Annotated in this window: 53 protein-coding genes and 2 tRNA genes; 25 read left to right on the top strand and 30 right to left on the bottom strand. The window is 67.2% G+C overall.

Going from position 1 to position 56698, the window contains the following annotated elements; all coding sequences use genetic code 11:
• Positions 1–75: 75 nt before the first annotated feature.
• The 4 genes from ACTIL2_RS04380 to gyrA form a co-directional block, all read right to left on the bottom strand.
• Positions 76–148: transfer RNA gene (locus ACTIL2_RS04380), tRNA-Ala, on the bottom strand.
• Positions 149–165: 17 nt separating this feature from the next.
• Positions 166–239: transfer RNA gene (locus ACTIL2_RS04385), tRNA-Ile, on the bottom strand.
• A gap of 53 nt (positions 240–292) precedes the next feature.
• Entirely contained in the window at positions 293–787 is a 495-nt protein-coding gene (locus ACTIL2_RS04390; RefSeq protein WP_442336242.1) for a DUF3566 domain-containing protein, read from the bottom strand.
• The gene (gene gyrA, locus ACTIL2_RS04395; protein WP_442336243.1) at positions 784–3291 is read right to left on the bottom strand and encodes a DNA gyrase subunit A; all 2508 of its coding nucleotides are present in this window, start codon (positions 3289–3291) and stop codon (positions 784–786) included. Before gyrA ends, ACTIL2_RS04390 begins: the two co-directional genes overlap by 4 nt.
• 121 nt (positions 3292–3412) lie before the next feature.
• Here gyrA and ACTIL2_RS04400 point away from each other — a divergent pair, with 121 nt between their 5' ends.
• The gene (locus tag ACTIL2_RS04400) at positions 3413–4258 is read left to right on the top strand and encodes a siderophore-interacting protein (RefSeq protein ID WP_442336244.1); all 846 of its coding nucleotides are present in this window, start codon (positions 3413–3415) and stop codon (positions 4256–4258) included.
• On the opposite strand, the gene ACTIL2_RS04405 is transcribed toward ACTIL2_RS04400, so the two are convergent.
• The 5 genes from ACTIL2_RS04405 to ACTIL2_RS04425 form a co-directional block, all read right to left on the bottom strand.
• Entirely contained in the window at positions 4243–4716 is a 474-nt protein-coding gene (locus tag ACTIL2_RS04405; RefSeq protein WP_442336245.1) for a flavin reductase family protein, read from the bottom strand. The genes ACTIL2_RS04400 and ACTIL2_RS04405 overlap by 16 nt on opposite strands.
• A gap of 237 nt (positions 4717–4953) precedes the next feature.
• Complete coding sequence (locus tag ACTIL2_RS04410; RefSeq protein WP_442336246.1) at positions 4954–5739, bottom strand: ABC transporter ATP-binding protein; 786 nt, start codon at positions 5737–5739, stop codon at positions 4954–4956.
• The gene (locus ACTIL2_RS04415; RefSeq protein ID WP_442336247.1) at positions 5736–6758 is read right to left on the bottom strand and encodes a taurine ABC transporter substrate-binding protein; all 1023 of its coding nucleotides are present in this window, start codon (positions 6756–6758) and stop codon (positions 5736–5738) included. Before ACTIL2_RS04415 ends, ACTIL2_RS04410 begins: the two co-directional genes overlap by 4 nt.
• Complete coding sequence (locus ACTIL2_RS04420) at positions 6755–7525, bottom strand: ABC transporter permease (protein WP_442336248.1); 771 nt, start codon at positions 7523–7525, stop codon at positions 6755–6757. The genes ACTIL2_RS04415 and ACTIL2_RS04420 overlap by 4 nt, the downstream gene beginning before the upstream one ends.
• Positions 7522–8649, bottom strand: a complete 1128-nt coding sequence (locus ACTIL2_RS04425) for an LLM class flavin-dependent oxidoreductase (protein WP_442336249.1) — start codon at positions 8647–8649, stop codon at positions 7522–7524. Before ACTIL2_RS04425 ends, ACTIL2_RS04420 begins: the two co-directional genes overlap by 4 nt.
• A 111-nt stretch (positions 8650–8760) precedes the next feature.
• Between ACTIL2_RS04425 and ACTIL2_RS04430 the strand changes: the two genes are divergently transcribed.
• A complete protein-coding gene (locus ACTIL2_RS04430; RefSeq protein ID WP_442336250.1) occupies positions 8761–9903 on the top strand; it encodes a MarR family transcriptional regulator in 1143 nt (380 codons plus the stop codon).
• A gap of 6 nt (positions 9904–9909) precedes the next feature.
• On the opposite strand, the gene ACTIL2_RS04435 is transcribed toward ACTIL2_RS04430, so the two are convergent.
• From ACTIL2_RS04435 to dnaA, 6 genes are all read right to left on the bottom strand, one after another.
• The gene (locus tag ACTIL2_RS04435; protein WP_442336251.1) at positions 9910–10764 is read right to left on the bottom strand and encodes an alpha/beta fold hydrolase; all 855 of its coding nucleotides are present in this window, start codon (positions 10762–10764) and stop codon (positions 9910–9912) included.
• Positions 10757–12853: a DNA topoisomerase (ATP-hydrolyzing) subunit B gene (gene gyrB, locus ACTIL2_RS04440; protein ID WP_442336252.1), complete on the bottom strand. Its 2097-nt coding sequence runs from the start codon at positions 12851–12853 to the stop codon at positions 10757–10759. Before gyrB ends, ACTIL2_RS04435 begins: the two co-directional genes overlap by 8 nt.
• Positions 12854–12870: 17 nt before the next feature.
• Entirely contained in the window at positions 12871–13452 is a 582-nt protein-coding gene (locus ACTIL2_RS04445; protein WP_442336253.1) for a DciA family protein, read from the bottom strand.
• Complete coding sequence (gene recF, locus ACTIL2_RS04450) at positions 13449–14600, bottom strand: DNA replication/repair protein RecF (RefSeq protein ID WP_442336254.1); 1152 nt, start codon at positions 14598–14600, stop codon at positions 13449–13451. Before recF ends, ACTIL2_RS04445 begins: the two co-directional genes overlap by 4 nt.
• A 3-nt stretch (positions 14601–14603) precedes the next feature.
• Positions 14604–15797 (bottom strand): DNA polymerase III subunit beta, encoded by a 1194-nt coding sequence (gene dnaN, locus ACTIL2_RS04455; protein ID WP_442336255.1) that lies wholly within the window; start codon positions 15795–15797, stop codon positions 14604–14606.
• Positions 15798–16405: 608 nt separating this feature from the next.
• Entirely contained in the window at positions 16406–17908 is a 1503-nt protein-coding gene (gene dnaA / locus ACTIL2_RS04460) for a chromosomal replication initiator protein DnaA (RefSeq protein ID WP_442336256.1), read from the bottom strand.
• 624 nt (positions 17909–18532) lie between these two features.
• Between dnaA and rpmH the strand changes: the two genes are divergently transcribed.
• The 8 genes from rpmH to ACTIL2_RS04500 all read left to right on the top strand — a co-directional run bounded on the left by rpmH (position 18533) and on the right by ACTIL2_RS04500 (position 24353).
• A complete protein-coding gene (gene rpmH, locus ACTIL2_RS04465; RefSeq protein ID WP_442336257.1) occupies positions 18533–18676 on the top strand; it encodes a 50S ribosomal protein L34 in 144 nt (47 codons plus the stop codon).
• 27 nt (positions 18677–18703) lie between these two features.
• Positions 18704–19054, top strand: a complete 351-nt coding sequence (rnpA, locus tag ACTIL2_RS04470; protein WP_442336258.1) for a ribonuclease P protein component — start codon at positions 18704–18706, stop codon at positions 19052–19054.
• Positions 19020–19322 (top strand): membrane protein insertion efficiency factor YidD, encoded by a 303-nt coding sequence (gene yidD, locus ACTIL2_RS04475; RefSeq protein WP_442336259.1) that lies wholly within the window; start codon positions 19020–19022, stop codon positions 19320–19322. The genes rnpA and yidD overlap by 35 nt, the downstream gene beginning before the upstream one ends.
• Positions 19323–19352: 30 nt before the next feature.
• The gene (yidC, locus tag ACTIL2_RS04480; protein ID WP_442336260.1) at positions 19353–20636 is read left to right on the top strand and encodes a membrane protein insertase YidC; all 1284 of its coding nucleotides are present in this window, start codon (positions 19353–19355) and stop codon (positions 20634–20636) included.
• Between the two features lie 115 nt (positions 20637–20751).
• Entirely contained in the window at positions 20752–21399 is a 648-nt protein-coding gene (gene rsmG / locus ACTIL2_RS04485; RefSeq protein ID WP_442336261.1) for a 16S rRNA (guanine(527)-N(7))-methyltransferase RsmG, read from the top strand.
• 180 nt (positions 21400–21579) lie between these two features.
• Positions 21580–22518, top strand: coding sequence for a ParA family protein (locus ACTIL2_RS04490; protein WP_442336262.1), 939 nt, complete (start codon positions 21580–21582; stop codon positions 22516–22518).
• On the top strand, positions 22518–23549 hold the full coding sequence (locus ACTIL2_RS04495) for a ParB/RepB/Spo0J family partition protein (protein WP_442336263.1): 1032 nt from the start codon (positions 22518–22520) through the stop codon (positions 23547–23549). Before ACTIL2_RS04490 ends, ACTIL2_RS04495 begins: the two co-directional genes overlap by 1 nt.
• Before the next feature lie 99 nt (positions 23550–23648).
• The gene (locus tag ACTIL2_RS04500) at positions 23649–24353 is read left to right on the top strand and encodes a hypothetical protein (RefSeq protein ID WP_442336264.1); all 705 of its coding nucleotides are present in this window, start codon (positions 23649–23651) and stop codon (positions 24351–24353) included.
• 75 nt (positions 24354–24428) lie between these two features.
• Here ACTIL2_RS04500 and ACTIL2_RS04505 read toward each other — a convergent pair whose 3' ends face one another.
• From ACTIL2_RS04505 to ACTIL2_RS04535, 7 genes are all read right to left on the bottom strand, one after another.
• A complete protein-coding gene (locus ACTIL2_RS04505; RefSeq protein WP_442336265.1) occupies positions 24429–25619 on the bottom strand; it encodes an N-acetylmuramoyl-L-alanine amidase in 1191 nt (396 codons plus the stop codon).
• A 19-nt stretch (positions 25620–25638) separates the two neighbouring features.
• Positions 25639–25971: a thioredoxin gene (gene trxA, locus ACTIL2_RS04510; RefSeq protein WP_442336266.1), complete on the bottom strand. Its 333-nt coding sequence runs from the start codon at positions 25969–25971 to the stop codon at positions 25639–25641.
• 221 nt (positions 25972–26192) lie between these two features.
• Positions 26193–27128 (bottom strand): thioredoxin-disulfide reductase, encoded by a 936-nt coding sequence (trxB, locus tag ACTIL2_RS04515; RefSeq protein ID WP_442336267.1) that lies wholly within the window; start codon positions 27126–27128, stop codon positions 26193–26195.
• Positions 27125–27739: an RNA polymerase sigma factor gene (locus tag ACTIL2_RS04520; protein WP_442336268.1), complete on the bottom strand. Its 615-nt coding sequence runs from the start codon at positions 27737–27739 to the stop codon at positions 27125–27127. Before ACTIL2_RS04520 ends, trxB begins: the two co-directional genes overlap by 4 nt.
• 330 nt (positions 27740–28069) lie before the next feature.
• Positions 28070–31546, bottom strand: a complete 3477-nt coding sequence (locus ACTIL2_RS04525; RefSeq protein ID WP_442336269.1) for a murein biosynthesis integral membrane protein MurJ — start codon at positions 31544–31546, stop codon at positions 28070–28072.
• Positions 31539–34013, bottom strand: coding sequence for a hypothetical protein (locus tag ACTIL2_RS04530; RefSeq protein WP_442336270.1), 2475 nt, complete (start codon positions 34011–34013; stop codon positions 31539–31541). Before ACTIL2_RS04530 ends, ACTIL2_RS04525 begins: the two co-directional genes overlap by 8 nt.
• A 5-nt stretch (positions 34014–34018) precedes the next feature.
• Positions 34019–34810 (bottom strand): NUDIX hydrolase, encoded by a 792-nt coding sequence (locus ACTIL2_RS04535; RefSeq protein ID WP_442336308.1) that lies wholly within the window; start codon positions 34808–34810, stop codon positions 34019–34021.
• Here ACTIL2_RS04535 and ACTIL2_RS04540 point away from each other — a divergent pair.
• From ACTIL2_RS04540 to ACTIL2_RS04560, 5 genes are all read left to right on the top strand, one after another.
• A complete protein-coding gene (locus tag ACTIL2_RS04540) occupies positions 34741–36189 on the top strand; it encodes a CCA tRNA nucleotidyltransferase (RefSeq protein ID WP_442336309.1) in 1449 nt (482 codons plus the stop codon). The genes ACTIL2_RS04535 and ACTIL2_RS04540 overlap by 70 nt on opposite strands.
• The gene (locus ACTIL2_RS04545) at positions 36186–36875 is read left to right on the top strand and encodes an AzlC family ABC transporter permease (protein WP_442336271.1); all 690 of its coding nucleotides are present in this window, start codon (positions 36186–36188) and stop codon (positions 36873–36875) included. The genes ACTIL2_RS04540 and ACTIL2_RS04545 overlap by 4 nt, the downstream gene beginning before the upstream one ends.
• Positions 36868–37215 (top strand): branched-chain amino acid transporter permease, encoded by a 348-nt coding sequence (locus ACTIL2_RS04550; RefSeq protein WP_442336272.1) that lies wholly within the window; start codon positions 36868–36870, stop codon positions 37213–37215. Before ACTIL2_RS04545 ends, ACTIL2_RS04550 begins: the two co-directional genes overlap by 8 nt.
• Positions 37216–37333: 118 nt before the next feature.
• Positions 37334–37696 carry a hypothetical protein gene (locus ACTIL2_RS04555; RefSeq protein WP_442336273.1) on the top strand — a complete coding sequence of 121 codons (363 nt, stop codon included), beginning with the start codon at positions 37334–37336 and terminating at the stop codon, positions 37694–37696.
• Between the two features lie 122 nt (positions 37697–37818).
• A complete protein-coding gene (locus tag ACTIL2_RS04560; protein ID WP_442336274.1) occupies positions 37819–38283 on the top strand; it encodes a DoxX family protein in 465 nt (154 codons plus the stop codon).
• Here ACTIL2_RS04560 and ACTIL2_RS04565 read toward each other — a convergent pair whose 3' ends face one another.
• Entirely contained in the window at positions 38284–39282 is a 999-nt protein-coding gene (locus ACTIL2_RS04565; RefSeq protein ID WP_442336275.1) for an iron-siderophore ABC transporter substrate-binding protein, read from the bottom strand.
• A 71-nt stretch (positions 39283–39353) separates the two neighbouring features.
• Between ACTIL2_RS04565 and ACTIL2_RS04570 the strand changes: the two genes are divergently transcribed.
• Positions 39354–39917, top strand: a complete 564-nt coding sequence (locus ACTIL2_RS04570) for an NUDIX hydrolase (RefSeq protein WP_442336276.1) — start codon at positions 39354–39356, stop codon at positions 39915–39917.
• Between the two features lie 13 nt (positions 39918–39930).
• Positions 39931–41397, top strand: a complete 1467-nt coding sequence (locus ACTIL2_RS04575) for an RNA-binding domain-containing protein (protein ID WP_442336277.1) — start codon at positions 39931–39933, stop codon at positions 41395–41397.
• Between the two features lie 232 nt (positions 41398–41629).
• On the opposite strand, the gene ACTIL2_RS04580 is transcribed toward ACTIL2_RS04575, so the two are convergent.
• From ACTIL2_RS04580 to ACTIL2_RS04590, 3 genes are read right to left on the bottom strand one after another with little or no spacing between them, the layout of a single operon-like run.
• Positions 41630–42619 (bottom strand): bile acid:sodium symporter family protein, encoded by a 990-nt coding sequence (locus ACTIL2_RS04580; RefSeq protein ID WP_442336278.1) that lies wholly within the window; start codon positions 42617–42619, stop codon positions 41630–41632.
• 11 nt (positions 42620–42630) lie between these two features.
• Positions 42631–43563: a ribokinase gene (locus ACTIL2_RS04585; RefSeq protein WP_442336279.1), complete on the bottom strand. Its 933-nt coding sequence runs from the start codon at positions 43561–43563 to the stop codon at positions 42631–42633.
• Between the two features lie 59 nt (positions 43564–43622).
• Positions 43623–44156 (bottom strand): SdpI family protein, encoded by a 534-nt coding sequence (locus ACTIL2_RS04590; protein WP_442336280.1) that lies wholly within the window; start codon positions 44154–44156, stop codon positions 43623–43625.
• Positions 44157–44184: 28 nt separating this feature from the next.
• Between ACTIL2_RS04590 and leuS the strand changes: the two genes are divergently transcribed.
• Positions 44185–47037, top strand: coding sequence for a leucine--tRNA ligase (gene leuS / locus ACTIL2_RS04595; RefSeq protein WP_442336281.1), 2853 nt, complete (start codon positions 44185–44187; stop codon positions 47035–47037).
• A gap of 359 nt (positions 47038–47396) precedes the next feature.
• Positions 47397–48518, top strand: coding sequence for a hypothetical protein (locus ACTIL2_RS04600; RefSeq protein ID WP_442336282.1), 1122 nt, complete (start codon positions 47397–47399; stop codon positions 48516–48518).
• Positions 48519–48548: 30 nt separating this feature from the next.
• Here ACTIL2_RS04600 and ACTIL2_RS04605 read toward each other — a convergent pair whose 3' ends face one another.
• From ACTIL2_RS04605 to ACTIL2_RS04620, 4 genes are all read right to left on the bottom strand, one after another.
• A complete protein-coding gene (locus tag ACTIL2_RS04605) occupies positions 48549–48875 on the bottom strand; it encodes a hypothetical protein (protein WP_442336283.1) in 327 nt (108 codons plus the stop codon).
• Positions 48876–48909: 34 nt separating this feature from the next.
• Positions 48910–49929 (bottom strand): universal stress protein, encoded by a 1020-nt coding sequence (locus ACTIL2_RS04610; protein WP_442336284.1) that lies wholly within the window; start codon positions 49927–49929, stop codon positions 48910–48912.
• Between the two features lie 5 nt (positions 49930–49934).
• A complete protein-coding gene (locus ACTIL2_RS04615) occupies positions 49935–50387 on the bottom strand; it encodes a MarR family winged helix-turn-helix transcriptional regulator (protein ID WP_442336285.1) in 453 nt (150 codons plus the stop codon).
• Between the two features lie 87 nt (positions 50388–50474).
• Positions 50475–51584: an inositol-3-phosphate synthase gene (locus ACTIL2_RS04620; protein WP_442336286.1), complete on the bottom strand. Its 1110-nt coding sequence runs from the start codon at positions 51582–51584 to the stop codon at positions 50475–50477.
• Between the two features lie 142 nt (positions 51585–51726).
• On the opposite strand from ACTIL2_RS04620, the gene ACTIL2_RS04625 reads away from it, so the two are divergent.
• From ACTIL2_RS04625 to rplI, 6 genes are all read left to right on the top strand, one after another.
• A complete protein-coding gene (locus ACTIL2_RS04625) occupies positions 51727–52176 on the top strand; it encodes a DUF5318 family protein (protein WP_442336287.1) in 450 nt (149 codons plus the stop codon).
• Positions 52173–54401: a transglycosylase domain-containing protein gene (locus ACTIL2_RS04630; RefSeq protein WP_442336288.1), complete on the top strand. Its 2229-nt coding sequence runs from the start codon at positions 52173–52175 to the stop codon at positions 54399–54401. Before ACTIL2_RS04625 ends, ACTIL2_RS04630 begins: the two co-directional genes overlap by 4 nt.
• Before the next feature lie 41 nt (positions 54402–54442).
• Entirely contained in the window at positions 54443–54625 is a 183-nt protein-coding gene (locus ACTIL2_RS04635) for a hypothetical protein (protein ID WP_441582246.1), read from the top strand.
• Positions 54626–54762: 137 nt separating this feature from the next.
• Positions 54763–55062 carry a 30S ribosomal protein S6 gene (rpsF, locus tag ACTIL2_RS04640; RefSeq protein WP_441582247.1) on the top strand — a complete coding sequence of 100 codons (300 nt, stop codon included), beginning with the start codon at positions 54763–54765 and terminating at the stop codon, positions 55060–55062.
• Positions 55063–55145: 83 nt separating this feature from the next.
• Entirely contained in the window at positions 55146–55760 is a 615-nt protein-coding gene (locus ACTIL2_RS04645; protein WP_442336289.1) for a single-stranded DNA-binding protein, read from the top strand.
• Between the two features lie 55 nt (positions 55761–55815).
• The gene (gene rplI, locus ACTIL2_RS04650) at positions 55816–56271 is read left to right on the top strand and encodes a 50S ribosomal protein L9 (RefSeq protein ID WP_442336290.1); all 456 of its coding nucleotides are present in this window, start codon (positions 55816–55818) and stop codon (positions 56269–56271) included.
• Positions 56272–56698 lie beyond the last annotated feature (427 nt).

The raw sequence follows: 56698 nt of genomic DNA on the forward strand, positions 1-56698 counted from the left end.
CCCCCGGCCACCAGACATGAGGAAAGGGCACCTCCCGTGTACCGGAAAGTGCCCTTCTACCTGGTGTATCTCTTGTGGAGCTGAGGGGAATCGAACCCCTGACCTTCTGCTTGCAAAGCAGATGCTCTACCAATTGAGCTACAGCCCCGAGGGGGGTCTTACTAGTGGGCCTAGGAGGACTTGAACCTCCGACCTCTTCGTTATCAGCGAAGCGCTCTAACCGCCTGAGCTATAGGCCCGTCGAACAGAAGTGAACTCTACCCAGAGACCGCGGGACACACAAACCACGAGGTCACGATGGGTTTTCGGGGGTGCCAGCAGGTGCCGATCCAGGCGTCGATTCCGGCGCCGATTCACCCGCGGTGTCAGCCACCGATCCCGACGCCACCGGAGCCGCCTTCTCGGGGTCCGTGGGAACCTCCGCGGGGACGTCCGCCGACCCGTCGCCGTCCACGGTCACGCGCAGTCCACCGACCAACCCGGCCGCGGCGTTGTACAGCACCGCCACCACCGGGGACAGCAGCGTGACCACGATGAACTCCAGCAGTCCGATCCCGGCGGCCACGCCGAAGAACATCCCCGACGAGATCCGGTCCGCACCGATCAGGTCCGCGAGCAGGTCATTCATCCGGTCCCAGATCCCACCGACACCCAGCAGAATGTAGATCAGCGCAGCGGCGACCATCCAGGCCACCCACAGGCAGAAGCTCAGTATCGCACCGACCTTCAGTGCACTCCACGGGGAGACCGCGGTGACGGTACCCGTCACGGACCGGGGTGAACTCATGACTGCTGTTCCGCCGTCTGGTTGACCGCCTCTTCGCCCTCGTCCTCGACATTGCGGTCGATGGCGAGCAGTTCCACGCCCTTGGCCAGGTCCACCAGCCGCACGCCCATCGTGGCGCGCGAGGAGTTACGGATCTGCTTGACCGGGGTACGGATCACGCCGCCGGCCGAGGTGATCGCGAAGACCTCCTCATCGGTGCCCACGGTGACGGCACCGATCAGTTTGCCGCGCTTCGGGTCGTACTTGAACGTCATCACGCCCAGGGTGCCGCGGCCCTTCACCGGGTACTCCTCGACCGGGGTGCGCTTGCCGTAGCCGCCGGACGTGGCGACCAGCAGGCAGGAGTTGTCGTCCGCCACGGTCAGTGCCAGCAGCTGGTCATCGCCCTTGAAGCGCATGCCCTTCACACCGGCCGTCGCGCGGCCCATGGGACGCAGGGTGTCGTCGTCCGCGGTGAACCGCAGCGCCTGGCCCTCCTCGGAGACCAGCAGCAGGTCATCCTCGCCGGTGCACAGGCGGGCGCCAATGAGCTTGTCGCCCTCGTTGAGGTTGATGGCGATCAGGCCGCCGGAGCGGGCCGTGTCGTAGTCCGTCAGACGCGACTTCTTGATCCGGCCCTGCTGGGTGGCGAGCACCAGGTAGGGGGCGTCCTCGAAGGACTGGATCTGGATGACCTGCGCGATCTGCTCACCGGGCTGGAACTCCAGCAGGTTCGCCACGTGCTGGCCACGGGCCGTGCGTGATGCCTCGGGCAGCTCGTAGGCCTTGAGGCGGTACACGCGGCCGTAGTTCGTGAAGAACATGATGATGTCGTGGGTGGAGCAGACGAAGAAGTGCCGGACGATGTCGTCCTGCTTCAGTTCGGCCCCGCGCACACCCTTGCCGCCGCGGCGCTGCGAACGGTAGGAGTCCACCTTCGTGCGCTTCGCGTAGCCGGTCGAGGTGATCGTGACGACCACGTTCTCCCGGGCGATCAGGTCCTCCTCGGACACGTCGCCGGTGGCGCCGACGATCTCGGTGCGGCGGTCGTCGCCAAACTTCTCGACGATCTCGGCGAGCTCGTCGTGGACGATGGTGCGCTGGCGCTCGGGGGACGCCAGGATGTCCTCCAGGTCGGCGATGGTGTTCTCGATCTCGGCGAGTTCGTCGACGATCTTCTGGCGCTCCAGGGCGGCCAGCCGGCGCAGCTGCATCGCCAGGATGGCGTCCGCCTGGATGTCGTCGATGTCCAGCAGGTCGCGCAGGCCCTCACGGGCGATGTCCACGGTCTGGGAGCGGCGGATCAGGGCGATGACCTCGTCCAGCGCGTCCAGTGCCTTGACCAGGCCGCGCAGGATGTGGGCGCGCTTCTCGGCCTCGTCCAGACGGTACTGCGTGCGGCGCACGATGACCTCGATCTGGTGCTTCACGTAGAAGCGCAGCATCTGGTCCAGGCGCAGGGTGCGCGGCACGCCGTCGACGATGGACAGCATGTTCGCGCCGAAGCTGGTCTGCAGCTGGGAGTGCTTGTACAGGTTGTTCAGCACCACGCGCGGCACGGCGTCCCGCTTCAGGGTGACCACGATGCGCATGCCTACGCGGTCGGACGACTCGTCATCGATCTTGGAGATGCCGGCGATTTTGCCGTCGCGGACCTGCTCGGCGATCGAGGTAACCAGGTTATCGGGGTTGACCTGGTACGGCAGCTCGGTGATCACGATGATCTGGCGGCTGCCCTCCTCCTCGATGTCGGTCTTGCCGCGCATGCGGATCGACCCACGGCCGGTGGTGTAGGCGTCCTTGATGCCGGAATCACCGACGATCAGGCCGTGGGTCGGGAAGTCCGGCCCCTTGACGCGCGCCATGCAGGCGTCCAGCGCGGTCTGCTCGTCCTCCTCCGGGTTCTCCAGCAGCCAGTAGACCGCCTCCGCCAGCTCGGTGAGGTTGTGCGGGGGGATGTTCGTGGCCATGCCGACGGCGATACCGCTGGAACCGTTCATCAGCAGGTTCGGCACACGCGCGGGCAGGACGTCCGGCTCCTGGTTCTTCCCGTCGTAGTTCGGGGAGAAATCCACGGTGTTCTCGCGGATGTCGCGGACCATTTCGAGCGCGAGCGGGGTCAGCCGGCACTCGGTGTAACGCATGGCGGCGGGGCCGTCGTTGCCGCGGGAACCGAAGTTCCCCTGCCCGTCGACCAGCGGGTAGCGCATCGACCACGGCTGGGCCATGCGGACCAGGGTGTCGTAGATCGCGCTGTCACCGTGGGGGTGGTAGTGGCCCATGGTGTCCGCGACCGGGCGGGCGGACTTCACGTAGCTGCGGTCGGGACGGTAGCCCGAGTCGAACATCGCGTACAGCACGCGCCGGTGGACCGGCTTCATGCCGTCCCTCACCTCAGGCAGCGCACGTCCCACGATGACGCTCATGGCGTAGTCGATGTAGCTGTTCCGCATCTCCTCATTGAGGTCAATGGGGGTAATACGGTCGAACAGCGTCTCGCCGCCGCCGGTGTTGTCGTCGCTCACTTCGCTCGCGATCCCTTCTAGAAGACTAGGTGGTAGACCCGGCTATCTTACCACTTCATGGCCTATATCCCCGTACATACGTAGGATGGCTCCGACCCCAACGAAATAGGAGAGCCTGCCCATGCCCAAATCATCCCGCCCCGCCCGACCCGCCCACTCGGAGACCGTGACCGGCACGGAATGGATTTCGCGTGACATGGTGCGGGTCACGGCGTCCGTCACGTCGGACGCCTTCGACTTCGGCGCACTGACCGAGACCGACCACTACGTCAAGCTGTTGTTCCCGCCGGCCGGGGCGTCCTACTCCTGGCCCTTCGACCCCGCGCAGGTCCGAGAGGAACTGCCGCGTGAGCAGTGGCCCGTGACCCGCACGTACACACTGCGCTCGTGGGATACCGAGGCACGCACCGTCGACATCGACTTCGTCGCGCACGGGGACACGGGACTTGCGGGGCCGTGGGCGGCGGCCGCGCAGCCCGGCGACCAGATCGGGTTCATGGGCCCGGGCGGCGCGTGGCACCCCGAGTCACAGCACGTCGTCTTCATCGGTGACGAGGCGGCCGCCCCCGCGATCTTCGCCGGGATCGAGGCCCTCCCGCAGGACGCCACGGGCGAGGCGTGGGTCGAGATCGCCTCCGCCGAAGCGCGCCTGGATGCCCCGTCCCACCCCGGGGTCACCCTGCACTGGGTGGAGCGCGACGGGGCGACGCACGGCACGGAACTCGTCCGCCAGGTGGTGGACGCCGGGGTCCCCTCGGAGCCGACGCAGTGGTTCATCCACGGTGTCGCCGAGATGATCCGTGACCTGCGCCGTTTCCTCTTCGTTGAGAACGGCGTGGCGAAGTCGGACGTGTCGATCTCCGGCTACTGGCGGTTGGGGATGGTCGAGGACGAGTGGCAGGCCAGCAAGCGGGAGTTCAACGAGGAGATCGAGGCCGCCGAGGCGGCGGCTCAGGCCGCGGAGTAGAGGTACTCGCGCTGCTCCGGGGCGATCTCCCCGGTGAACCTGCCCAGCACGTTGAGCAGCAGGACAGTGTTCTCCCCCGCGTCGAACTCCTGGTAGAGCCGGGTGGTGAGGTGGACAGACGCGCCATCCAGGACACCGGCACCATGGTCGTCGGTGGTGAGCAGGTGGTCGACGGCGCCGACGCCGATGGTCTGCAGGGGGTTCAGCACGGAGATGCCGAGGCGCGGGGCGTGGCGCAGTTCCCGCCATGCGGGGTCGTCGGTGGGGACGCGGACGGACACGAGACCGGGGGCCAGACTCTCATCGAAGTAGGAGTCGATGACCACGCACATCATGCGGCCGTGGACCTCCGCGGCCAGAACGGCCAGCGGAAGTCGGGTCGGCTCGGATGAGGTCCCGTTGGCGGCGTGTGCCTGGCGAGGTGCCTTGCCTGGTGCCGCAGTGAGTGTCGTGGTCATGTCGAACAGTAGACCACTCGGTCTGCTCCGGCGCAAGTGCCGGGGTCAGACTTTCTCATATCGCTCCAGGTCAGGCCGTGAAAATATCCTAGACCAAGCGGTCTGTTTTCGGGTCGTCCGAACTTTCGCACCCACCCGGGTTCCCACCTGTTGAGACCCGCAGGTCAGGGCATTGCAGACGTCACAGAAATCTCGCCGGGGGTGCGAAAGTTCAGGGTTGCCGGGCGGAAGGCGACCTCAGGACGACGCCAGACTGGCGATCGACTCGGTCACGCGGTGACGCAGCTCCACGAACTCCGGCTCCGCGGCCAGGTCCCGCAGGCGGGTCTGGATGGTTTCACGTGGAACGCCGAGATCCACCCGCAGCGACTCCGGGACCACGACCTCCTCCAGCACCCGGGCCTTGCCCATGACCACCACGCGGTGACCCAGCAGCAGGGCCTCCTCCACGCTGTGCGTCACGAAGACCACCGCCGGCAGCGTCCGCTCCCACACCCGCAGCAGCTCGGCCTGCAGCTGCTCACGGGTGAACGGGTCCAGGGCACCGAAAGGCTCATCCATCAGGGCGTGCTCCGGTCCCGCCGCCAGCACACGGGCGATCTGGGCGCGCTGCTGCATGCCGCCGGAGAGTTCGTGCGGCATGCGGTCCGCCGCGTCCTCCAGCCCGACAAGGCCAACGAGTTCATCGGCGCGCTCGCGCTGCCCCTCGTTGCCCGAGTACCGGAACGCCAGGCGCACATTGTCGCGCACCGAGTACCACGGCAGCAGTGTGGGCTGCTGGAACACCACTCCCCTGTCCGTTCCCGGGCCGGTGACCTCACGGCCGTCGACCTGCACGGACCCGGAGGTGGGCGTGAGGAAGCCCGCCAGGATCCGCAGCAGCGTGGACTTGCCGCAACCTGACGGGCCGACCAGGCACACGATCTCACCGTCCGGGAAGCTCAGCGAGATGTCCCGCAGGGCCTCGACCTCCTTGCCCGCTTCCGTGACGTAGGTCTGGCCCACGTTCTCCACCGTGATCATTGAACCTCCCGAACGAATTCGCTGTAGTCGGATTCCGCGGACGGAATGTCGCCCTGTTCCACCAGGAACTCCGCCGTCGCATCGAGGGCCTCGGCGACATCGGCCAACTGCTCGGGTTGTTCCTCGCGGCCGATGAACTGCTGGCCCTCGATCTGCTGCTCCGCGGCACCCTCGTCCATGCCCGAACCGGTCGCGTTGACCGACACGAAGTCCTCGGGTTCGTTGTCCACCAGCCAGGTCTGCAGGTCAACCCAGGTGGACAGCAGCTCGGGGTTCTCGTCCGACCACCCGTTGTCCGCCAAGGACACGTTGTAGGTCGGATGACCGGCATCGGCCTGCTCGGCGGAATCGGTGAGGACGTTGCCCTCGGGGGAGCCGCCGGTGCCGTCCTTGAGTTCCTGCAGCGTGGGGTCCCACACGTAGGCCGCGTCGATCCGGTCGGACTTCCACGCCGCCGGCAGCTTGTCCGGGGAGATGTTGGTGATCTCCACGTCCTCCTCCGGATCCAGTCCGGCATCGATCAATGCGTTGAGCAGGCTGTAGTGCGACGTCGACGAGAAGGGGACGGCGATGCGGGACCCCTTGAGGTCCTCGATGGACTCCGCCTCCTTCGCCACCAGCGCCTCCGTGGTGCCGATGACCGAGTTGACCTGCACGACCGAGACGTCCAGCGACAGCGGGGCACTCACCGCCTTGGTGCTCGGTGTGGACCCCAGGCCGGCGACGTCGACCGAGTCCGCCGCGAAGCCCTGGACAATGTCCTGGCCGGTCGGGTACCGGGTCCAGTCGATCTCCGCGTCCGGCATGCACGCCTCCGCAAGTCCCGTGGCCTGGGTGTACAGGTCGGTCGCGGGGCTTCCGAGGTAGCCCACACGCAGGGTGCCCGAGGCGTCCGACACGTCCACGGGGCAGTCGACGTCGTCGGTGTCGCGCCATTCGTTGGCCGGCGGGCCGACGCAGGCGGACAGCAGGAGGACCGAGGCGACCGAGGCGGCCGCCGGGGCGAGGTAGCGTTTCACTGTTTCGTCCTCCAGGGGGCGTAGCGGGCCATCGTCCACAGCAGGACCTTGTCCAGCAGCAGGGCGGCGACACCGATGACGATGATGCAGGCGATCGTGAGGGATGTGTCGAGCTGGGTGCCGGAGATGTACGCCAGTCCGCCGATACCGGGGATGCCGTCGTTCATCTCGGCGGCGACGATGGCCGACCAGCACAGGCCAGCGGCCAGCCGGATGCCGTTGATGATGTCCGGCAGGGCGCCGGGGAACAGGACGGTGCGGAACACCTGGGTACGCGTCGCACCCAGGGACCCGGCCGCGCGGACCCAGTCCTTCCGCACCCCGGTGACGCCGGCCAGCGTGGAGATCGCGACCGTGGGGAACGACGCCAGGAACAGCAGGACGACCTTCGACTCGTCACCGATGCCGAACCAGACGATCAGCAGGCCGATGTAGCCCAGCGGCGGCAGGGCACGCAGGAAGGAGAGGTAGGGTTCCACGACCTCGCGCACCGTCGCACTCGAGCCGAGCCACCACCCGAGCAGGACGCCGACAATCGAACCGGCACCGAGGCCGACGGCGATCCGCTGCAGGGTGGCCAGCAGGTGCTGCCACAGGAAGTAGCCCTGGACACCGCATTCGCTGCCGCAGAGGTTCGTGTCGATGAGCCGTCCGCCCACGTCGACGGGACCGGGGAGAAGCACCGGGTCGATGGCGGTGAACGTCGCCAGCGCCCACCAGATGAGCAGGACGCCGGCCAGCGTCCCGACATGGAGGAACCTCCTCATCGGTTCTTCACTGACACGCCGCGGGCCTGGAGGGCGGGAACCACGCCTTCACCGACCTGGTAGGCCTCCTCGAGGTGCGGGACGCCGGACAGGATGAAGTGGGTGATCCCGGCATCGCGGAACTCCTCGATGCGCGCGGCGACCTCGTCGTAGGAGCCGACCAGTGCGGTCCCGGCTCCCCCGCGGACCAGGCCGATGCCCGCCCACAGGTTCGGTGAGATCTCGAGGGTGCGGGCGTCCTGACCCGGGGCGAAGCCGCCGCCGCGGTTGTGGAGCTCGGACATCCGGCGCTGGCCCTCGGACTGGGACTTCGCCAGGCCCTCCTGTGCGGCGCGGACCCTTTCGGGGTCGAGGGAGTCGTAGAGCGCCTGGGCCTCGCCCCACGCCTGTTCGGAGGTGGCGCGCGCGATCACGTGCAGGCGGATGCCGTACTCCAGTTCACGACCGTGGGCTGTGGCGCGTTCGCGGACGCGGTCCAGCTTCTCGGCGACCTGGTCGGGACGCTCCCCCCAGGTCAGGTACACGTGAGCTCGCTTGGCGGCGACCTCGATGCCCGCCGGGGACGACCCGCCGAAGTACACCGGGGGGACCACGTCCGGACGGCGGTTCAGCGCGGCGTTCTCCACGTTGATGTGCTCACCGGCGTAGTCCAGCGGCTCCGGCGAGGTCCACAGGTGGTTCGCGACCTCCAGGGTCTCGTCGGCGATGGCGTAACGCTGCTCCTTGGTGGTGTGGTCGCCGTAGGCGCGCTGCTCGGAGTCCTCTCCCCCGACGACGACGTTGAGCAGCAGGCGGTTCTTCGACAGTTCCTGGTAGGTCTCGGCCTGCTGTGCGGTCAGCGTTGCGCCGATGAGCCCGGGACGCAGGGCGACGAGGAACTTCAGGCGGCTGGTCGCCGAGAGCAGGGCCGCGGTGGAGAGCCAGGCGTCCTGGCACCAGCGACCGGTCGGGGTGAGGACGGCCTCGAATCCGTTGTACTCGGCGGCGCGGGCGACCTGGGTGAGATAGTCGAGGTCAGGGAACCGCTCACCGGTTTCGGGGCCGGCTCCGTGGCCGCCGCCGACGATGCCGCGGGAGTCCCCGCTCGTGGGCAGGAACCAGTGCAGAGTCACGTCAGAAGTCATGGGAGACGAGTAGACCATGCGGTCTGTTCGGGCGACCAGAATATGATTCACCGTGAACCGATAGACAGAGCGGTCTGTTATTTTCTCCCCAACTGAATTAGGGTGTGATCCATGACAGCAGCAACGCTCCCGACGACAGCACACTTCACCGCGCCCGCCACCGGCCCGGCCCGCTGCCTCCACCAGATCCGCACCACCCCGGGCATCACCCGCAGCCGTCTCCACGACGAACTCGGACTCTCCCAGCCCACGGTGACCCGCCACGTCGGCGCCCTCATCGACGCCGGCCTGGTCGAGCAGGCCTCCCCCACCACCGGCGGCGCCGTCGGTCGTCCGGGATCCACGCTGCTGCCCGACGGCCGCCACCTCACCGCGCTCGGAGCGCACGTCGGGCTGCGCAGCACCCAACTCGTCGCCGTCGACGGTGCCGGACGGCCGTTGCGCAAGAGGACGCTGCGGCTCCCCGTCATCGACCTCTCCCCCGAGGACGCCCTCGAGGCCGTCCACCACGGGCTCACCACCCTGGCCCGTGACCTGCCGAACCCCGTGAGCCTGGGTGTCGCGTTCTCCGCCCACGTCGACCACGCCGGTCGGATCAACTCGCCGGCCTACGGCTGGGAGGACGTCGACCCGTCGGCCCTGCTCGGCGCCGACCTGCCGGTCTCCGTCGCCACCGGTGTCGGCGCCATGGCGGGATCCGAGCTGGCCAGCGCACCGCTGTCACCGGACAACGACCCGCTGGCGTCCACCCTGTACGTCTACGCCCGCGAGCTGGTCGGGCACGCCTGGATCGTCGGCGACGCCGTCCACCAGCCCTACACCGGCTCCGCACCGACCGCCTTCAACGAGATCGCCGGATCCGGCAGCTTCTCCTCCACCGACGACGGCCACCCGCTGGGCACCACCGCCGTGCTGGAGGCCGCCCGTAGGCGTGGCCTGGGGGTCTCGACAATCACGGACCTGGTCGGCCTAGCCGAGCACAATCCGGCGGCACGCGAGATCCTCGACGAGCGGGCGCGCCTGCTGGCGAAGATCGTGTCCCTGGCGGTCGACGTGGTTGACCCGTCCACCGTGGTGTTCGCCGGTGAGACCTTCACCGCGGACCCGGGGACCGTGCGGATCATCGCGGAGGGGCTGCGCGGGACCGGACGGCAGCTGAGCATCCAGCGCGCCGGCGACGGGATCCTGTCCAGGGCCGCAGCCGTGACGGCACTGCACCGGCTGTGGCAGGATCCGCTCAGCGTTATCAGCTGAGTGTGATCAGCTGAGCGAGTCCACGAACCCGGCCAACCGGTTGACGACACCGTCGGGCTCACGGGCCCACCGGTTGTGGCCGAGCGTGCCGGTGAACTCCTCGATCTCCGCGGGGACCAGTCTCGACAGTGCCTCGCAGGAGTCCAGCGTGCAGTACGTGTCGTTGCTGTAGCGGGTCAGCAGGACGGGGGTCCGGACGTCCTGCATGGCCGCCGCGTAATCCATGTCCTGGCCGGCGAGACCGGCCAGGGTGTTCTCCCGTCCGAAGCGCGCCCATTCCCGCAGGTGCAGGTCGGACTGGCGCCCGTAGTTCGTCACGTCCAACGGCCCGTCCGGCCAGAACCCGAGAACAGCGCTGACGCCGCCCATCAGGTACCCGCCGACCCGCAGGCGTGAACGTTCCGGATCGGGGAAGGAGCGGAAGTACGGCGACCCGCTGCCGACGCCCATCATGCCGGTCACGTTGAGCTCGGCGGCGTCGGGGCGCGCCAGGAACAGCGCACCGATCTGCCCACCCATCGAGTGGGTCAGCAGGACGGTGGGGTGGTCGGACGGCAGGCCGAGGGCGGTCTTTGCCGATCGGATCGTCCGCGGGTAGTCCTTCGAGGCCAGGTCGTGGTAGCCCCACCGGTGCTTCCGGTCGGCGTGGGCGGTGCTGTCGCCCTGGCCGCGGAGTTCACCGATGGCCACGGCGAAACCCCGTTCGGCCAGTGCTTCGGCGATCGGGCGGTAGTAGCGTGCACCCATACCGAGACCCGGCCAGATGCTGACCAGGGGACCGTCGCCGGGGAACAGCAGGACGGGGGACGTGCTCCCGTCCGGCATGGTGACCAGGACGCTCGACGCCGAATCACTAGACATCGAGGAAGCGGACGTCCTTCGCGTTGCGGGTGATGAAGCTGCGGCGTGCGACGACGTCGTCGCCCATCAGGATGCTGAAGGTCTCGTCAGCGGACGCGGCGTCCTCCAGGGTGACCTTCTTCAGGATGCGGTCGGTGGGGTCCATGGTGGTCTCCCACAGCTCCTTGGCGTTCATCTCGCCGAGACCCTTGTAGCGCTGGATGCCGTCATCCTTGTTGATCTTGCGGCCCTTGGCCTGACCCTCCTCGAGCTGCTCATCGCGCTCGGCGTCAGAGAAGGCGAAACCGGGCTCGCCCTTGCCCCACTTCAGCTTGTACAGCGGCGGCATGGCGAGGAAGACGTGCCCCTCCTCGACCAGCGGACGCATGAAGCGGAACAGGAGGGTGAGCAGCAGGGTGGCGATGTGCTGGCCGTCGACGTCGGCGTCGGCCATGAGCACGATCTTGTGGTAGCGCAGCTTGGTGATGTCGAACTCGTCGTGGATGCCGGTGCCCAGGGCGGTGATGATGGCCTGGACCTCGGCATTCTTCAGCACCTTGTCCAGACGTGCCTTCTCCACGTTCAGGATCTTGCCGCGCAGCGGCAGGATCGCCTGGTACATCGAGTCACGGCCGGACTTCGCCGAACCGCCGGCGGAGTCACCCTCCACGATGTAGAGCTCGGACTTCACCGGGTCCTTGGAACGGCAGTCGGCGAGCTTGCCCGGCAGGCCGCCGAGATCGGTCGCCGACTTGCGGCGGACCAGGTCACGGGCCTTGCGGGCGGCATCACGGGCCTGCGCGGAGGACACGGCCTTGTTGATGATCGCCTTGGCCTCCGCCGGATTCGCATCGAACCAGCTGGTCACGTGCTCGTTGACCATCTTCTGCACGAAACCCTTGATCTCGGTGTTGCCGAGCTTCGTCTTCGTCTGGCCCTCGAACTGCGGATCACCGACGCGCACGGAGATGACGGCGGCGAGGCCCTCACGGCAGTCGTCGCCGGTGAGCTTGCCGTCCTTCTCCTTCATCAGCTTGTGCGCGATCGCGTAACGGTTCATCAACGAGGTCAGCGCGGCGCGGAAACCCTCCTCGTGGGTGCCGCCCTCGATGGTGTTGATGGTGTTGGCGAAGGTGTGCACCGACTGCGCGTAGCCGGAGTTCCACTGCATCGCGATCTCGATCTCGTGGTCGTCGCCCTCGGCGTCGAAGCCGATGATCGAGGGGTGGACCGGGGTCTTCGACTTGTTCAGGTGGTTGACGTAGTCCTTGAGACCGTCGGGGTAGTGGAAGGTCCTGGTGCGCTTCTTCGGCGTGGTGTCCGCGGCCTCCTCCTCGGCGGCCTTCGGTGCGGCGGCGTCCGCCACCGCTTCTGCGGCGGCCTCCTCGACCTCGGACTGCTCCTCGACGATCTCGCGGCGCTCGTCGGTCAGGGTGATGGTCAGTCCCTTGTTCAGGAACGCCATCTCCTGCAGGCGGCGGGAGACCGTCTCGAAGTTGTAGACCGTGGTCTCGAAGATGTCCGGGTCGGCCCAGAAGCGCTGGTTGGTACCGGTGCCGCGAGCCTTCTTGACCTGCTCCAGCTCCAGGGGCAGGGAATTCTCGAAGACCTGGCGCCACTTGTAGCCGTCGCGGGTGATGTTGGTCTCGACGCGGGTGGACAGGGCATTGACCACGGAGATACCGACACCGTGCAGGCCGCCGGAGACCGCGTAGGCCTGGGAGTCGAACTTGCCGCCGGCGTGGAGCTCGGTCATGACGACCTGGACGGTCGGACGACCCGTGGGGTGCATCGCGACCGGGATACCACGGCCGTTGTCGGTGACCTCCACGGAATTGTCCTCGTGCAGGACCACCTCGACGTGGGTGGCGAAACCGGCCATGGCCTCGTCGACGGAGTTGTCGACGACCTCCCAGATCAGGTGGTGCAGTCCGCGCTCACCGGTGGAACCGATGTACATTCCGGGACGCTTGCGGACGGCCTCCAGTCCCTCGAGGATGGTGATGGAGTCCGCGCCGTACTCGGCATTGTTCGGGATGTTATCGGCCTCAGCCACAGTCGGTACCGTTCCTTCTTGGTTCCTTCGTGAGTATTGGTTCAACCCCCTCATCGTACCAGGTGACGGGTTCATCCGTAGGTATCTCGGGGGCCGCGTCCGGACACGTGCAGCGGCCCGTGACGCCAGCTCGGCGCCTTGGGTCCGTAGATCTTCAGTTCGGCGACCACGTCCGGTCCCACACGGTGGGCGATGGTCTGCAGGATCGTCGTCTGCATCAGCCTGAGGTTCGTCGCCCAGGCCGTGGAGTCGCTCTCGACATGCAGCTGGCGTTTCTTCTCGTTGTACATCACGACGTGGGTGTGGCGGCCGATGTTCTCCCCCACGATCTCCGGCCACGCACTGCGCAGCTGGCCGACGGCGAAGTTGCGTCCCCAACCGTTGCGTTTGATCTCCCTCTTCACCAGGTCACCGAAGGTGCCCGGGTCGCGGTAGCTGCGGTCGGCGCGTCCGTCGTAGCGGGTCTTCGTGGTTTTCGGACGCGGCCTACGGCGGCGCGCACCACCGCTGCGGTAGGCACTGCCGGGACGGACAGGACGACCCGACACGGCACGGAGGATCTCCATGCGTGCGGCAATAGGGTCGGCGGGTCCGGTGTTCTCGGTCGGTTCAGTGTCCTCGGGGTTCTCAGTGGGTTCGGTGGGTTCGGTCATGTCAGCTCCGAGATCCGGCCGTCGTCGGACTCGTCCACCCGGACGGTGTGGATCCGCGCCTGCTCACGCAGGTCGGCCGGGATGTCCTCGCCGACCGCCGCAGTGATCAGCACCTGCTCCGCCTCGGTCGCGACGTCGACGAGCGCGGCACGACGCGTCCGGTCGAGCTCGGCGAAGACATCGTCGAGGATGACCACCGGTTCGGTGCCGTCGGCCCGGTGCATCCGGTGCGCGGCTAAACGGAGCGTCAGCGCGAACGACCACGATTCCCCGTGGCTGGCGAATCCCTTGGCCGGCTGGGTGCCGAGGGTCAGGAGCATGTCGTCCCGGTGCGGCCCGACCAGTGTTGTCCCCCGGTCGAGTTCCTGTGGGCGTTTCTGACCGAACGCCTCCAGGAGGGCGGCTTCAGCCACCTCCGGATCCAGCAGTCCGGGATCGTCCGGGGTACCCAGGTCCATACCGGTACTCGAGGAGTAGGACACCAGCGCCGGACGGGATCCCGGAGCGAGCCGGGCGTAGGTGTCGCGGACGTGGGGACTGAGGTCATGGACGAGCTGGACGCGTGCCGACATGATCTGTCCACCGAGATGGGCGAGGCGGGCATCCCAGACATCGAGGGTGACCAACGCCGATTCATCGGAGTCGCCACTGCGCAGCAGGGCGTTGCGCTGCCGTAGTGCCTTGTCGTAGTCGGAGCGGACCCCGGCGAGCCGCGGATAGCGGGCGATCATCGTCTGGTCCAGGAACGCACGGCGCTGCTCCGGCTCACCACGGACCAGGGCGAGGTCCTCGGGGGCGAAGAGTGTGGTCCGGACGATCCCGGCGATCCCGCGCTGGTTCTTCACCGGGGTGCGGTTCACCGCGGCCTGGTTGGTGCCGCTGGCGTTGACGACCAGGTGGGCGGTGAGTTCACGCCCGTGGTTGACGGCGGTGGCGGAGATCCGTGCGGTGTCCTGGCCCTGCCTGACGAGCGCGGAGTCGGTGTTGACCCGGTGGGATCCGAGGTGGGCGAGGTATCCGAGCGCTTCGACGATATTGGTCTTGCCGTTGCCGTTGGGGCCGATGAAGACGGTGATTCCCGGCTCGAGGTCGAGGTCGAGCTGGCGCCAGGAGCGGAAGTCACCGAGATGCAGCGAGCGGATGTACATCCCCTAGCCCGGCAGGCGGACCGGCATCAGGAGGTAGGTGAAGGACGACTCCGGGGTGGGGAACGTTCCGTCTGCGCCTGCCTCGGGGAGCTCGGCGGGTTCGGGGACCAGGATGGCCGAGCGGGACGCCTGGTTGAAGCCGAAGACGACACGGTCGGTGTGCACGGACCCCAGCCCGTCCTTGAGGTAGCCGGGGTGGAAGGCGATGACCAGGGGCTCGCCGGAGAAGGCGGAGGGCAGCTGTTCCTCGGCCTCACCCATGTCGCTGCCGCCGGCGGAGAGGGTCAGGGAGCCCTCCTCGAAGGCCAGCTTCACCGGGGAATTACCGTCGGTGACCAGGGCGACGCGGCGGATGGCGTCGAGCAGCGGGGCGATCTCCACGCTGGCCAGGGCGGTGTGGGTCTTCGGCAGCAGGGAACGGAACTTCGGGAAGTCCGCGTCGATGAGCCGGGTCGTGGTCCGCCGATTGGAGGTGGCGATGCCCAGGAGACGTCCACCCTCACTGTCGAGGGCCAGTTCCACGGGCTCACCGTTGGCGTCCAGTGAGCGTGCGGTCTCGGCGAGGGTGCGTGCCGGGATCAGGAGCTCACCGGAGATGTCGGCCCGGGCGGGGACCCAGTCGAGGGTGCGTACCGCGAGACGGAAGCGGTCGGTCGCGGCGAGCACCAGGTGCTCACCGTCGATCTCCATGCGGATGCCGGTGAGCATCGGCAGGGTGTCGTCCCGGCTGGAGGCCGTGGCCACCTGGGAAATGACCTCCGCGAAGAGGTCTGGGTCCAGGGAGCCGGCGATCTGCGGGAAATCCGGGAGGACGGGGTAGTCCTCGATGGTCATCGCAGGCAGCTCGAAGTGCGAGTTACCGCAGTTGACCAGGACCTTGGTGCCGTCGAACTCCAGCCGGACGGGCTTGTCGGGCAGCGCCCCGATGATGTTGGAGGCCAATCGGCCGGCGACCAGGATCTGTCCTGGCTCGGCGACGTCGGCGGAGACCCGGACCTTGGTGGAGACCTCGCGGTCGAATCCTGAGAGCTGCAGACCATCATCGGTGGCTTCGATGAGAACACCACGCAGGATCGGCTGGGACGCCTTGCTCGGGAGGTTGCGGGCCACCCATGCCAGTGCCGAGGAGAAGTCGTCCTTGGACACGGTGAAACTGACGTGCTGGTCCACGCGTGAGGTCCTTTCGCTGATGGTCATTCGCTGGCTCTGTCCCGTAACCCTAGCCGACGTCGGGGGTCGGCGGTACCGGAGCTCCCGATGCCGTCGGGGAGGGTCACCGGGCCCCGCGGCGTCGGCACCGGTGTTGTGCACACCGGCTTTTTCTTCTTTGAGAGCTACATGGAAATTCTCGGTAGTAGCAGTAGGGGCTGTGGATTCTGTGGATGGCGCGTCCCGGGGCCGTCCAGACGCTGGTCGGAGGGGCGGATAACATCCTTGTAAGTTGTGCACACCCGGTGGATGAAATTGTGGATAACCGGAGCCGATTGTGGATAGGTTTCGGCGGCACCCTGTTGTCCACATCCGGTGCACCGTCGGTCACACACGAAATGGTGGGTTATCCACACCGGTGACCTGCGGTGATGTCCGATCAGTGGACTGGACCGAAAAGGCCTGACCTGCGGAATGACATTGACGTCACCTATCCACAGCCGACGGTGCAGTTGTGAATGGTGCAGGTGGAGAGACTCCGGCGGGAGGGCCCAGCGCCCAAGAATGTGATGAAGATCACTGAATCACAACAGTGTAATTACACGGATGTGAATAACTCGGTGGAATTGTGGACAGCTCCCCCGCGGCCGCCGTTGTTACTGGCGGGCGCGGGATTTGATGCGCTGGGTGAGCTCCTGGATCTGCTGGAAGGTCTTGCGGTCCTCCTGGATGGTGGTCCTGACCTTCCGCTCGGCGTAGATCACGGTCGTGTGGTCCCGGCCGCCGAAGACAGCACCGATCTCCTTGAGCGGAAGTTCGGTGAGTTCGCGGCAGAGGTACATCGAAAGCTGCCGTGCCGTAACCAGGTGCCGGACCTTCGCCTTCCCCACGAGTTCCTCGACGGTCACGTTGAAGTAGCCGGTGATCACCTCGATGATGATCTGCGGTGTGATCTCCACGTCCTGCGGATCGGGCATGATGTCACGCAGCGCGACCTCGGCGGCCTCCCTTGTCACCGGCTCCTTGCTCAGTGAGCAGTAGGCGGTCACACGGATCATCGCGCCCTCGAGTTCGCGGATGGACTTCTCGTAGCGGGACGCGATGAGCTCCAGGACGTCGTCGGGCAGGTAGGTCCCCTCCATCTGCGCCTTCTTCGACAGGATCGCCATGCGGGTCTCCAGGTCCGGGGTCTGGACATCGGTGATCAGTCCACCCTCGAAGCGGGTGCGAAGGCGGTCCTCCAGCGTGGTGAGCTGCCACGGCGGACGGTCGGAGGACAGCACGATCTGCCGGTTGGCCTGCTGCAGGGCGTTGAAGGTGTGGAAGAACTCCTCCTGGGTGCTCTCCTTGCCCTGGAGGAACTGGACGTCGTCGACGATGAGCATGTCGAGGTTGCGGTAGCGCCGCTTGAACTGTTCGCCCCGGCCGTCACGGACGGAGTTCACGAACTCGTTCGTCATCTCTTCACTGGAGATGTACCGCACGTTCATCCCGGTACGCAGGTCGCGGGCGTAGTGGCCGATGGCGTGGAGCAGGTGTGTCTTGCCGAGGCCGGATTCCCCCCAGATGAACAGGGGGTTGTAGGCCTGGGCCGGGCGCTCGGCGACGGCCCGGCAGGCGGCGTTGGCGAACTGGTTGGAGGAACCGGTGACGAAGGTGTCGAAGGTGTACTGGGGATTGAGCCGGTTCTCCGTGCTATCCCTCGATTCGGTGTGGGGCTCGGGCCGCACGACCTCCGGGGCCTGGCGTGGCTGGTACCCGGCACCGGTGAGGTCCTCCCAGTGCTGCCGGCGCCGGTCGGGTACGGGCTCCGGTTGCTGTCGGGGTGCCTCCTGCTGCTCGCCACCGCCGACAGAGTGCGGTTCGGGCTCGGAGAGGTGGTCCTCGACGGTCAGCGACAGGGTGACCCGGTAGCCGAGTTCGCTCTCGAGGACGTCACTGATCAGGTGGGCGAGATTGCTCTCGGTCTCGGTGTGGACCCATTTCGATGGTGCTGTGAGTACGGCGATGCGGCTGACCAGGGTGACCGGGGTGAGCTGACGGAGCAGGCTGCGGCTACGGGGGGAGAGCCTGGGGTATTCCGCAGAACTCTCATCTGCGTTAACCCACCTGTCAAGGAGTGACGCCCAGAAGTCCGGGAAGTCAACGTCGTCTGACATCGTGGGTGGTCCAATCCTGGGGTCGGGCGGTTCTGTTCATCCGCAGGTTACTCTCATTGATGTTCACATCACTGCATGCCGGTTGTCCTGCGTATCCACAATGTTGTGCACAGATGTGGATAACTCTGGTGGGCAAGTTCTCCACAGCGTACTGCAGTATTGTGGATAACTTCAAAAGACGTGTGGAAATGCATCCTGAACTGGGAAAACAATACCTCAATCTCTAGTTGAGGGTTCGGGGGTGGATAGAGTTATCCACATGGATGAGCGTCGAACTGGGGATATTTTCAGCGACCTGCTCTTTCTCCTGTGGATAACCCTGTGGGTTGAATCTGGACACGGGTGGACGGTAGGGCCACGGGTGTGGTGCGGAAATGACAGCTGTGTTGTTCAGTGAGATTTTGATATGCGCCCTCTGACCACGTATGGTCTACATCGTCTCCGAGTGTCACCGAACCAGAATTCGTGGTTACTGACACTCTCCCCGTCACGCCGACGGTACGGGGGGCCGTGGTTCGTCCCGGCTCACCGAAGCAATCCGACCGCGGCCGCGGTCGCGAGCTGCTGAACCGAGAAGGTTCCGCGCAGCTGGCTGCGGCCATGAACATGTAAGGAGTGAGTACCATGGCCAAGGGCAAGCGTACTTTCCAGCCCAACAACCGCCGTCGTTCGCGCAAGCACGGCTTCCGCGCCCGCATGAGCACCCGCGCCGGCCGCGCCATCGTTTCGGCCCGTCGTCGTAAGGGCCGCAACAGCGTCACCGCGTAACCGACACGCGGCACAGACACCATCACCGTGCTTCCCCCGGAACACCGCCTCCGGTCCTCCTCGCTGTTCGGCGAGGTCGTCCGGAGAGGCCGTAAGAAGGGGTCACGCACCGTGGTGGTGTATTTGTATGCGCAGAAGGACGCCGTCGTGGCCGGGGGCCCGCGTATGGGGCTCGTCGTCTCCAAGGCGGTGGGCAACGCGGTGACCCGCCACGCGGTGTCGCGCCGACTGCGGCACATCGCGGGACCCGCGATGGAGGCCGCGGGGCTCGACACCGGACAGTGTGTCGTCCTGCGCGCACTGCCGGCCTCGGCCGGGGCGACGTCGAAGGAGCTGGACGCCGATGTGCGCAGAGCACTCCGACGCCTCACGCAGTGAGGATCCCGATGCGTGGGATGTCTCCAGCGGACGCGCCCGGACGGTCCGCCGTCTGGTCCGTGGTTACCAGAACTATCTTTCACCCCTTAAACTGGGACCGTCGTGCCGTTTTGAGCCATCGTGCAGTGCTTACGCCCTGATAGCCTTTTCCCGTCACGGTATCGTCAAGGGATTCGTCCTGAGTGTCGCGCGTCTCGCGAAATGCGGACCCTGGCACCCCGGCGGCTGGGACCCAGTCCCGCCGGCCCGTCGTCGGAAACGCCGATGACCACCGAACAACAAGGAGATTGCACCAGCAGTGCTTGACTTCATCTACTACCCCATCTCGGCGGTGTTGTGGTTCTGGCACAAAGTCTTCGGCTTTGTGCTGGGGCCGGACTCCGGTCTCTCGTGGGCGCTATCGATCGTCTTCCTGGTGGTGACGATCCGCATCCTGTTCGTCCGCTCGACGATCAAGCAGCTGCGCTCCAGTCGCAAGATGCAGGAAATGCAGCCCAGAATGCAGGCACTGCGCAAGAAGTACGCCAACGACCAGCAGACGCAGGCCCTGGAGATGCGCAAGCTCCAGAAGGAGATGGGCGTCAACCCACTGGCTAGCTGTCTGCCCATGCTGATCCAGATCCCGGTGTTCATCGGTCTCTTCCACGTGCTGCGGTCGTTCAACCGCACCGGCGACAGCATGGGCATGCTCGGGATGTCGATCGAGGAGACCCGCAACACCTCGAACTACGTCTTCGGCGTCGACGAGGTCCAGTCCTTCCTGGATGCCCGCCTCTTCGGTACGCCGCTCTCCGGCACTATCTCGATGCCCGAGGAGTCGTTCGCCGCCTTCGCCGCGGACGGCAGCGTTGACTTCGCCCGGTGGAACATCGTCATCGTGGTCCTCCCCCTGATGTTGATCGCCTCGGTGCTGATGCACTTCAACGCCCGCATGTCGATGGACCGTCAGAAGCGTCGCCAGGCCGCGCAGCCGAAGAAGAAGAACGCCACTGCGCAAGAAGACATGATGCAGAACCAGATGATGATGATGCAGAAGCTCATGCTCTGGGTCATGCCGGTGATGATGTTCGCCGGTGGCTTCCTCTGGCAGGTCGGCCTCGCAGTCTACATGTGTGCGAATACCTCCTGGATGTTCGTGCAGCAGCTCCTGGTGTTCCGGAAGATGGACCGCGAGGAGGAGGAGGAGAAGGAGGCGAAGCTCGCCGCCAAGCGCACCTCCGCCCCTAAGCCGGGCAAGAGGCCGAAGGGTGGGGCCGCCGTGGAGTCCGCTCCCGTCGGGGACACCGACGTCGTCGTCGACGAGGTCCCGGAGGAGGAGTCCTCGGATGTGGCTCCCGCCGCTTCCTCTGGGACGGCAGCAGAATCGTCACCGTCCGCATCGGGTTCGAAGCTGGATTCGGAGCAGGCGGAGAAGTACCGTCGCCAGGCTGCGTCCATGACTCCGGATGCGCTGGATTCCGCCATTGTGCGGATGGAGGAGATCATCGAGAATCCCCCGTCGAAGAACCAGAGGAAGAAGCGCTCCCGCAACATGGAGTTCCTTTCGATCCTCAAGGACCAGAAAGCGGGCCGGGAAGGCTAGCTTCTCCCCTCCCCCGCTCCCGGACGCCCCGGGCCCCGCGACAGTCGCGGAGCCCGGGGCGTCCTGCTGTCTGCCGGTGTTCGGTCACGTGCGGTGGTGTCGCTATGCTGGGGGCGTGAACAGTGAAGCCGACCTCCCCGCCCCCGACACCGCCGCCGACGTCTTCGGTGGGCGCCTTGTCCTCGCCGAGGCCTATGCCTCCTGGTTGGGCGACGCGGGTGTTGTCCGCGGCCTGATCGGGCCGCGGGAGGTGCCGAGGCTGTGGGAGCGCCATATCCTCAACAGCGCCGTGCTCGGGGAGGTCCTGGAGGACGGCGCACGCGTGGTGGATGTGGGGTCCGGCGCTGGGCTGCCGGGCATCCCGTTGGCGATCGCACGCCCGGATCTTTGCGTGCAGTTGGTTGAACCCCTGCTGCGACGGGTGACGTTCCTGGACGAGGTTGTCGCGGACCTCGGCCTGTCCAACGTGGAGGTCTTCCGGGGGCGTGCGGAGGAGAAGTCCATCCGGTCCGCTGTTGGAGGGGCCGATGTGGTCACCTCCCGGGCGGTTGCCCCCGTCGGCCGTCTGATGGGGTGGTCGCTTCCACTGGCGCGCGTGGGTGGTCACGTCAAGGCGTTGAAGGGGTCATCCGTGGGCGAGGAGCTGGTTCGGGACGCGGTGGACATCCGGAAAGCCGGGGGCTCTTCGGGTGATGTCCTGGAGGTCGGCCAGGGGGTCCTTTCGCAGCCGACGTTCGTGGTGGACGTCGAGCGTTTGCGCTGAACATCGGTGAAGGTTAATGACATCGGTGTAGTTCACTGTTTCACGTGAAACATCCGTTGTTCCGCAGGCCGTCGAGGACTAGTCTGGAGACAACACGGCAGGCGGGGACATGACGATGTTTCACGTGAAACCATCGAGTCCCCGCCCCGCCCCACGCTCGTCCAATGCCGAAGGTAGTTGATGATTCCATCTGACTGGGATGACACCCCGATCGCCGATGCCGCTCGGCGTGCGGCCAGGATCCAGAACCCTGACCGCCTGACCCTGAAGAAGCCCCCAAAGACCCGGGTGTTCACCATCGCGAACCAGAAGGGCGGCGTGGGGAAGACGACCTCCGCAGTGAACCTGGCATGGGCGCTGTCGATCCACGGACAGAAGGTCCTCGTGGTCGACCTTGATCCCCAGGGGAATGCCTCGACCGCTTGCGGAGCGGAGCACAGAATGGGCACCCCTTCCAGCTACGAGCTTCTCATCGGCGAGAAGACCCCGGACGAGGTGATCCAGCAGAACGGGGAGAACCCCAACCTGCACTGTATTCCGGCGACTATTGATCTTGCTGGCTCCGAAATTGAGCTGGTCTCCATGGTCCGGCGTGAGTACCGTCTTCGGGACGGCCTCTCCCCCGAGTTCCTCCGGGATGCGGGCTACGACTACGTCTTCATCGACTGTCCCCCGTCGCTCGGTCTGTTGACGATCAACGCGATGAACACCGCGAAGGAAGTCCTGATCCCCATACAGTGCGAGTACTACGCGCTGGAGGGCGTGGGGCAGTTGCTCTCCAACATCACCATGATCAGGGAGCACCTGAACCCTGAGCTCCACGTGTCGGTCGTGCTCCTCACGATGTACGATGCCCGGACCAAACTCTCTGAGCAGGTTGCCGGCGAGGTACGCGCGCACTTCGGGAGCGCGGTCCTGGACAACCAGATCCCCCGTAGCGTGAAGGTATCCGAGGCGCCGGGCTACGGTAAGAGCGTACTGCAGTACGACTCCGGCTCCCGGGGTGCGCTCGCCTACTTCGATGCTGCAGTAGAGCTCGCTAAGCGAGGCGACTACCTCCCCATCCCCGACACCGGAGCCATCGGTGTCGCGCCAGAACTCCGGACAGGTGAGAAGTAATGACCGACAAGAAGATGCCCGCTGCCCCACAACTCCCCCAGTCTGAATCCCAGAGGGGCGGTCTCGGTCGCGGCCTTGCCGCACTGATTCCGACTAGTGCGTCGAAGCCCCGACTTGGTGCAGGTGCCGCCGACGTGATTCTTGGGCCGGCTGGTAACCGTCACAGTGACGAAATCCATGAGGGGGGCAGTGAGGCTCGGGAACAGGCCCCAGAAGACTTCGGCGCGACCTATCGCGAGGTTCCCCTCGACTCGATCCGTCGGAATGAGAGGAATCCCCGCGAGGTCTTCGAGGAGGAACCTCTCAATGAGTTGGTCCACTCCATCAAGGAGTTCGGGCTCCTCCAGCCCATCGTGGTTCGACCGGTCGGGGAATCTCGCTACGAACTCATTATGGGTGAGCGCCGTCTGCGCGCGGCAGGCATTGCCGGCCTCGAGACGATTCCGGCGATTGTCCGCGAGACCGACGATGAGGACATGCTCCGCGATGCGCTCCTGGAGAACATCCACCGTGTCCAGCTGAACCCTCTGGAGGAGGCGAATGCCTACCAGCAGCTGTTGGAGGAGTTCGGCGTCACCCAGTCCGAACTGGCCAAGAAGCTCGGTCGGTCCCGCCCGCTGATCACCAATATGATCCGGCTGCTGCAGTTGCCGGTCAACGCCCAGCGGAAGGTGGCGGCGGGTGTCCTCAGTGCAGGCCACGCCCGTGCGTTGCTCGGCGTGAAGACCGGGTTGCCGGACCAGGAGAAGATTGCCGAGCGCATTGTGGCCGAGGGCCTCAGCGTTCGCGCGACGGAGGAGGCCGTCGTCCTCCTGAACCGTGGCGACACGAGCGAGCTGCCCCGCAAGAAGCGAGCCCCGCGGCAGCAGCCCGAGGCGGTGAGCCAATGGGCGTCCTCCGCCGCCGATGCGCTGGATACCCGGGTGACCGTGCAGATGGGCGCGCGCAAGGGGAAGATCGTCGTGGAATTCGGCGACGAAGAGGATTTCGACCGCATCACCGATCTGCTGAAGCTCCCGCGCGAGTCCTAGCGGGCCGGTGTTTCACGTGAAACACCGGACTCCGCGGACTGCAAGCGCGGGCGTCCCCTGAAAGGTAGACTGAGTACCCGGAGGAACGGAGGAGCGCTGGTGGAGATCAGGTACAGCGCGTTGCGCCATGATGGTGGGGCGCTCGTGGAGCATACGGCTGGGCGGGACACTTTCTGGGAGCTCCCGCCGGGGATCACCTCCCCTGACCCGGAGTTCGACAAGCAGATGTGGATGCAGTCCGTACTGTACCGCTGGGGAATCTGCGGCTACACAGCGTACGTGGGAACCGGGGTGCACGGTACCGGTGAACGCCCGGCCGCCACGGTATTCTTCGCGCCACCGGGGGACTTCCCCGGTTCCGCGGTCATGCCCTCCGGGCAGGTCTCCGGGGATGCCATCCTGATTTCCACGGTGTTCGTGGACCAGCCGTACATGGGGCTCTACCTGGAGCACAGCCTGATCGACACCGTTCTCACGGAGGCCCAGCGCAGGGGGATCGCCGCGGTGGAGGCCTATGCCCGCAATGATGCGGATGCTGCGCCCACGCAGTACATTCCCGAGGGCTACCACGGATGGGAGGAGCGTCCGGAACGGGGCGACCTGGAGTCCGCGCCTGTGCTCTCCGCGGACATTCTGGAGCAGCAGGGTTTCACTATCGTCGGCAAGCATCCCCGCTTCCCCCGGTACCGCAGGGAGCTGGAGGAAGGCTCGTCACTGTTCAGCAATTTCGCGGCGGATGCCCACGCACTCCTGAATGACATGGGACCGCTGAGCACGGTGCTCGGCGGACAGCGCGCCTGGTAGCGGAGGATACGGGGCCCACTCCCCCGGCCGTCAACGCCGGAGAATTACACGCTTGTTATTCGAAGGCTCCGGACGTTACGCCCGGCCCTCGGCCTTCAGCAGATCGGAGAAGCGGTAGGTTCCCGTCGGTGCGGTGTCCGCGTCCAGCAGGTAGAGACGCTTGACCGCCACCACCAGCGCCTCAGCGATGGTGTCGCGGTCCTCCGCGTTCGTCAGCACGGAGATATCCCCCGGGTTCGTCAGGTACCCCGCGACGAACTGGACGGTGGGCATCTGCGTCATCCGCAGCACGTCCCACGTCCTGCGGTGGTTGCGGAGATTCGTCAGCGTCGTCCGCGCCGACACCTCACGCTGGATGAAGCCCGACAGCTTCTCACCGGTCACCGATGACAGGCCAGCCTCCGAGCCGAAGTAGAAGGAGGCCGCGCCATTGGCCAGCTCGTTGTGGAACACATCGGCGCGCAGCGAGATCATCAGGTCCGCACCGAAGGCGTTCGCAATCGAGGCCCGGTCCAGGCTCGAGGGGTTGCCCGTGCGGGGACGCGAGAGGATGGTCTCCATTCCCGCGGCGATCATGCGGCCCTCCGTCCGGGTCGCGAGGTCCCACAGGATCTCCTCCTCGGTGATGGGGCCGTACGGGCCCTGGACAACGTGCCCGGACTCACCGTCCCCCAGTCCCGGGTCGATGACGATCCGCTTGCCGGTGAGCTGCGGGCCGGCGGCACGGATCTGCTCCTTCTCCCGGATCGCCTGGGGCGAGCCACCGGTAATGCGCCGGCCGAGGTACCTCAGCGCCCGCAGGGTCACCGGACCGCACACGCCGTCCACGGTGAGCGCGTAGTTGAGCTGGTAGTGGCGGACGGCATCGTGGGTTTTCGGGCCGAAGTGGCCGTCCACCCGGTCGGTGAAGAAACCGAGGTCGTGGAGTTGTCCCTGGAGCTCTGCGACATCGTCGCCGACGAAGAAGTGCCCGGGGGGCTGGAGGGACAGGACGCGGGCCCCCAGCGTGTAGGACGCCTCACGGAGCGCCCTGAGCGTGCCGTCGGTGATGCGGCCGTCCGCGTTGATTCCACGGTGTTGCTGGAAGGCGCGCAGGGCCATGTCGAGGTCACGGTCGAAGACCTCGTCGCCGGCCGTCCACCGTTGGTTGGCGTCGCCGGTGGTGGCGCCGGTGAAGCCGTCGATGTAGCCGAGGCGCGCGAGGGTTCCCCGAACCTCCGCGACCCGTGGGCTGCTGTCTCCGACGTGGAGGGATGTGCCGAACACGTGTTGACTCTCCGCCGACTCAGGCCGACGCGGCGGCGTTGTCGAGGGCTGCGGTGAGGTCCGCCTTGGACTGGTGTCCGTGGAGCTCGGCGACCTTCCTGCCGTCCCGGAAGACCAGCAGCGCGGGGATCGTCATGACCTGGAACATCGCGGCGAGTCCGCGCTCCTCCTCGACGTTGACCTTCGCCACGGTGGCCCGTCCGTCGTAGTCGTCGGCGATCTCCTTGATCGTTGGCTCCATCTGGAGACAGGGCTGGCACCAGCCGGCCCAGAAATCCACCAGGACCGGGTTCTCAGACTCGATGACGGCGGAGCGGAACGAGTCCTGGGTGACGGTGACGGGCTGAGGCATTCGCGGATCTCCTGTGGATGACGGGATCAGTTGTATTCCCTCCACCATACCCCCGGTGGCTGCACGGCGGAAACCTACCGTGAACAGTAACGAAAGGGACACGATGGGGTCACGGAACGGCTACAGACCTACCGCATGGATTCTGTCGGCCGGACCCCGGCCCACCTCGGAAAAACCTGAGAATCTGACGTAAAGGATCCCCGGGCGAGATGCGGTAACGACTACAGAGCAGCGAGGTACCCCTCGGCATCCAGGGCAGCGCGGCACCCTGAACCGGCGGCGGTGACGGCCTGCTGGTAGTGGGAGTCGACGAGGTCACCGGCCGCGAACACACCAGCGACGGATGTGGCGGTGGAGGGCTCAGTGACCTGCACGTAGCCGTTGTCCTGCAGCGCGACCTGACCCTCGAAGACCTTGGTGCGCGGGTCGTGGCCGATGGCGACGAACATGGCGTCCATCGGGATCTCACGCGACTCGCCGGTGACGGTGTCCTCCAGCTTCAGTGCCTGCACGGTCCCCTCGCCGATGACCTCGGTGACGACGGCGTTCATTATCATGTCGATCTTGGGGTTGTTGCGTGCACGGTCCTCCATGATCGCGGAGGCACGGAACTCGTCGCGGCGGTGGATGATCGTCACCCGGTCGCCGAACTTCGTCAGGAAGTCCGCCTCCTCCATCGCCGAATCGCCACCACCGATGACCGCGATCTGCTTCTCCTTGAAGAAGAAGCCGTCGCACGTCGCGCACGCCGAGACGCCGTGACCCAGCAGTGCCTCCTCCCCCGGCACACCCAGGTAGCGCGGGGCGGCACCCGTGGCGAGGATGACGGTGCGGGCGAGGAACTCCTCGTCGTCGGTGGCGACCTTCTTGAGGTCACCGTCGAGCTCGACGCGTTCGACGTCCTCCATCCGCAGGTCCGCGCCGAAGCGCTCCGCCTGGTTGCGCATGTCGTCCATCAGCGCCGGGCCCATGATGGACTTCGGGAATCCGGGGTAGTTCTCCACCTCGGTGGTCTCCATCAGCAGACCGCCGAAATCCATGCCCTCGAAGACGAGGGGCTTCAGTTCGGCGCGGGCGGCGTAGATGGCGGCGGTGTACCCGGCGGGGCCGGAACCGATGATGATGACGTCATGGATGTCAGGGGTGGATTCGCTCATGCCGACGATTCTAGCGCCGTTGCAGCCACCACCGGCGTCACCCCGGCCTCCGCCAGCCGGGAACGCAGGTGACGCCGGGCCCGTGCCCGCCTCGACTTCACCGTTCCCACAGGTATGCCCAGGTGGCAGGCCGTGTCGTCCAGCGACCAGTCCCGCACGTCGGTGAGGATCAACACATCCCGGAGGCCGGGGTGCAGAGAGTTCACGGCGTCGCTGAGGACGAGACGTTGGACGGCGCGCCCGGCATCGACGGCACGGGAGTCGGGGATGCGGCGCAACCGCTCCCCCAGTTCCACAGCGCGGGTGAGTTCGTCGTTGTGGCGGCGGCTCGCCCGCAGGTGACTCAGTGCGGTGTTGCGGATGATGGTGTGGAGCCACGAGGCCGCCGAGCCGTCCCCACGGAACGACGACGCGGTGCGGTGCACCTTGAGAAGCCCGTCCTGCAGGACGTCCGGACGGTCGTCCAGCGGGATGCCCGCCTGGTGGAGCGTCCACCCCAGGAGTCCGGAATGCCTGGCGACCAGGTCGGTGAAGGATCGGGCGCAGCCGGTGAGATGGCGGCGGAGTAGTTCGGCGTCGGTGATGTCGGCGCCGGAGATGTCGGTTGTCATTGCTCGTCCCCTGATGGTCCCCTGCCCTCCGCCATCCCCGTGGCGGAGAGTCATGTGCAGCGCACCCCCTGTAGCGAATGTGCTGTGCATGCGAGTGTAGCGGGATTGTTTCGGGGGAGGGAGCATTTTCGCCGAAACTGCCTTGATGTACCTGTGGGGGTGTGGATAAGTTGTCCACACCCCCAGGTACCTGTTCACTAACGTGCTGTCAGCAACCCCGGGGGTCGGTCGAACCATCCCATGGGGTTGCTGACGCAAAGTGAGCGACCAACCATGTGCAGGCAGCCGGAATGCCCCGCACCGTCGCCCGGGATGGGGAGCACCCCGGCCCTACTCCTCAGGCACCCCGTGGACCGTGGCCTCGCCGACCGTCGCAGCTTCCGGCATCGGCAGCTCCGTGATCCACAGCAGCACCCGGTCGCCGACAACGGCGTCCTCGGGCACACCCTCCTCGAAGACGCCGTCCTCGCCCGGATCCAGGTCCGAGCGCAGCGACAGCGTGCCGTCGTCGTCCGACGCCGTCTCCGCGGCGACCACCGGAGCCTGGTCCAGGGACTCGAGATCCCCACCACGCGGCGCGAGGCGCAGTTCCACCCGGGTACCCGGGGTCATGCCCTCCAGGTTCACCGAGGTCACCGCTGTCGGGGACGGCAGCTGCAGCAGCAGCCCGAGCCCCGGCTTCAGCGATTCCGGACCGTCACCCAGCTGGGCGAAGTACTGGGCCGAGGCCCACTCGGTCTCCGGATCACCGTCGGTGACCAGCGGCGCCTCCTCCGGGTTGTCCAGCGTGCCCGTTCCCTCCTCGCCGGGGGCCCACTCGGCCGACCAGTTCGCCGGGATGACCTCGGGCTCGGCGGCCTGCGGTTCGGCGGACGAGGTCTGGCCGCCGCGGATGGAGTCCGGGGTGACCGGCGAATCCTGCCGGTCACTGCCGAAGTACGCCACAGCCACCAGGATCAGGGCGACCACCAGGAAGATCCCGCCGATCGTCACGCCGGCGGACAGCGCGGTGCGTCCCGGCTTCTCCTGCGCGGCACCGAAACCGGGTTTCGTCTCGGGGTTCGGTGCGATGTCCGCGCTGGTCACCATGTGCGAGTCCGGCTCACCCGTTGTCACCGCCCGCAGGCGCGAGGCCAGCTGGTGCCCGTCGACGTCGTCGACCTGGCGGGCTTCGTCGAGGACCCCACGCAGGTCGGCGGGAACATCTGAGGATGGCACCGTCGACAGGAGGAGGTCCAGGGACACACCGATGGCGTGGATGTCCTGGCGGGTGGAACTGCCCGGCAGCACACCCGGGAACGCCAGGACCGCCCGGCCGTCCGAGCTGATCCGCAGCCGATTGCGGTGGTCGATGCCCAACGAGCCGCCGATCTCCGCGGCGGCACCGGCGGCGTCCGCCAGGTCGGACATCGCGAAACCGGCAGCCATCGGATCCGGTCCCGACTCGGCCACGCGGGTCAGCGGTGCACCGTCGGTCCAGTCCGCAACCACGACCACCAGGGTGCGGGCATTGCAGATCTCCCGGACACGGGCGACACCCGGCGACGTGATTTTCGCCAGGGTCGCGCTGCGGTCGAGCAGCTCGGACGACCGGCATCCGGCGGCCTGCGGATCCAGGATCGTCAACGCCACCAGGTCGCCGGACTCGTTGTCGCGGGCCTGCCACAGGCGTGCCGCCGGGGAACCGCCGTGGTCCGACAGCAGCCGGAAGCGTCCCTGCAGGATCGGAGCACCCGGGACCAGGCGGGGTCCGCGCACCCGTCCGGCGGACAGCGGGGGCATCGCGGTGCCCGTGACGTCCTGTCCGGTGAAGCCGGCCATGCCGGTCAGCGGCATCTCGGTGATGCGTGCGGTGGGACCCTCCTGCCCGGACGAGTCGACCGCACCGCGGAAGAGGCGTCCGATGAGCGGGAGGCGGGCGAACATGGCGCCGACCATCCGCACCTCGGGCAGCTTCGTGAAGGACAGCAGGACCATGACGATCGCCAGGAAGAGGATACCGGCGATGATCAGGCGAATGATGAAGCCGGGGCGCCAGTCGTCCGGGATCAGGAAGTTGTCGACCAGGGCGTCCAGCCGCCACACGATCAGTGCGGAGACCGCCGAAGCGCCCAACGCCCACAGGGACGTGGTCAGCACACTCTTCATGCCCAGATGCCCCAGGGATCGTTTCAGCAGGCGGTGGCCGATGATCGCTCCGGCGACGAAGCCCATGCCGTTCGCCGCACCCAGCAGCACGACCACGTAGCGGGGTTCACTGGCCACCAGTGGTGCGGCGTAGGCCAACGCCACCTTCGTGACCGTGATCCCGCCGATGATGAAGGTGGGCGTCCACACCTCCTCGCGGGCGTAGAACACGCGCAGGTGGAGCAGCACCAGGGCATAGGGGATCAGTGTGAACGCCGAGAAGCTGATCGTCAGGCCCAGGATGTCCGTGTTGTCCAGGGTGAATTCACCGTAGGCGAACAGCGCCGGGGCGATCAGCGAGCCGAAGGCGGTGAAGAAGGCGATGACCGGCACCAGGGACAGCATCGTCAGCTTCGAGGCCATGGTCAGGTCCTTGACCACGGCCTTGTCGTCGCCGTCGGCGGCATTGCGCGACAGGCGCGGCATCACCGCGGTCAGCAGGGTCACGCCGATGACACCGTAGGGCACCTGCAGCAGCTGCCAGGCCTGCATGTAGATCGTCGGTCCGGTCTCGGTCCCGGAGGCGATGCGGTTGTTCAGGAGCCAGCCGACCTGCGAGATCGCCACGTAGACGACGATCGCCAGTGCCATGCCGCCGAACTGTTTGAGCCGGGCGTCCAGGCCCCACAGCGGCCGGATGTCCACCCCGGCCTTGCGCAGGAACGGCACCATGATCGCAGCCTGCACAACAACACCGAGGGTGGTGCCGAGACCCAGCAGCATGATGTGCGGGTCGGTGATCGTCACGGTGTCGTTCACGCCGAGTTTCGTGTGGCTCGGCAGCAACCAGTAGAGGCCGAGCACCGCCAGGGTCACGCAGTTGTTGATCACCGGTGCCCACGCGCCGGGCTTGAAGAAACCCTTGGTGTTCAGCACAGCCATCATCACCGCGAACATCGCGTAGAACACGATCTGCGGCAGCACCAGGTAGGCGAAGGCCGTGGACATTCCGATGTTGACGCTGCCGTCGGAGTCCAGCGACATCCGGGTCAGCAGTGGCGCGGCGAAGACTGCGATGACCGTCACCGTCATCATCAGGGTGAAAGTGATGGTCAACAGGCGTCTGATGAACGCCGCGCCGCGGTCGGGGTCCTCCTTCTCCGCGCGGACCAGCAGTGGGACCACAAGACTGGTGAGCACCGCGCCGAGCACGAGCTCGGTGACGAGGTTCGGCAGGGTGTTGGCCGTGTTGAACGCTGAGGCAACCCCTCCGCCGAGGGCCGAACTGATGAACACCGTGCGCAGGAAGCCGGTGATGCGGCTCAGCAGAGTCGCGATGGCCATCGTGCCGGTGGCGCTCACCACGTCCTGGTCGGACGCCGTGGTCGCGCCGCCGGGCGCGTTGCCCTCGGACGTGTCGGACGCGCCGTCCGACCCGACCGCACCGGACGCCTCGGCGTGGGCCTTCTCGAGCCGCGGGTCTGTCGCGGCCCGCTCGGCCGGCGACATGTCCAGGTGCGAGTGGTCCGCGCCGGAGGCACCTGGGCCCGCGGCACCGGACTCACCGGTCCGGCCCGACGACTTCGGCGACGGCACCTTCGCGGGCGGTGTCGAGGCGTGGAAACGGCCGCGTTCACCCGTCTGACCGGATTCTCCGGAAGTATCTTGAGATTCAGTCACTGTTCCATCTTCGTGCACTGTCAGGCTCCTGTGCCAACTGGCGGCGACGTTTCGTCACCCTGGAGACCGCGAAAAGGCCGAAGACGACGGCCACTCCGACCACCACGGCCAGCGCGCCGATCCCCGGACCGGATGCCAGCCTCACTGTCACCGGCTCGGAAATTCGCAGTTCATCAGGGGTATTGAGCGTCATGGTCAGATCGGTGTCCCCGACCGATGACGGAATGTCCGTGGTCATCTGCAGGGTCACACTGCCCTGCGCGGGAATCTGCTCCGTCCCGGGCGTGTTGAGGACCACCCCCTCCTCTGCCTCGTACCCCACGCGCACCCGCACGGGCAGCGGGAGCCCGTTGCGGGCGACCACGATCAGTGGCGAGGAGTCGCTGGCGCGGGTGAACACGTTGCCCGGTGGCAGCAGCGACACCGACGACCGCAGGCTGTCCGTCAGTCCGCCGACCCGGTCCCTGCGGTCGGTGGCACCGCGGGTCGTGTCCACGGTGTCGGCCTGGCTGCGACGACGGTTGTCCGAGAGTGCGCGCAGCAGGTCATCGAACATCGGTCGGGTGAAGATCTGGCTGGTCAGGGCGACATCGCTGTCGTCCACCATGATGCGGGCGAAGCGGTGCAGGTCGGTGGTCTCCTGGCGGGTGGAGTCAATGTCGGTGGACTCCACCGGGGCAGGGTCGTTCGTCGGCGGTAGCGTTGTGCCGTCGACGGCAACCCCGCGCAACGCCGAACCGAAGCCCACCGGGCGCGCCGACCCGTCCGCCAGATGGCCGGCGGCGGCGCGCAGCCAGGTGGCCGCGTCATCGCCGGACACGGTCCACTCGCCCGGGGGGACGGCCAGGACGTTCGCGCCGGGGGTCGTCGAGCCCGCGCCGCGCAACTCCAGGTCGAGGACGCCCACCGCGGCCGCCATCCGTGACGCGGGGGAATCGTCGTCGAGGTTGCGGCGGGTGCCCGGATCGCCGTAGGCCGAGGTCGTGGGGTGGTCGCCCGTGGCAGCCAGGGCCGTTCCCAGTGCCTCGGGGTAGCGCAGTGCCCGGGTGCCGCCGGACAGGGTCGTGACCCCCGCGGTGCGGGCGGCGTCCTGCGGCTCCTGCACGTCCGGCGCATTCTGCACGGTGTTGTCGGCGACGAGCGCGGACAACGGGGTCTCCCGGTCGGCGCCACCGAGACGGTCCACGGCGTGCTCGTCGAGGTAGCCCGATCCCGGCACGATCACCCCGGTGGCGGCGTCGGTGTCCAGGACGTCCTCGATCACGCCCGCGCCACGGGTGGACAGGTCGTCCAGCCACGGATCCTCGACGGCGGCGACGGCGTTGGGGTCCGACCCGGAGAACGGCAGCGGGACGGTGCACTGCCCGTCGACGATGTCGCGCAGTTCGTCCAGCCAGGACGCGGCGTCGTCCGCGCCGGTGCCCCCGCTGGACGGAGTCTCGTTGCGGTCCCCTGACCAGCGGTCGCGCAGCCGGACGGGTTCCTCCACCGGGCTCGGTGCGGTGTCGGCGACCCGGTATCCGCCGGACATGCGGTCCACGGTCTCGAGCAGGTCGGGGTCGACGGCGATGCAGGTCGCCTGTTGCAGTTCATCGCCGCCGGGGCCGCTGAGGGCGTCCCGGTAGCTGCTGAGCAGCGTCCGGAGCCGGCCTTCGGGGGCCAGCTCACCGGCCAGGGAGTCGTCGGAGAGGTACAGTTCGCTCGGCTCGGGGGCGTCGCCGACCTGCCCGGGGGTCACCGTCGACTGTGACGACAGGGGCCAGAGCACGGTCAGGCCGGACGGGCGCGCCGGGTCATCGGTGCCCGTGGCCGGGTCCCCCGTGTTGCCTGTGTCCTCAGTGTCTTCTGTCTCCTCTGTGTCCTCCGGGTCGCGGACCGTCACGGTACTGCGCGCGGCGGCCACGAAGGACGTCCCCTCCTCGCCGTGGTCGGCGTTGAGGTTGAGCAGGAGCGGGTAGACCCCCGGGCCGTCCAGCGCCATGCCGGCCAGGCTGCCCGACCGGCCGTCCACCGGAACGGTCAGCCGGAACTGGCGCTGCTCCCCCGGATCGAGCGACCCGTCCAGGTCCTGGAACTCCCCCGCCCACGGGTACTCACCCTGGTTCGACATCAGTGACGCCGCCACCGACCCCGAACTGTCCAGCGCCCCCTGGTGCTGGGTGCGCAACTGCAGGCCACTGACCGTGCGGTCCGAGTCATTGGACACCCGTAGCCTCAGGTCAATGGCGCCGTCCGGTGTGACCACCTCCGGCTGCTGACTGAGGATCTCCAGGGACACGTCATTGTCCGGGTCCGCCGAACGGGCCTCCGGGTTGACCCACGGGTCCTGCTGCTCCCCCGGCACCGGCTCGATCCAGTCCCCGTCCGTGGCGTCCTGCGCCGAGACGACCGGGGCCACCGCCAGTCCCAGTGCGACGACCGCGGCGTAGACGACCGGGGTCAGTACCCTCCGTGCCCTGAAAACCATGGACCCTACCGCGGGGTGCGCCGACCCGCCTTCGCCTCCGCGCGGGCGAGGTCGGGCAGCCGGTCGTGGGCCTGGCGGGCCAGCTTGCGCTCATCGGCGTAGGCGAGGCGTTCGACGAGGTTGCTCACCGGCAGCCACGCGACCTCGGTGACCTCCGGGTCCTCGTCGTTGAGGTCGCCGTCGACGTAGCGCAGCAGGTGGTGGTGCACCGTCTTGTGGATGCGGCGGCCCTCGGAGACGAACCAGTAGTCGATGGTGCCCAGGTCACTGACCACTTCGCCGCTGACACCGGTTTCCTCCCACACTTCGCGCTCGGCGGTGGTGTGGTGTGACTCGTCCGGCTCGATGTGGCCCTTCGGGATCGACCACAGCAGCCGGCCGCGCCGGTCCAGGCGTCCGATGAGGGCGACGTACATGCGCGACAGGTCCACCGACCCGTCCCCCCGCACCGACTCCGCCAGTCCGGAGAGGACGAGCCCGCCCGCACTGGTCTCCACCGAGGTGGGCAGTTCACTGTGGTCACGCTGGTGCACCGGGCGCGCCGGGGACCGGCGGGGGTCCTGCCGGGACGCTCCCCGGGAGGTTTCCGCAGTCGTGCGGCGGCGCCGTTGGTTCATTGGGACAAGAGTAGTGCCTGTAGACCCGTTTGTGGGAACCAAACCCGGTTCCCCCGGGCACGCGCTGTAGTATCCGGGGGGTGACACGCACGACTGGGACCGCCGCACAGATGCTGGCCACCGCATGGGCCGCGGTGAAGGACGACGACAGGACGGACAGGACGCTCCGATCCCTGGCAGGCGCCTTCGACGCGCGCGGACACCGGCTCTTCCTGGTGGGCGGCTCCGTGCGGGACGCGCTGCTCGGACGCCTGTCCCACGACCTCGACTTCACGACGGACGCCCGCCCGTGGGTGGTGACCGAGATCCTCGATGAGGTCGCCGAGACCGTCTGGGACACCGGCATCGACTTCGGGACGGTGTCCGCGATGGTCTCGGGTGCGATGGTGGAGATCACCACGTTCCGGGCCGACACCTACGACGGGGCGTCCCGCAATCCCTCGGTGACCTACGGCGACACCCTGGAGGGCGACCTGGTGCGCCGCGACTTCCGGTGCAATGCGCTGGCCCTGGAGCTGTCGCCGGGAGGTGGGCACGAGCTGCGCGACCCGCTGGACGGGCTGTCCGACATCGTCAACGGGGTGCTGGACACCCCCGCCGCACCCGAGCAGTCCTTCCACGATGATCCGCTGCGCATGCTGCGGGCCTGCCGGTTCGCCTCCCAGCTGGAGTTCTCGGTGGAGGCCCGGGTGCGGGACGCGATGACGGACATGGCCACGCAGATCTCCCGGATCACCGTGGAGCGTGTGGCCGCCGAACTGAACAAGCTGATGCTCGGCACCGCGCCATGGACCGGCCTGGACCTGATGGTGGAGACCGGTCTGGCGGATCTGGTGCTGCCCGAGTTGCCCGCGCTGAAGCTCACGCAGGACGAGCACCGCCAGCACAAGGACGTCTACGCCCACTCGCTGCAGGTGCTGCGCAATGCGACGGGGATCGAGGATGCGCTGCTGGATGACGACGCCACCGACGACGACCGGCTCGTGCTGCGCTGGGCGGCGCTTCTGCACGATATCGGCAAGCCGGACACCAGGGACTTCACCGAATCCGGGGCCGTGACCTTCCACCACCACGAGGTGGTGGGGGCGCGGATGGCCCGGCGGCGGCTGAAGACACTGAAGTTCCCGAAGCGCCAGATCCAGGACATCGGCCAGCTGGTGTTCCTCCACATGCGCTTCCACGGCTACGGCGAAGGTGCGTGGACGGATTCGGCGGTGCGGCGGTACGTGGCCGACGCCGGCGCGCTGCTGCCGCAGCTGCAGGTCATCGTGCGTGCCGACTGCACCACGCGGAACAGGCGCAAGGCCGCACGGTTGCAGCACGCGGTCGAGGACCTGGACACCCGGATCGTGGAGCTCAAGGAGCAGGAGGACCTGGACGCGGTGCGTCCCGACCTCGACGGCAACGAGATCATGTCCGTGCTGGGGGTGAGCCCCGGCCCGGCCGTGGGGAAGGCCTGGGCGTTCCTGAAGGAACTGCGCCTGGACCGCGGACCCATCTCGCACGACGATGCCGTGGCCGAACTGAAGGCCTGGTGGGAGCGGCAGGACACGCAGTGAATGCCCCCGCTGAGATCCGTAGGGGCATCAGCGATTCCTGGACGGTGGCCCTCGGGCTGGTTCCGTTGGGCCTCGCGTTCGGGCTGCTGGTGACGCAGGCGGGCTTCGCCTGGTGGTGGGCCCCGGTGTTCAGTGTTGTGGTCTACGCCGGATCCATGGAGTTCCTGGCGATCTCCCTGGTCACGGCGGGTGTGGCGCCCTTGTCCGCCGCCCTGTACGGCTTCCTGGTGAATTTCCGCCACGTGTTCTACGGGCTGAGTTACCCGGTGTCGGCGGTGCACTCGCCGGTGGCGAAGGCCTACGGGGTGTACTCGCTGACCGATGAGACCTACGCGATCCTGTCGGCCCGCAGGAATGTGGGGTGGACGCAGCCCCGGGTCATGGCGGTGCAGGTGTTCTGCCAGCTGTCGTGGGTGGTTCCGGGGATCGTTGGTGCGGTCGCCGGCTCGGCGTTGCCGGCGGACCTGGTGGGGCTGGATTTCGCACTGACCGCGCTGTTCGTGGTGCTGGCCATCGAGGCCCTGGACGTCAGCCGTGACGTGTGGCTGCCTCTGGTGGCGCTGGCCGCGGGCGGCGCAGCCTACCTGGTCAGCCCGAACGAGATGCTGCTGATCGGGCTGTCGGCCTACTTCCTCTACCTGGTCGGCCGGTTCTACTGGGAGAAGCGGGGTGGTCACCGTGGGTGACGCAGGCCTGCCCGGGGGCGTGGACCTCGCGAACACCCTGCTGGTGCTGGGTGGCATCGGCGTGGTGACCGTCCTGCTGCGTGCCCTCCCCTTCGCCGCGCTGAAGTTCTTCCGGGAGTCCGCCCTGGTGGCGTGGCTGGGCATCGCGATGCCGGGCGGCGTGATGATGGTGCTGGTGCTGTACACGCTGGTCGGCGCCTCGGAGAACCCGGGCGGGATCGGCGCGGCGTTGATCGCGGTGGTGTTCACGGTGGCGATCCACCTGTGGCGGCGCTCGGCGACGTTGTCGATCCTGCTGGGGACCGTGGTCTACATGCTGCTGGTGAACCTGGTGTTCTAGGCGTCAGTCCCTGCTGCCTCCCCGCTTCCCCCTGAAATTAGGCAACGCTGGCCATGTACTGGAGCGCGCGTTACACTCATGCGGTTCTTACCTCCCGTGATGAAAGAGACGCCCGACCATGAGTAATGCCCCTGCCGCCGGTACCCCTGACGCGCCCGCCACTGCCACCACAACCGAGGATACGTCCGCGGAGGGCCGCCGCGGTGGCCTGATTCTGCTGGCGACCGGTGCTGTCCTGACCGTTGTCGGTGCCATCGTCGCCCTCGTGGCCGGTGCGGACGCGACCGTCGCGATCCGCCGTTCCTCGGAAATGAACGTGTGGATGATCCTCCTCCCCGGGGTAGTGGGGCTGCTTCTCGGTGCCTACGGCTACACGGTGCGCAAGGCCTACGAGACGAAGGGTGCGTCGAAGAGCTTCATCATCGTCGCGGTCCTGGTCGGTCTGCTGTTCCTCCGCATGGCCTACAGCGCCTTCGCCTGAGGCTTCCCGCCCCGGGAATTCCGGCGGCGCACCATGGGCAGATACATTGTGTACAATTAGATGGTGCACAAGCTATATGGGTCGTGCAATCGACGTAGTCTCCTACAGAATGGGTGAGTGACATGGCGGAACGCGAAGCAGACACGGTGGCGCAGGACCAGCGGAAGGGGTCCACGGATCGGAAGGCGGGGCCGGCGCGGAACCTGGCCAAGCTCGCCATCGGGACCATCCTCACCGGTGCCGGAATCACCCACCTCACCGTCGCACGGGAGGAGTTTCAGGCGCAGGTGCCCAACTGGTTCCCGGCCAAGCCGGACACGGTTGTTCTGGGATCCGGGGTCGCGGAGATCGCCCTCGGGCTATCCCACCTGGCTTTCTGGCGTCAACCTGCACGGGGACGGGTCGGCGCGGTCGGCGCAGCCTTCTTCACCATCATCTTCCCGGGGAACATCTCCCAGTACACCGAACACAAGGACGGCTTCGGGCTCGACACGGACCGGCGCCGGTTCGTCCGCCTGCTGTTCCAGCCACTCCTCGTGGCCGCAGCACTCGCGGGTGGGAACCGGCGCCGGGGACTGGCCCGCTAGTTAGCTCGCCTCGGCAGCCTCGGCCAGCTGCGGTTCGAGCTCGTCGATCGCGGCGAGCATCGCGTCCGGCGTCCCCAGGGAGAAAGCACTGGTCAGCTCCTCGTCCACGACGATGCCGCGACCGTCCTCCACCGCTCCGATGCGGTTCCAGGCGCGCGCGGACTCGAACTCCTCGTTGGAGAGGCCGATCGGGAAGCCGAGAACAACGTCCGAGTCCGTGACGTCGATGTTCTCCTCGGAGAGCTCCACGTAGAAGTTGCCGTCATCCAGCTCGGCGACCTCTTGATTCTCCTTGAACCCCAGCGCCAGGATCAGGTCCATCCGGGCGTCACCGGCGGGGTAGGCGCCCCAGCCCTCACCGTACTGGGTCACCACGGACGCGGTCTTGTCCGCCCAGTCCGGGTGGGCCTCCTTCACCTCGTCGATACGGCCGTTCACCTCCGAAACCAGGCTGTCGCCCTCCTCGGGGACGCCGAGTGCCTCGGAAATCATCTCGACCTGTGTGTCCCAGGTGGTGGTGAAGCTGTCGGCCCCCTCGGGAACGGACACCGTGGGTGCGATGTCGGAGAGTTGATCGTAGGTCTCCTCCTCACCGTCGGAGCGTACGTTCAGGATCAGGTCGGGGTCGAGCGCGGCGATCTTCTCGTACTCGACGTCCTCGGTGGCGAGGATCTCGGGGGCCTCGTCGTAGGTGTCATCGTTCCACGGGCTCACCCCGTCACCGCCGAAGCCGAGCCAGTCGCTGGCCCCGACGGGCTGAACGCCGAGGTCCAGGGCGATTTCGGCGTCGCCCCAGCCGAGTGCCACGACACGCTGGGGAGCCTCCTCGATGGTCTCCTCACCGAACTTGGTCTCGACCGTCGCGGGGAACGTCCCGTCGGCGGCGTTGGCGCCGGAGTCGCCACCGTCCCCGTCATCGTCGGAGGAGCAGGCGGACAGGGCAATACCGGTGGCCAGCGCTGCGGCGGCGGCGGTGACGCGCATCAGGGTGGTTTTCATGAAGGTAAGCCTACAGTGGGCAGCACGGCCGCGACAGCGTTGGAACGAAACCCGGATTACACTCGTGCCCCATGGGAACCCCACCGTTCATCACCGAACTGCGCGAGAAGATCGGGCACGACCCACTGTGGCTGCCCGGCGTCACCGCCGTGGTCGTCCGGGACGTCCCGCAGGACGCCCCGGTTTTCGCGACGCCGGACGTCCTGCTGGTCAAACGCGCGGACGACGGACGTTGGACGCCGGTCTGCGGCATCATCGAGCCCGGCGAGGAGGTCCCGACCGCCGCGGCCCGCGAGGTCGAGGAGGAGACCGGCCTCACCGTCGAGGTCGATGCGCTGATCGGCACCGGCGCCGTCGGACCGGTGACCTACCCCAACGGTGACACATGCAGCTTCATGGACACCACGGTGCGCTGCGTCCTGACCGGGGGCGGCGAGCAGGAACCCCGGGTCAACGACGAGGAATCCACCGAGGTCGGCTGGTTCCCACTCGCTCAGCTCCCGCAGATGGATCCGCGTTTCCGGCTGGTCATCGCCGACAGCGTGGCCCAGTTGAAGCATCCGTCGGGCTTCCGTCCCCGGCTGGGGTACGTGAAACGGTCACGCCCGGTACCCGGCGACATCCGGGGAGTATAGGGACAACCGAACAGTGGACCGGCAGCGCGCACTCCCCCGGGACGTCGCCGAGGCACTCGACCGCATCCTCGACGGCGCGGTCGCCGATGACCTGGAGTCGGCGGTTCTCGACTTCAAGGAGGACCCGGTCCACACCCCGACCAGGAACCCGGACGCCAAGGCCAGGAACATGCTGGTCAAGACGTCGTGCTGCTTCGCCAACGGCTCGTCCGGACGCGGTTTCATCGTCTTCGGCATCGCCGACCGTACCCCCGGACCGGACGCCTTCAACGGGACCGAGCGCGACCCGGTGGAGATCGAGCACCTCATCTTCACCGCCACGCGTCCCCACCTCACCGTCGACGCCTGGGCCGCGTATGCCCACGGTGCCCGCATCGTGGTGATCCGGGTTCCCGCAGGTCTGGCGGTACATACCGGGGTCGATGACGTGGTCCGGCACCGGGTGGGGGACGCGTGCCTGCCTCTGGCGGGCCCGGGACTCACCGCGCTCGAGAAGGCCAGACGGGACCCGGACTACACGGCCGGGGCGTCCCCGGTACCCGTGGCGTCCTACGACCCCGAGGCGGTGGCGCGCGGCCGTGACCTCCTGGATGCGGCCCGGCGCAACGGGACGCTGCCGGTGCGCTCCCCCGAAACCGGGGAACTGCTGGAGGAACTCGACCTGCTGACCGACGACGGTGAGCCGATGATCGCGGCGGAACTGCTGTTCCACCGGGCGCCGGACGCGCCCGTACTGGCGCGTCACCTCTACCGGGCGGAGGAGACCGACAGCGCGAACCCACCGACCTCCACCGAGCTCAATGAACCCCTGGTTCTGGCGACCGGTGCTCTCCATGACCTGGTCAGGGCGCATTCCGATTCGGCGACCCCTGCTGCGGCGGAGGACGAGGCGATCACGAATGCGCTCGTCCACCGGGACTGGTCGCGTCCTGAGCCGGTGGTGGTGTACCAGGGCCCGCAGATGATGAGGGTCAGTTCCCCCGGCGGGCTGCCGGGTGGGCGCACCGCCGAGCGGCTGCTGTCCGGGCCATCGCAGCCGCGGAACCCGGCACTGCTGAACGCGATGCAGCTGCTGGGGTTGGACAGCTGGTCATCGAGGGGTTTCGACCGGATGTGGCTGGCAATGCTGTCGGCCGGCTTCGAGCCCCCGGTGGTGAACACCGACATGACCTCCGTGGACGTGACGCTGTTCGACGGCCCCCCGGACATGGAGTTCGTGGAGCTGCTCACGGCGGTGCGCGCGGAATACGGGCGCGGGGTGACCCGGGACGCGGCGACGCTGGTGGTGTTGCGTCATCTGATGGCCAGCGGGGCGGTGGACCTGGAGATGGCGGCGCTGCTGCAGCAGGCGGCGGAACCGGACGCGCGGTCGCTGATGACATGGCTCGCGCAACGTGGGGTACTGCAGCGCACCGCGCGGCGGCGGGACGAGTGGCGCTTCTCCGACCGGGTGTCGGCGCTGGTGCCCGGGGTGGAATAGGTGTGGAGTAGGTCCGGGGGCTCCGGTGCCCAGCGCTGCGGTCCTGCGCGAGCCGGATTATCACACTGTCAGCGATTTTCATTAGGCTTCCTCAACGCTCTGACCTGCACATCTCACTATGTGGAAATCGATCAGGGTGTGAAAATCGGGGAGAGGACGGACGGTGGGGTAGTGGGACGACCGGTCAGTGAGCCGGGCGGGCCGGACGTCCCGGCCCCGAACCCGCAGCCACCTACCAGGTGTTCTCCGGCTCCAGCCGGGCGTACTTCGCCGCCCGCGCCGAGCAGATCATCAGCTGGACCTGGTGGAAGATCATCAGCGGTACGATCACCAGTCCCGCTCCCCCGGTGAACAGCACCGCCGCGATCGGCAGGCCGGAGGCCAGCGACTTCTTCGTCCCACAGAACTGGATCGCCACCTGGTCCTTGAAGTCGAACCCCAGACGCCGGCCGACGAAGGACGTCAGCCACAGCATCAGGTACACCAGCGCGATCGACCCGAGCACGATCCCCACGATCGCCACCCACGACACCGAACTCCACACCCCCATCACGATTCCCTCGGAGAACGCCACGTACACCACCAGCCCAATCGAGAGCTTGTCCACGTAGCCGGTCGGCTTCGCCCCGGCCACCTTCTTCACACCGGGCACATTGCGCAGCACCTGGCCCACGATGAACGGAGCCAGCAGCTGCAGCGCAATGTTGACGAAGACGGATGTGTCCACGTGCATGCCACCGTCGGTGCCGGTCATCAGCAGCAGGACCAGCAACGGGGTCGCGAACACGCCGATCAGGTTCGACGCGGACGCGCTGACGATCGCGCCGGGGATGTTGCCCTTCGCGATCGAGGTGAACGCCACCGAGGACTGCACCGTGGACGGCACCAGGCAGAGGAACAGAATCCCCTGGTAGAGGTCCTCACCGATGAGGGATTGGAGCGGCATGAGCGCCAGCCCGATCAGCGGGAACACCACGAAGGTGAACCCCAGGATCAGTAGGTGCAGCCTCCAGTGCTTCAGCCCGTTCAGTGCCTCGCGGGTGGACAGCCGCGCCCCGTAGAGGAAGAACAGCAGGCCGATGGCGATCTTCACGACCCAGTCCATCACATTGGCGAAGCCGTCCCGCGCGGGGAACACCAGGGCGAGGACGACACCCAGGACAATCAGGATGATCAGGAGATCCGGCCGGTATCCCAGGATGCGGTTGATGAAGTTCCTCATGGTGAGACAGTCTAGCGGTCGGTCACAGAGGTCAACCCACGCACCTCATCGCGTCCCGCGTAGGACGCCGCCGCCCCGCGGGAACGCACCGCCAGACTCCCGGCGGCCGTCGCCACCTGTACCGCTCCGGGCAGCGGCGAACCTTCGGCAAGCGCGGCGGCCAGGGTCCCGCAGAAGGCGTCGCCGGCGCCAGTGGTGTCCTCGACCCGGTCAGCGGTGATGGCCGGCACCATGGTCCGCTCCCCCGCCTCGATGAGCAGCGCACCCTGGGAACCCAGTGTGACCAGGCCGGACGTCGCCAGACCGCGCTCCACCGCAGAAGCGAAGGCGTCCAACAGCTCGTCCAGCAGGGCGTCCCGCGGCAGCCCGAGGACATCCGCCGCCTCGGTTTCATTCACCACCAGCGGATCAGCGGCGGCGAGCAGGTCAGCGTCCCGCGTGGTCACCGGAGCGAGATTCAGGACGAAGCGGGCGCCGAGCCGCTCGGCCAGCGCAGGCAGAGCGGCGGAGTGCTCCGGTGTCAGCTCCCCCTGGGCCAGCAGTACTGCCGCTGAGCCGTCCAGGTCAGCGGGGTCGGTCACCTCGTTCGCCCCGGAGGTGACCACGATGATGTTCTCCCCGTCCGGATCGTTCATGATGAACGCCTGGCCGGTCGGTGCGTCCTGCGCGCGTCCGACCGCGGAGACGTCCACGCCGTAGGACGTGAGCTCCTCGAGCGCGGAGGCCCCGTCGGCGTCCTCCCCCACCGTCGCGTGGAACAGGACGCCACCGTCCGCGTACCGGGCCGCCGCCACCGCCTGGTTGGCACCCTTGCCGCCCAGGGCCTTGCCGGTGGGAGCGGCGATCGTGGTCTCCCCCGCCGCCGGGAACCTGTTGACGCGGACGAACGTGTCGATGTTCACGGTGCCGCAGACGATGACGGCCCTGTCAGGCGCAGTGTTCATGGGCACCGATCCTACCGGTCGTCAGCGCTTCATCACCGTGGACCTGCAGGCCACGGAGCCTACGAGTCGTCGCGGGCGGCCATGGCGCGCCGGGCGGCATCCAGGTCCAGCTGCACCTGAGGGACACCGCTGTCGTGGCCGCCGCAGTCGCCGCCGCACCCGCAGGAGTCCCCGGAGGTCTCGCCCGTATCCGATGCTGCGTCCTGTCCCCCACTCGAGCAGCACCCCGCCGCCGCGCGGGTCTCCTCCGCCTGCTGCGCCTTCACGTGGTCGATCTTCGCCAGTGTCTGGGCCGCCAGCGCGGCACCCATCCCGATCAGGAACAGGGCGCCGACGAACAGCAGCGCGGTGATCAGCCACATCCAGCCGCCCTGCACGCTCACCACGCCACCGGCGATCAGGGCGATGCCGGCCCCGGTCCAGGTCGGCCCCGCAATCCGGTGCCCGGTGTCCCACATTTCACGGTTCTTGCGGGCCTCGGGGATGCGCAGGCCCACCCATTTGTTGCCCGGCAGTTTCGCGGACAGGGCGAGCACACCCGTGACCAGTACGGCAACACCGAGGACACACAGCAGGACAGACAGGACGATCATGATCACCAGTCTATTACAATGACTGTCCATGACTAATTCTCGGACGAATTCCAGCGAGTCCACGTCGTACCGCTACACCCCGGAACTCGCCGGCGATATCGAACGTCGCTGGCAGGGGCACTGGCGGGACAACGGGACCTTCAATGCGCCGAACCCCGTCGGCGACCTCGCTGAGTCCGGGACCGACCTGCCCGAGGACAAGCTCTTCGTCCAGGACATGTTCCCCTACCCCTCCGGCGCCGGACTGCACGTCGGGCACCCGCTGGGCTACATCGCCACGGACGTCTACGCCCGTTTCAACCGCATGCTGGGACGCAACGTGCTGCACACCCTGGGCTACGACGCCTTCGGCCTGCCCGCCGAGCAGTACGCCGTGCAGACCGGCACGCATCCGCGCACCACCACCCAGGCCAACATCGACAACATGGAGCGTCAGCTGGGGCGTCTCGGCCTGGGCCACGACCGCCGTCGCGTGATCGCCACCACCGACACGGGGTTCTACCGTTGGACGCAGTGGATCTTCCTGCAGATCTTCAACTCCTGGTTCGACCCGGAGCAGCAGAAGGCCCGTCCCATCGCCGAACTGGAGGCCACATTCGCCGCCGAGGGTGTCGACGGGCGCGACTGGGCGTCCCTGACCCCGGCCGAGCAGCAGGCCGAGCTGGACGAGCACCGCCTGGTGTACCGCTCCAACTCCACGGTGAACTGGTGTCCCGGGCTGGGCACCGTGCTGGCCAACGAGGAGGTCACCGCCGAAGGACGCTCCGACCGCGGCAACTACCCCGTCTTCCGCAAGCGGCTGTCGCAGTGGATGATGCGCATCACCGCCTACTCCGACCGCCTGATCGACGATCTGGATGACCTGGACTGGCCCGACAAGGTCAAGTCCATGCAGCGCAACTGGATCGGACGCTCCCGCGGCGCCGAGGTCGACTTCAGCTCGGCCGCCGGGCCGATCCGCGTGTTCACCACCCGGCCGGACACCCTGTTCGGGGCGTCCTACATGGTCCTGGCACCGGAGCATGACCTGGTCGATGAGCTGGTCGCGGCGTCGGACGGGGCGTCCTACCCCGACGGCACCGACGAGCGTTGGACGTACGGGGCGTCCTCCCCCGCGGACGCCGTGGTGTCCTACCGCCGCGCCATCGCCGCGAAGTCCGACCTGGAACGCCAGGAGAACAAGGAGAAGACCGGCGTCTTCACCGGCGCGTACGCCACCAACCCGGTCAACGGCGAGCAGGTCCCGGTCTTCATCGCCGACTACGTGCTGACCGGCTACGGCACCGGCGCGATCATGGCCGTGCCCGCCCACGACGAACGCGACCACGAGTTCGCGCAGGCGTTCGGCCTGCCGATCCGTGAGGTCGTGTCCGGCGGCGAGGACGTTCAGGACGCCGCCTACAGCGGTGACGGTGTGCTGGTGAACTCCGCGAATGCGCAGGGCCTGGACATCAACGGGAGGAACAAGGCCGAGGCCATCGAGGCGACCATCGCATGGCTGGCGGAGAAGGGACTCGGCGCCGAGAAGATCCAGTACAAGCTGCGCGACTGGCTGTTCGCCCGGCAGCGCTACTGGGGCGAGCCCTTCCCCATCGTCTACAGCGAGGACGGCGTGGCGCACGCGCTGCCCGACTCGATGCTGCCCGTCGAACTGCCCGAGGTCGAGAACTACCAGCCCGTCAGCTTCGACCCGGACGACTCCGACTCCGAGCCGCAGCCGCCGCTGGCCAAGGCGAAGGAATGGGTGGAGGTCACCCTGGACCTGGGCGACGGTGAACAGACCTACTACCGCGACACGAACGTCATGCCGCAGTGGGCCGGTTCCTCCTGGTACCAGCTGCGCTACATCGACCCGACGAACTCCGACGCACTCGTGGACATCGAGAACGAGCGCTACTGGACCGGCCCCCGCGAAGGCACGCCGTCCGGCGGTGTCGACCTGTACGTCGGCGGTGTGGAGCACGCCGTGCTGCACCTGCTGTACAGCCGTTTCTGGCACAAGGTGCTCTTCGACCTGGGGCACGTGACGTCCTACGAGCCCTACCACCGCCTCTACAACCAGGGCTACATCCAGGCCTACGCCTACACCGACGCCCGCGGCGTGTACGTGCCCGCCGACGAGGTCGAGGAGAAGGACGGCACGTTCTACTTCAACGGCGAGGAGGTCACCCAGGAGTACGGCAAGATGGGCAAGTCCCTGAAGAACGCCGTCTCCCCCGACGAGATCTTCGAGAACTACGGGGCCGACACCCTGCGCGTCTACGAGATGTCGATGGGGCCGCTGGATACCTCCCGGCCGTGGGCCACGAAGGACGTTGTCGGTGCCCAGCGCTTCCTGCAGCGTGCCTGGCGCCTCGCCGTCAACGAGGAGACCGGGGACGCTGCCGTGTCCGACGCGGCGCTGACCGACGACGACCAGCGCGCCCTGCACCGGACCGTCGCCGGGGTCCACGACGACTTCGCCAACCTGCGCGACAACACCGCCGTGGCGAAGCTCATCGAGTACGTGAACCACCTGACCAAGACCTATGCGGGCAGCGCAGCCCCGCGTGGTGCTGTTGAGCCGCTGGTGCTGATGCTCGCGCCGGTCGCCCCGCACATCGCCGAGGAGATGTGGTCCCTGCTGGGGCACTCCGGTTCGCTCTCCCACGAGGACTTCCCGACCTGGTCGGAGGAGTGGCTGGTCGACGACACCATTGAGTTGCCGGTGCAGGTCATGGGCAAGGTGCGTGGCCGGGTGAGTGTCGCGGCGGATGCACCGCGCTCGGACATTGAGGATGCTGCGCTCGCTGAGCCCAATGTCGCCTCGCATGTGGAGGGCAAGACTGTCGCCAAGATCATCGTGGTGCCGGGCAAGATGGTGAACATCGTCGCGAAGTAGCGGTGGTGTGGCGGCCGCTGCCTGGGTGAGGTGACCTGCTCGGGCCTGCGGTCGCTGTGGCGTTCTGCGCCGAACTACCGTGACCTGCGGTGATGCAGGTGCGTGACCTCGCGATCCTGATGCTGCCCTCGCAAACCGCCGCGTGCCCTCACGAATTGTCGGGTTAACGGTATTCACCCGACAGGATGCGAGGGCGGTGAACAGTGTGTGATGGCAGCAGAGGACCCAGGCCGGCCCGTTCCGCATCACCTCGCATCTTCCACGTCCTGACCAGGCACTGTGCAGAAGTTATCCACACGATTGCCGGGTTCACGGGGTGGTACTGGCCCCGGGGCATCCAGGGTGGTTCACTCAGTTCCATGAATGGGACGGATCCAGGGGTGGCGTTGCTGCCGGTGTTCCCGCAGGCCCTGGTCAGTGACTGGTACCGAGCATCGATTCCGGGGAGGCGACGGAAACGGGAGCATGCCCACTTCCCCAGCCGCAAGCCGCTCACCAGGAAAGAACTGGAGTCTGCAGGAATCACCAGGGCTGCCCTGCGCTCCGGGTACGTGCAGACGGAGCACGGGATGCATGTCCCCGTGGAGTTGGTGAGGTCACAGAACACGGACTCCGGTTTCGCACGGTTGCGCCGCATCGACCCGGTGACCCTGGTCAGCTCGCACGCGATACGCAGCCCCTCCCACGTGGCGACCGGATTCGGGGCGGGGGCGGTGTACGGGATGCGCTACTTCTGCGATGAGGAGCCGTTGGAGTTCCTCGTCCCCAACGGACACCGGGCGGGCTGCGGCGGGTGCGCCGGGGGACACGGTGGTCCCGACGACGGGCATCTGAGGTTTCGGAGGACGCGGCGTCTGGAGGGCCACCGGGCCCTGGCCCGCAAACCCGACCCGTGGGTCCCGGAGGTGGCCTGCACCGATCCCGGGAGGGCACTGGGGCACATGATCTCGGTACTGCAGGAGCCATCCCCGGACCGCGGTGAACAGTGGAGGGTGCCCGAACTGCGACCGGTCATGCCCCACCTCTCCCCCGGTTTCATCCGGTCTGTGCAGGTCAGTGATGTGCTCCACCAGGCCATCGGTGTGCAGAGGGTGGCCACACCGTCACAGGTGCCGGGCATCCGCGCCGACCTGGCGGCAGCCGTTCTGGGGTCAACGAATCTCGGGGCGGAGTCGCCACCGGAGACCGTTCTGCGGCTCGTCCTGGCCGATCTCGCCGCGTCCTGCACGGCGCAGATCCCCGTCTGGGACAGCGACGGCTCACTTCTTACCGTGGTTGACCTGGGGTGGGAGGAGGAGAGGGTCTTCGTCTTCTACGACGGTGAGCACCATCTGCAGCGCACGCAGCGCGACCACGATTCACGGGTGCTCGGTGTCCTGCAGCGGGACGGCGGACGTGTCCACCGGGTGACCGCGGGGCAGCTCAGGGACGTGGGGAAGGTCAGGGACCTCCGGGACTCCATCGCCGCGGACCTTGGCTGAAGGGCGTGTCCGGTAGGCCGCTGCCGCAGGTCAGTCCACGATCAGCGGCGGCAGCAGGGTGAACGATGTCATGAGGAACACCGGGATCATCCACCACAGCAGGCCCACGAACGGCTGCCACCGCTGGTAGCGCTTCCATTTGCGCAGCACCATCGCAACGGCGGTCGCCATGCCCAGGGTGGCGACGAGGATCGGGACGAGCTGCGTGGCGGTGCTCTCCCCCGCGGTGAAGTGGAGGATCACCCAGGTGAGGATGATGGCGATGGGGAACCCCAGGGCCAGCTGCCACGCCAACCGGTTCGAGTTCCGTCGGTCGACGTCCTCGAGATGTGACAGGGGGTCAGGTGTGGTGGACATGATGCCCCCATCGTAGTCCGGGACCGCCCCGGAATCACACCGGGCTGACGAGCACGGGCGCCGGCGAATGGGCCAGCAGTTGGTTGGTCGACGGGCCGATGAAGACCCGGTTGAACGACCCGAGCACTGACGAGCCGACCACCAGCAGCTCCCCCTTCTTCCAGTGCACGTCGCCCATGGCGCCGGCCCAGCCGGTGCCGGATCCGACCTCGGTGGTCACGGGCAGTTCGGGGTGCCGTTCCACCGCACGGTCACGGCCACGGGACAGGATGTCCAGGGCCTGCCCGCGCCAGCGTTCGTCGGCCTCCTCGGAGTCCGGGAAGGGTGTGAGGGTGGGGTACATCGATGCACCGGTCGGGCTGAACGCCACCAGGCGCAACGGCACCCCCCATCCGGACGCCAGGTCCGCGGCCTTGCGCAGTGCCTGGTGGGACTGTTCGTTGTCGACGTAGGCGCAGCTCACGCGGGTCACCCCATGCTTCGACAGGGTCGGCGCACGGGGGACGGTGACCACGGGCAAGGGTGAGCAGTGCAGCAGGGCGTCCGCGGTGGCGCCGGCGCGGAAACGCCGGTCGGGGCTGCCGGACGACCCGTAGCGTGAGCCGATGGCGATGACGTCCGCGGCGAACTCCTCCGCCGCGTGGATCAGCGCGGTGGTCTCCGAGTGGCTGTGGAGCAGGGCGTCGCTGCTGTCGATCATCAACTCGGGGACGCCGGCGTCGACGAGGGCGGCACGTGCCGCGGCGTGGCAGGCGGAGGATTCGGCGTCGGCCCACTGCTCGAAGCGGGCGACGGCGTCGGGGGCACCGGCGCCGTCGTCGCGGCCCACCCCTTCCGGCCAGATCCGGGGAATCACCGTGACAGGTTTGACCAGGATGTCGCGGGTGCGTGCGAGCCACGCGACGAAGGCCGCGGTGTCGGCACCGGTTCCCCCGGGGCTGCGTCCTCCCTGCCCATGGTCTCCGCCTCTGCTGGCGTCGGCCGCGGCGGCCTCCCCGTCCGGCCGCCAGGCCAGCAGGACGCGCAGGGGACGTGCAGTCTGCCCGGTCGGCACTGCTGCTACTTCTCGCCCATGCGGTGGCTGTCGAAGACCTCCATGCCCTCTTCGAGGGTGGGGAGGAACTCCTCGAGCTTCTCGAGCTGTTCGGGCTTCAGCACGGAGAGGATCCCCGCCATCTGCGTATCGCGCTCGTCACCGATGCGGGTGAGCTCGGTGTCACCCAGCTCGGTGAGCTTCACGCGGACGCCACGACGGTCGCTGACGTCCCGCACGCGGGACACCAGGCCCAGGGACTCGAGGTGGTTGATCGCGTTGGACGCGGTGGGCATCCGGATCGACTCGAGATCGGCGATCTGGCTGATGCGCAGCGCGCCGTGGGTCTTGAGGTTCATCATGATGGAGAGTTGCGCGGTGCTGATGCTGGACTGCGTCGTCTGCCGGAAGTACAGCAGGTACATCCGGGTGACGACGGGCCGCAGGCGTTTCGCGACTTCAGACGGGTTAGCGGTCATGGGACCAACCTACCGTGATTAGTCCCGGAAAGGTATGTTGCTACCAGTGTCTTGCCCCAGAAACTAACTGAAATCGCCATTGACCTGCTACTTTTCGCTGATGAATGTTTCCAGGTCGGCGCGTCCCACGTCGTCCGCACGCTGGATCCGCGGCGATTTCATGAGGTAGGTGGACGCGGGATCGACGGGTCCGTCGATCCCGCGGTCCCGGGCGATCTTCGCGGCGCGGACGGCGTCGATGATGATGCCGGCGGAGTTCGGGGAGTCCCAGACCTCCAGCTTGTACTCCAGGCTGATGGGCGCGTCGCCGAAGGCGCGTCCCTCCAGGCGGATGAACGCCCACTTGCGGTCGTCGAGCCACTCGACGTAGTCGGACGGGCCGATGTGGACGTTGCGGTCGGCGGTCTTGCCGGACAGGGACCCGGTGAGGTTCGAGGTGACGGCCTGGGTCTTGGAGACCTTCTTGGACTCGAGACGGTCACGTTCCAGCATGTTCTTGAAGTCCATGTTGCCGCCCACGTTGAGCTGGTAGGTGCGGTCGACGGTCACGCCGCGCTCCTCGAAGAGCCGGGCGAGGACGCGGTGGGTGATCGTCGCGCCGACCTGGCTCTTGATGTCGTCGCCGACGATCGGGACGCCGGCGTCCTCGAACTTCTGCGCCCACTCTGGGTCGGAGGCGATGAAGACGGGCAGGGCGTTGACGAAGGCCACGCCAGCGTCGATGGCGCACTGGGCGTAGAACTTGTCGGCCTCCTCGGAGCCGACCGGCAGGTAGGAGACCAGCACGTCCGCCCCGGTCTCCTTGAGTGCGGTGACGATGTCGTCGTGCGAGGCGTCCGGCTCGTCGGACTCCTCGATGGTCTCGCGGTAGTACTTGCCGAGCCCGTCGGCGGTGTGTCCGCGGCGGACGGTGATGCCGAGTTCGGGCAGGTCGCAGATCTTGATGGTGCAGTTCTGGCCGGCCTCGGTGGCGATGGCGACGTCCTTGCCGACCTTGTCGGCGTCGACGTCGAACGCGGCGACAAGCTCGATGTCACTGACGTGGTAGGCGCCGAATCGGACGTGCATGAGGCCCGGGACGTCCGCGTCCTCCGGCGTGTCCTTGTAGTACTCCAGGCCCTGGAGGAGGGAGGTCGCGCAGTTGCCGATTCCGACGATCGCGAGCTTGAGGGAGTTGGGGTTGTCCTGTGAACTCATGGGTCCGGACGTTAGTGCCGCCGCAGCGTGGAAACACCGGTCAACCGCTGTCCCCCGTCGTCTTTACCGTTCAACCAGGGGCCTTGACCGATTCAGCGGCGACACCCACTCCCCCCGCCGTAGGCGTTAGGATGTGGCCACCATGGTGAATCCCCCAGTTCCAGGGCATGTCGTCGCCCACGACCTCGACCGCCGCAGGACGCTGCGCTCGCTGCAGAGCGGGCACGTCCGGCGGTCGGACGTGTGCGACGCCGACCGTTCCCTCACCGCGTCGGCGGAGGTGCTGGGCGCCGCAACGGACCGGGACTGCCCGGTGTGCGGAGCGGCGCACCTGCAGGAAACATACTGGATCCATGGCAGTTCGATAGGGGAAAAGTCAGGAACGGCGCGTAGTCTTTCGGAGATACGCAGTATTGTCGCTACCCTGTTTCCCGAAGGTGCCGGGCGGTCCGCTGAAGAGCTGACGGTCCACACCGTGGAAGTGTGCCTCCGCTGCGGATGGAATTATCTGATCAGGGAGGACAGGTACGGCACGGATGATGCGAGTAACCCGGACCCAGCAAGTTCGAGCACGGAGAGACCAGCAAGGTGACTAACGACACGAACCCCCCCAACGGCAGCACGAAACGCCAGCGCACGCGGAAGCGTAAGCCGGTGTGGAGGCGCCTCCTCGCGTCCGCGGGCGCCGTCGTGGCGGTTCTCGTCATCGTTCCGATCGTGGCGTTCGTCGCCGCGTACACGGTGACGAAGGTGCCGCAGCCCGAGGAACTCGTCAACAACCAGATCTCGCAGATCATGGCGAATGACGGCTCCACCGAGCTGGCACGCATCGTCCCGCCGGAGGGAAACCGGCAGAACGTGGACATCGACGAGATCCCGCAGCACGTGCGCGATGCCGTCATCGCTGCGGAGGACCGCGACTTCTACGACAACCCCGGTTTCTCGATCACCGGCTTCGGTCGCGCCGCGATCGGTCAGCTCACCGGCGAGGACGCCGGCGGCGGTTCGACGATCACCCAGCAGTACGTGAAGAACGCCGTGGTCGGTGACGAGCGCAGCCTGATCCGCAAGGGCAAGGAGCTGGTCGTCTCGTCCAAGATGGCCAACGAGTGGTCCAAGGACGAGATCCTGGAGGCCTACCTCAACACCATCTACTTCGGACGCAACGCCTACGGGATCTCCGCGGCGTCCCGCGCCTACTTCAGCAAGCCGGTGGAGGAGCTCTCCCCCGCCGAGGCCTCCGTGCTCGCCTCGTCGATCCAGCGGCCCAGCCAGCTCGACCCCTGGACGAACCGCCCCGAGGCCGAGGACCGGTGGAACTACGTCACCGACGGCCTCGTGTCGATGGGGTCCGTGACCCGCCAGGAACGCGAGGAGATGGTGTACCCCGAGGTCACCGACCCCGAGCAGGTCGATTCCGGCTCCGTGGCGGAGGGCACCAACGGGCTGATCAAGAGCCAGGTCCTCGACGAGCTCAACGCCAACGGCATCACCGAGGAAGCGGTGAACACCGGTGGGCTGAAGATCACCACCACCATCGACGCCGCACACCAGCGTGCGATGGTCGACAACGTCCACTCCTCGATGGAGGGGCAGGCCGAGTCGGCGCGGTCGGCGGGCGTGGCGATCGACCCGAAGACCGGCGGCGTGCGCGCCTACTACGGCGGGGACGACCCGACGGGTCTCGACTGGGCGAATGCCGGGCTGCAGACCGGTTCCACCTTCAAGATCGTCACCATGGCGGCGGCAGTGGAGCAGGGCATCCCGACCAGCACGACCTACGACTCCTCCCCCGTCACCACGGGTGCCACGAACGTCCAGAACGTCGAGGGCGAGTCCTGCGGCACCTGTTCCATGGCCGAGGCCCTGAAGCGGTCGTTGAACACCTCGTTCATCCGCGTCGCCCGTGACCTGGGTGGTGGAGCACAGGACGTGGCGGACATGGCCCACCGCCTCGGCATGGCGAAGGAGCTTCCGGGTGTGGGCGAGACCCTCACCGAGGACGGCGGGACGCCCTACGAGGGCATCACGCTGGGCCAGTACCAGTCCCGGCCGATCGACATGGCGTCCGCCCTGGCGACGCTGACCAACCGCGGTGCACACATCCCCGCCCACTTCGTGTGGAAGGTGGAGACGTCCGAGGGCGAGTCGCTGATGGACAACACCGACATGGAGTCCACCCAGGTCATCCAGCCCGAGGTGGCGGACGAGGTCCTGGCCGCGATGGGGCCCATCGCGGACTACTCCAACAACCACTCGTTGGCGGCCGGACGCCCGAGCGCCGCGAAGACGGGTACCGCCCAGCTGGGTGACGCCGCCGGCGGCGGGAACAAGGACGCCTGGATGATCGGCTCCACCCCGCAGCTCGCCACCGCCGTGTGGGTCGGTGACACCGCCGGCGAGCCACTGACGGACGCGCGCTACGGCGGGCAGATGTACGGGTCCATGACCCCGTCCGACATCTGGCAGGGCTTCATGAACGCCGCCCTCGAGGGCTACGAGGTCGAGCAGTTCGATGGCTCGGTCCCGGTGGTCCAGGAGGGCCAGGCTTCCGCGGGCGGCGGAGCTGGTACCGGTGGCGCCGCTGCAGGTGACGCCGGTGGAGCCCCTGCCGAAGGCGGCGACACCGGTGCGGAAGGCGGCGCGGCCGACAATGGCGGCGGCGATGCCGGAGGCGGCGGTGACGCTGGAGGCGGCGGCAACGGCGGTGACGCAGGCAACGGCGGCGGCAACGGTGGAGGCAACCCTCCCCCGCCGGACAACGGCGGCGGCAACGACGTGGGCCAGCTCATCGACGACTTCCTCAACAATTTCTGACCGTACCGCCGACCGGCTGCGCCCGGGGATGACCGAGGATCATGTCGAGTATTGAACTGCTGGTCACCATGGCCAGCGTCTTCATCGGGTTCCTGCTGTTCGGTGGCTCGTTCGCCAGTTTCATGGCGAAGAAGCCGCCGCGGCAGATCTGGGGACTGTTCATCGTGGCGATCCTGTTCATCACGGTGATCCCCGTGGTGGTGGCGGTGTTCTGGGCCACCTAGGCGGGGCTGGGCGGTTCCTCCACCGCTGGTTAGGCAATGGCGAGGTCGGCGTGTAATCTGATCAGGTTGCTGACGCAACGAACCCTCCTGCCGCACCCAACAGGGGTCCGGCCGAAAACACTAGACCATAGGAGGTGATGAGGTCCGTGCGTCAATACGAGATGATGATTATCGTCGACCCTTCCCAGGATGAACGCACCGTTGCCCCGTCGCTGGACAAGTTCCTCGAGACGGTCCGCAAGGAAAACGGTACGGTCGACAAGGTGGACATCTGGGGCAAGCGCCGCCTGGAGTTCCCGATCAACAAGCAGGAAGAGGGCATCTACGCCGTCGTCGACCTGAACTGTGAGTCGGCGACTGTCCAGGAGCTTGACCGCCTGCTGAACCTGAACGACATCATCATGCGCACCAAGGTGCTGCGCAAGGACGCCAAGTAGGCGCTCCTCACGGCACCGAGCGTCTGTCCGGACGCGTCACCGCCTGAAACCCGAAGAAACCCGAGAACCAGGGAGACACTGACATGGCACAGGGAGACACCCCGATCACCGTCGTCGGAAATCTCGTCGCGGACCCCGAGCTGCGGTACACACCCAGCGGCTCGGCCGTGGCGAACTTCCGCGTGGCGTCCACGCCGCGTCGGTACGATTCCCAGTCCGGTCAATGGGTCGACGGCGAGGCACTGTTCCTCACCTGCAACGTCTGGCGTCAGGCGGCCGAGAACGTGGCGAACTCGCTCACCAAGGGTGACCGGGTGATCGTCAACGGCCGACTGCGCCAGCGCAGCTTCGAGACCCGTGAGGGTGAGAAGCGCACCGTCTTCGAGGTCGAGGCCGATGAGGTCGGCCCGTCCCTGAAGTACGCCACGTCCCAGGTGACGAAGACCCCCCGACAGGGCGGGAACTTCGGTGGGCAGCAGCCGCAGGGCGGGAACCAGGGCGCCCAGGGTAACCAGGGCGGTCCGGCCAACCAGGGTGGCTTCGGTGGGAACCGGGGCGGCCAGCAGGGTGGTCAGGGCTTCCAGGGCAACCCGGGGAACCAGGGTGGATTCGGTGGGCGCAACGCCGCCCCCGACGACGACCCGTGGAACTCCGCGCCCCAGTCCGGATTCGACGGTGGCGACGAGCCGCCGTTCTAGACCTGTCGTGTGATTACATCCCCAGATCCACAAGAACCATGAAAGGCAACGGATCATGAAGCTGATCCTCACCGCCGCCGTCGACAACCTCGGTGTCCCCGGAGACATCGTCGAGGTCAAGGCCGGCTACGGACGCAACTTCCTGCTGCCGCGCGGCTACGCCATCCCCGCCACCCGTGGCGCGGAGAAGCAGGTGGAGAACATCCGCCGTGCACAGCAGGACAAGGTCATCCGAGACCTGGACCACGCTCGCGAGGTCAAGGCCGAGATCGACCACCTGAGCAATGTCAACGTCCCCGTGCGTACCTCGGAGCAGGGCAAGCTGTTCGGCTCCGTCACCGCTGACGAGGTCGCCGCCGCCGTGAAGGCGGCCGGCGGTCGCAGCATCGACAAGCGCACCATCGTCCTGAACCAGGGCGACGTGAAGAAGGTCGGGTCCTACAACGTCGACGTCAAGCTGCACCCGCAGGTCGTCGCGTCCCTGAACTTCACGGTCGTCGCGGAGAGCTAGTTCTCCCGTCCCGTTCACCCGCCTGACGCGGCGTGCACGCGTGGATACCCGGACCAGACATCCGGGGTTGACCGGTCTAGACAGCCGGACGTGTCCACAGCGGATCATGCGCGCTCGACGCACGGGCGATACTCATTACGTCAAGACAACAGCACATCCACACGGGTCCGCCCCGGCCGTCACGGCCGCGGGACGGGCCCGTTGGTGTGTGTGGGGCAGGGGAGAAAGTATCCACACCGATAGTGGTAGGTGTGGACAACATTCACACCGAACTGAATAATATACGCATATCGGTCGAAAATGTGACCTGCGCTTATGCGTCACGGCCGATTCCTGGCCTGCGCAAACAGAGTCTATCCACGCGGTCCGATCATTAATACAGCCTCACCCTGAAACCGTGACCTGCACAAACAGGTGTCTCTGCAGG

Origin of the sequence: Corynebacterium sp. (assembly GCF_052107835.1) — a bacterium.
In the GTDB taxonomy this organism is placed as follows: Bacteria; Actinomycetota; Actinomycetes; order Mycobacteriales; family Mycobacteriaceae; genus Corynebacterium.

Excerpts from the sequence above, each read along its gene's own strand:
- rpmH (WP_442336257.1), top strand. The coding sequence starts at position 18,533 with ATGGCCAAGGGCAAGCGTACTTTCCAGCCCAACAACCGCCGTCGTTCG.
- ACTIL2_RS04490 (WP_442336262.1), top strand. The coding sequence starts at position 21,580 with ATGATTCCATCTGACTGGGATGACACCCCGATCGCCGATGCCGCTCGG.
- ACTIL2_RS04520 (WP_442336268.1), bottom strand. The coding sequence starts at position 27,739 with ATGACAACCGACATCTCCGGCGCCGACATCACCGACGCCGAACTACTC.
- ACTIL2_RS04495 (WP_442336263.1), top strand. The coding sequence starts at position 22,518 with ATGACCGACAAGAAGATGCCCGCTGCCCCACAACTCCCCCAGTCTGAA.
- dnaA (WP_442336256.1), bottom strand. The coding sequence starts at position 17,908 with ATGTCAGACGACGTTGACTTCCCGGACTTCTGGGCGTCACTCCTTGAC.
- ACTIL2_RS04540 (WP_442336309.1), top strand. The coding sequence starts at position 34,741 with ATGCTGGCCACCGCATGGGCCGCGGTGAAGGACGACGACAGGACGGAC.
- dnaN (WP_442336255.1), bottom strand. The coding sequence starts at position 15,797 with ATGACCATCAGCGAAAGGACCTCACGCGTGGACCAGCACGTCAGTTTC.
- ACTIL2_RS04620 (WP_442336286.1), bottom strand. The coding sequence starts at position 51,584 with ATGAGTTCACAGGACAACCCCAACTCCCTCAAGCTCGCGATCGTCGGA.
- ACTIL2_RS04570 (WP_442336276.1), top strand. The coding sequence starts at position 39,354 with ATGGGAACCCCACCGTTCATCACCGAACTGCGCGAGAAGATCGGGCAC.
- ACTIL2_RS04590 (WP_442336280.1), bottom strand. The coding sequence starts at position 44,156 with ATGATCGTCCTGTCTGTCCTGCTGTGTGTCCTCGGTGTTGCCGTACTG.
- ACTIL2_RS04635 (WP_441582246.1), top strand. The coding sequence starts at position 54,443 with ATGTCGAGTATTGAACTGCTGGTCACCATGGCCAGCGTCTTCATCGGG.
- ACTIL2_RS04425 (WP_442336249.1), bottom strand. The coding sequence starts at position 8,649 with ATGACTTCTGACGTGACTCTGCACTGGTTCCTGCCCACGAGCGGGGAC.
- ACTIL2_RS04530 (WP_442336270.1), bottom strand. The coding sequence starts at position 34,013 with ATGGTTTTCAGGGCACGGAGGGTACTGACCCCGGTCGTCTACGCCGCG.
- rplI (WP_442336290.1), top strand. The coding sequence starts at position 55,816 with ATGAAGCTGATCCTCACCGCCGCCGTCGACAACCTCGGTGTCCCCGGA.
- trxA (WP_442336266.1), bottom strand. The coding sequence starts at position 25,971 with ATGCCTCAGCCCGTCACCGTCACCCAGGACTCGTTCCGCTCCGCCGTC.
- ACTIL2_RS04430 (WP_442336250.1), top strand. The coding sequence starts at position 8,761 with ATGACAGCAGCAACGCTCCCGACGACAGCACACTTCACCGCGCCCGCC.
- ACTIL2_RS04645 (WP_442336289.1), top strand. The coding sequence starts at position 55,146 with ATGGCACAGGGAGACACCCCGATCACCGTCGTCGGAAATCTCGTCGCG.
- ACTIL2_RS04605 (WP_442336283.1), bottom strand. The coding sequence starts at position 48,875 with ATGTCCACCACACCTGACCCCCTGTCACATCTCGAGGACGTCGACCGA.
- leuS (WP_442336281.1), top strand. The coding sequence starts at position 44,185 with ATGACTAATTCTCGGACGAATTCCAGCGAGTCCACGTCGTACCGCTAC.
- ACTIL2_RS04600 (WP_442336282.1), top strand. The coding sequence starts at position 47,397 with ATGAATGGGACGGATCCAGGGGTGGCGTTGCTGCCGGTGTTCCCGCAG.
- ACTIL2_RS04615 (WP_442336285.1), bottom strand. The coding sequence starts at position 50,387 with ATGACCGCTAACCCGTCTGAAGTCGCGAAACGCCTGCGGCCCGTCGTC.
- ACTIL2_RS04560 (WP_442336274.1), top strand. The coding sequence starts at position 37,819 with ATGGCGGAACGCGAAGCAGACACGGTGGCGCAGGACCAGCGGAAGGGG.
- yidD (WP_442336259.1), top strand. The coding sequence starts at position 19,020 with ATGTGCGCAGAGCACTCCGACGCCTCACGCAGTGAGGATCCCGATGCG.
- ACTIL2_RS04435 (WP_442336251.1), bottom strand. The coding sequence starts at position 10,764 with ATGTCTAGTGATTCGGCGTCGAGCGTCCTGGTCACCATGCCGGACGGG.
- ACTIL2_RS04625 (WP_442336287.1), top strand. The coding sequence starts at position 51,727 with ATGGTGAATCCCCCAGTTCCAGGGCATGTCGTCGCCCACGACCTCGAC.
- ACTIL2_RS04410 (WP_442336246.1), bottom strand. The coding sequence starts at position 5,739 with ATGATCACGGTGGAGAACGTGGGCCAGACCTACGTCACGGAAGCGGGC.
- ACTIL2_RS04565 (WP_442336275.1), bottom strand. The coding sequence starts at position 39,282 with ATGAAAACCACCCTGATGCGCGTCACCGCCGCCGCCGCAGCGCTGGCC.
- trxB (WP_442336267.1), bottom strand. The coding sequence starts at position 27,128 with ATGAGCGAATCCACCCCTGACATCCATGACGTCATCATCATCGGTTCC.
- gyrB (WP_442336252.1), bottom strand. The coding sequence starts at position 12,853 with ATGAGGGGGTTGAACCAATACTCACGAAGGAACCAAGAAGGAACGGTA.
- ACTIL2_RS04585 (WP_442336279.1), bottom strand. The coding sequence starts at position 43,563 with ATGAACACTGCGCCTGACAGGGCCGTCATCGTCTGCGGCACCGTGAAC.
- ACTIL2_RS04555 (WP_442336273.1), top strand. The coding sequence starts at position 37,334 with ATGAGTAATGCCCCTGCCGCCGGTACCCCTGACGCGCCCGCCACTGCC.
- rpsF (WP_441582247.1), top strand. The coding sequence starts at position 54,763 with ATGAGGTCCGTGCGTCAATACGAGATGATGATTATCGTCGACCCTTCC.
- ACTIL2_RS04580 (WP_442336278.1), bottom strand. The coding sequence starts at position 42,619 with ATGAGGAACTTCATCAACCGCATCCTGGGATACCGGCCGGATCTCCTG.
- ACTIL2_RS04445 (WP_442336253.1), bottom strand. The coding sequence starts at position 13,452 with ATGACCGAACCCACCGAACCCACTGAGAACCCCGAGGACACTGAACCG.
- ACTIL2_RS04405 (WP_442336245.1), bottom strand. The coding sequence starts at position 4,716 with ATGACCACGACACTCACTGCGGCACCAGGCAAGGCACCTCGCCAGGCA.
- recF (WP_442336254.1), bottom strand. The coding sequence starts at position 14,600 with ATGTACATCCGCTCGCTGCATCTCGGTGACTTCCGCTCCTGGCGCCAG.
- ACTIL2_RS04390 (WP_442336242.1), bottom strand. The coding sequence starts at position 787 with ATGAGTTCACCCCGGTCCGTGACGGGTACCGTCACCGCGGTCTCCCCG.
- ACTIL2_RS04400 (WP_442336244.1), top strand. The coding sequence starts at position 3,413 with ATGCCCAAATCATCCCGCCCCGCCCGACCCGCCCACTCGGAGACCGTG.
- ACTIL2_RS04420 (WP_442336248.1), bottom strand. The coding sequence starts at position 7,525 with ATGAGGAGGTTCCTCCATGTCGGGACGCTGGCCGGCGTCCTGCTCATC.